This is a genomic window from Polaromonas sp. P1_E11 (genome assembly GCF_056405995.1).
On record NZ_JBFUBA010000001.1, the window covers coordinates 112,375 to 166,647 of the forward strand.

General features: G+C 62.0%; 60 protein-coding genes (2 of these 60 cut by a window edge). 28 read left to right on the forward strand and 32 right to left on the reverse strand.

The window, feature by feature from the left end:
• The 4 genes in view from AC1D11_RS00535 to AC1D11_RS00550 are tightly spaced (at most 26 nt apart) and all read left to right on the forward strand, a layout consistent with a single transcriptional unit that may run on beyond the window.
• Positions 1 to 679, forward strand: partial view of an ABC transporter permease gene (locus AC1D11_RS00535; protein ID WP_477648586.1) — the 3' portion only. 161 nt of this gene lie to the left of the window's left edge; 679 of the gene's 840 nt are visible here — the last part of the coding sequence; its start codon lies beyond the left edge, outside the window; it ends in the stop codon at positions 677 to 679.
• 26 nt (positions 680 to 705) lie between these two features.
• Complete coding sequence (locus AC1D11_RS00540; protein ID WP_457278543.1) at positions 706 to 2,058, forward strand: LLM class flavin-dependent oxidoreductase; 1,353 nt, start codon at positions 706 to 708, stop codon at positions 2,056 to 2,058.
• Positions 2,058 to 3,659, forward strand: coding sequence for an FAD-binding protein (locus AC1D11_RS00545; RefSeq protein WP_477648585.1), 1,602 nt, complete (start codon positions 2,058 to 2,060; stop codon positions 3,657 to 3,659). The genes AC1D11_RS00540 and AC1D11_RS00545 overlap by 1 nt, the downstream gene beginning before the upstream one ends.
• Positions 3,656 to 3,982, forward strand: coding sequence for a 4Fe-4S dicluster domain-containing protein (locus tag AC1D11_RS00550; protein ID WP_477648584.1), 327 nt, complete (start codon positions 3,656 to 3,658; stop codon positions 3,980 to 3,982). Before AC1D11_RS00545 ends, AC1D11_RS00550 begins: the two co-directional genes overlap by 4 nt.
• A 196-nt stretch (positions 3,983 to 4,178) precedes the next feature.
• Here AC1D11_RS00550 and AC1D11_RS00555 read toward each other — a convergent pair whose 3' ends face one another.
• From AC1D11_RS00555 to AC1D11_RS00580, 6 genes are all read right to left on the reverse strand, one after another.
• Positions 4,179 to 5,117, reverse strand: a complete 939-nt coding sequence (locus AC1D11_RS00555; protein WP_477648583.1) for a TauD/TfdA dioxygenase family protein — start codon at positions 5,115 to 5,117, stop codon at positions 4,179 to 4,181.
• 198 nt (positions 5,118 to 5,315) lie between these two features.
• Positions 5,316 to 6,452, reverse strand: a complete 1,137-nt coding sequence (locus tag AC1D11_RS00560) for a sigma-54 interaction domain-containing protein (RefSeq protein WP_477648582.1) — start codon at positions 6,450 to 6,452, stop codon at positions 5,316 to 5,318.
• A gap of 24 nt (positions 6,453 to 6,476) precedes the next feature.
• Entirely contained in the window at positions 6,477 to 7,271 is a 795-nt protein-coding gene (locus AC1D11_RS00565) for a MetQ/NlpA family ABC transporter substrate-binding protein (protein WP_477648581.1), read from the reverse strand.
• Entirely contained in the window at positions 7,268 to 7,429 is a 162-nt protein-coding gene (locus tag AC1D11_RS00570) for a hypothetical protein (protein ID WP_477648580.1), read from the reverse strand. Before AC1D11_RS00570 ends, AC1D11_RS00565 begins: the two co-directional genes overlap by 4 nt.
• Before the next feature lie 12 nt (positions 7,430 to 7,441).
• A complete protein-coding gene (locus AC1D11_RS00575; RefSeq protein ID WP_457278549.1) occupies positions 7,442 to 8,107 on the reverse strand; it encodes a methionine ABC transporter permease in 666 nt (221 codons plus the stop codon).
• A 3-nt stretch (positions 8,108 to 8,110) separates the two neighbouring features.
• The gene (locus tag AC1D11_RS00580; RefSeq protein ID WP_477650908.1) at positions 8,111 to 9,172 is read right to left on the reverse strand and encodes a methionine ABC transporter ATP-binding protein; all 1,062 of its coding nucleotides are present in this window, start codon (positions 9,170 to 9,172) and stop codon (positions 8,111 to 8,113) included.
• A 252-nt stretch (positions 9,173 to 9,424) separates the two neighbouring features.
• Between AC1D11_RS00580 and AC1D11_RS00585 the strand changes: the two genes are divergently transcribed.
• From AC1D11_RS00585 to AC1D11_RS00640, 12 genes are all read left to right on the forward strand, one after another.
• A complete protein-coding gene (locus AC1D11_RS00585) occupies positions 9,425 to 10,024 on the forward strand; it encodes a DUF2239 family protein (protein ID WP_477648578.1) in 600 nt (199 codons plus the stop codon).
• A 188-nt stretch (positions 10,025 to 10,212) separates the two neighbouring features.
• Positions 10,213 to 11,544, forward strand: a complete 1,332-nt coding sequence (locus AC1D11_RS00590; protein ID WP_477648631.1) for an MATE family efflux transporter — start codon at positions 10,213 to 10,215, stop codon at positions 11,542 to 11,544.
• 28 nt (positions 11,545 to 11,572) lie between these two features.
• The gene (locus tag AC1D11_RS00595; protein ID WP_477648577.1) at positions 11,573 to 12,673 is read left to right on the forward strand and encodes an acyltransferase family protein; all 1,101 of its coding nucleotides are present in this window, start codon (positions 11,573 to 11,575) and stop codon (positions 12,671 to 12,673) included.
• Entirely contained in the window at positions 12,670 to 13,128 is a 459-nt protein-coding gene (locus tag AC1D11_RS00600; protein ID WP_477648576.1) for a putative immunity protein, read from the forward strand. Before AC1D11_RS00595 ends, AC1D11_RS00600 begins: the two co-directional genes overlap by 4 nt.
• A 103-nt stretch (positions 13,129 to 13,231) precedes the next feature.
• Positions 13,232 to 13,900 carry a LysE family transporter gene (locus AC1D11_RS00605; protein ID WP_477648575.1) on the forward strand — a complete coding sequence of 223 codons (669 nt, stop codon included), beginning with the start codon at positions 13,232 to 13,234 and terminating at the stop codon, positions 13,898 to 13,900.
• A gap of 12 nt (positions 13,901 to 13,912) precedes the next feature.
• Entirely contained in the window at positions 13,913 to 14,557 is a 645-nt protein-coding gene (locus AC1D11_RS00610) for a glutathione S-transferase (RefSeq protein WP_477648574.1), read from the forward strand.
• A gap of 75 nt (positions 14,558 to 14,632) precedes the next feature.
• Complete coding sequence (locus tag AC1D11_RS00615) at positions 14,633 to 15,055, forward strand: VOC family protein (RefSeq protein ID WP_477648573.1); 423 nt, start codon at positions 14,633 to 14,635, stop codon at positions 15,053 to 15,055.
• A 36-nt stretch (positions 15,056 to 15,091) separates the two neighbouring features.
• Positions 15,092 to 15,712 (forward strand): HAD-IA family hydrolase, encoded by a 621-nt coding sequence (locus AC1D11_RS00620; protein ID WP_477648572.1) that lies wholly within the window; start codon positions 15,092 to 15,094, stop codon positions 15,710 to 15,712.
• A gap of 127 nt (positions 15,713 to 15,839) precedes the next feature.
• Entirely contained in the window at positions 15,840 to 16,385 is a 546-nt protein-coding gene (locus AC1D11_RS00625; protein WP_477648571.1) for a hypothetical protein, read from the forward strand.
• A gap of 32 nt (positions 16,386 to 16,417) precedes the next feature.
• Entirely contained in the window at positions 16,418 to 16,915 is a 498-nt protein-coding gene (locus AC1D11_RS00630) for a hypothetical protein (protein WP_477650907.1), read from the forward strand.
• Positions 16,912 to 17,763, forward strand: a complete 852-nt coding sequence (locus AC1D11_RS00635) for a hypothetical protein (RefSeq protein WP_477649966.1) — start codon at positions 16,912 to 16,914, stop codon at positions 17,761 to 17,763. The genes AC1D11_RS00630 and AC1D11_RS00635 overlap by 4 nt, the downstream gene beginning before the upstream one ends.
• A 99-nt stretch (positions 17,764 to 17,862) precedes the next feature.
• Positions 17,863 to 18,129, forward strand: a complete 267-nt coding sequence (locus AC1D11_RS00640) for a hypothetical protein (protein ID WP_477649965.1) — start codon at positions 17,863 to 17,865, stop codon at positions 18,127 to 18,129.
• A 152-nt stretch (positions 18,130 to 18,281) separates the two neighbouring features.
• Here the strand turns inward: AC1D11_RS00640 and AC1D11_RS00645 are convergent, their stop codons facing one another.
• The 4 genes from AC1D11_RS00645 to AC1D11_RS00660 form a co-directional block, all read right to left on the reverse strand.
• Positions 18,282 to 18,707, reverse strand: a complete 426-nt coding sequence (locus AC1D11_RS00645; protein WP_477649964.1) for a hypothetical protein — start codon at positions 18,705 to 18,707, stop codon at positions 18,282 to 18,284.
• 728 nt (positions 18,708 to 19,435) lie between these two features.
• On the reverse strand, positions 19,436 to 19,888 hold the full coding sequence (locus AC1D11_RS00650; RefSeq protein ID WP_477649963.1) for a hypothetical protein: 453 nt from the start codon (positions 19,886 to 19,888) through the stop codon (positions 19,436 to 19,438).
• A gap of 298 nt (positions 19,889 to 20,186) precedes the next feature.
• Positions 20,187 to 20,447, reverse strand: a complete 261-nt coding sequence (locus AC1D11_RS00655) for a UBP-type zinc finger domain-containing protein (RefSeq protein ID WP_477649962.1) — start codon at positions 20,445 to 20,447, stop codon at positions 20,187 to 20,189.
• A gap of 19 nt (positions 20,448 to 20,466) precedes the next feature.
• Positions 20,467 to 22,203, reverse strand: a complete 1,737-nt coding sequence (locus AC1D11_RS00660) for an FAD-dependent oxidoreductase (RefSeq protein WP_477650905.1) — start codon at positions 22,201 to 22,203, stop codon at positions 20,467 to 20,469.
• A 200-nt stretch (positions 22,204 to 22,403) separates the two neighbouring features.
• Between AC1D11_RS00660 and AC1D11_RS00665 the strand changes: the two genes are divergently transcribed.
• Positions 22,404 to 23,198 carry an extensin-like domain-containing protein gene (locus AC1D11_RS00665; RefSeq protein WP_477649960.1) on the forward strand — a complete coding sequence of 265 codons (795 nt, stop codon included), beginning with the start codon at positions 22,404 to 22,406 and terminating at the stop codon, positions 23,196 to 23,198.
• Between the two features lie 102 nt (positions 23,199 to 23,300).
• Here the strand turns inward: AC1D11_RS00665 and AC1D11_RS00670 are convergent, their stop codons facing one another.
• Together AC1D11_RS00670 and AC1D11_RS00675 are read right to left on the reverse strand one after the other, a co-directional pair.
• Positions 23,301 to 24,449, reverse strand: a complete 1,149-nt coding sequence (locus AC1D11_RS00670; RefSeq protein ID WP_477649959.1) for a DSD1 family PLP-dependent enzyme — start codon at positions 24,447 to 24,449, stop codon at positions 23,301 to 23,303.
• A 34-nt stretch (positions 24,450 to 24,483) separates the two neighbouring features.
• Positions 24,484 to 25,494 carry an ornithine cyclodeaminase family protein gene (locus tag AC1D11_RS00675; protein ID WP_477649968.1) on the reverse strand — a complete coding sequence of 337 codons (1,011 nt, stop codon included), beginning with the start codon at positions 25,492 to 25,494 and terminating at the stop codon, positions 24,484 to 24,486.
• 103 nt (positions 25,495 to 25,597) lie between these two features.
• On the opposite strand from AC1D11_RS00675, the gene AC1D11_RS00680 reads away from it, so the two are divergent.
• From AC1D11_RS00680 to AC1D11_RS00690, 3 genes are all read left to right on the forward strand, one after another.
• Positions 25,598 to 27,073, forward strand: coding sequence for an MFS transporter (locus AC1D11_RS00680; RefSeq protein WP_477649958.1), 1,476 nt, complete (start codon positions 25,598 to 25,600; stop codon positions 27,071 to 27,073).
• 229 nt (positions 27,074 to 27,302) lie between these two features.
• The gene (locus AC1D11_RS00685; RefSeq protein WP_477650904.1) at positions 27,303 to 28,562 is read left to right on the forward strand and encodes a DEAD/DEAH box helicase; all 1,260 of its coding nucleotides are present in this window, start codon (positions 27,303 to 27,305) and stop codon (positions 28,560 to 28,562) included.
• A gap of 380 nt (positions 28,563 to 28,942) precedes the next feature.
• Entirely contained in the window at positions 28,943 to 30,667 is a 1,725-nt protein-coding gene (locus AC1D11_RS00690; RefSeq protein ID WP_477650903.1) for a P-loop ATPase, Sll1717 family, read from the forward strand.
• 324 nt (positions 30,668 to 30,991) lie between these two features.
• On the opposite strand, the gene AC1D11_RS00695 is transcribed toward AC1D11_RS00690, so the two are convergent.
• The 6 genes from AC1D11_RS00695 to AC1D11_RS00720 all read right to left on the reverse strand — a co-directional run bounded on the left by AC1D11_RS00695 (position 30,992) and on the right by AC1D11_RS00720 (position 33,857).
• Positions 30,992 to 31,537, reverse strand: a complete 546-nt coding sequence (locus tag AC1D11_RS00695) for a CcdC protein domain-containing protein (RefSeq protein ID WP_477650902.1) — start codon at positions 31,535 to 31,537, stop codon at positions 30,992 to 30,994.
• 146 nt (positions 31,538 to 31,683) lie between these two features.
• On the reverse strand, positions 31,684 to 32,124 hold the full coding sequence (locus tag AC1D11_RS00700; RefSeq protein WP_477647807.1) for an OmpA family protein: 441 nt from the start codon (positions 32,122 to 32,124) through the stop codon (positions 31,684 to 31,686).
• A 25-nt stretch (positions 32,125 to 32,149) separates the two neighbouring features.
• A complete protein-coding gene (locus AC1D11_RS00705) occupies positions 32,150 to 32,545 on the reverse strand; it encodes a type II toxin-antitoxin system PemK/MazF family toxin (RefSeq protein WP_477647806.1) in 396 nt (131 codons plus the stop codon).
• A 56-nt stretch (positions 32,546 to 32,601) separates the two neighbouring features.
• Entirely contained in the window at positions 32,602 to 32,952 is a 351-nt protein-coding gene (locus AC1D11_RS00710) for a hypothetical protein (protein ID WP_477647805.1), read from the reverse strand.
• Between the two features lie 75 nt (positions 32,953 to 33,027).
• Positions 33,028 to 33,531 carry a hypothetical protein gene (locus AC1D11_RS00715; protein ID WP_477651415.1) on the reverse strand — a complete coding sequence of 168 codons (504 nt, stop codon included), beginning with the start codon at positions 33,529 to 33,531 and terminating at the stop codon, positions 33,028 to 33,030.
• A gap of 2 nt (positions 33,532 to 33,533) precedes the next feature.
• The gene (locus AC1D11_RS00720; RefSeq protein ID WP_477647803.1) at positions 33,534 to 33,857 is read right to left on the reverse strand and encodes a DUF6172 family protein; all 324 of its coding nucleotides are present in this window, start codon (positions 33,855 to 33,857) and stop codon (positions 33,534 to 33,536) included.
• Positions 33,858 to 33,991: 134 nt separating this feature from the next.
• On the opposite strand from AC1D11_RS00720, the gene AC1D11_RS00725 reads away from it, so the two are divergent.
• Both AC1D11_RS00725 and AC1D11_RS00730 read left to right on the forward strand, forming a co-directional pair.
• Positions 33,992 to 34,585, forward strand: coding sequence for a hypothetical protein (locus tag AC1D11_RS00725; RefSeq protein WP_477647802.1), 594 nt, complete (start codon positions 33,992 to 33,994; stop codon positions 34,583 to 34,585).
• 90 nt (positions 34,586 to 34,675) lie between these two features.
• Positions 34,676 to 35,197 carry an N-acetyltransferase family protein gene (locus AC1D11_RS00730; protein ID WP_477647801.1) on the forward strand — a complete coding sequence of 174 codons (522 nt, stop codon included), beginning with the start codon at positions 34,676 to 34,678 and terminating at the stop codon, positions 35,195 to 35,197.
• Here the strand turns inward: AC1D11_RS00730 and AC1D11_RS00735 are convergent.
• The 4 genes from AC1D11_RS00735 to AC1D11_RS00750 all read right to left on the reverse strand — a co-directional run bounded on the left by AC1D11_RS00735 (position 35,194) and on the right by AC1D11_RS00750 (position 37,789).
• Complete coding sequence (locus tag AC1D11_RS00735) at positions 35,194 to 35,748, reverse strand: DsbA family protein (RefSeq protein WP_477647800.1); 555 nt, start codon at positions 35,746 to 35,748, stop codon at positions 35,194 to 35,196. The two genes, AC1D11_RS00730 and AC1D11_RS00735, sit on opposite strands and share 4 nt — an antisense overlap.
• Before the next feature lie 173 nt (positions 35,749 to 35,921).
• The gene (locus AC1D11_RS00740) at positions 35,922 to 36,170 is read right to left on the reverse strand and encodes a hypothetical protein (RefSeq protein ID WP_436154840.1); all 249 of its coding nucleotides are present in this window, start codon (positions 36,168 to 36,170) and stop codon (positions 35,922 to 35,924) included.
• Positions 36,157 to 36,522: a hypothetical protein gene (locus AC1D11_RS00745; RefSeq protein ID WP_457278577.1), complete on the reverse strand. Its 366-nt coding sequence runs from the start codon at positions 36,520 to 36,522 to the stop codon at positions 36,157 to 36,159. The genes AC1D11_RS00740 and AC1D11_RS00745 overlap by 14 nt, the downstream gene beginning before the upstream one ends.
• A 355-nt stretch (positions 36,523 to 36,877) precedes the next feature.
• On the reverse strand, positions 36,878 to 37,789 hold the full coding sequence (locus tag AC1D11_RS00750) for a LysR family transcriptional regulator (protein ID WP_477647799.1): 912 nt from the start codon (positions 37,787 to 37,789) through the stop codon (positions 36,878 to 36,880).
• A gap of 160 nt (positions 37,790 to 37,949) precedes the next feature.
• Here AC1D11_RS00750 and AC1D11_RS00755 point away from each other — a divergent pair, with 160 nt between their 5' ends.
• The 3 genes from AC1D11_RS00755 (at position 37,950) to AC1D11_RS00765 (ending at position 41,249) form a co-directional block, all read left to right on the forward strand.
• Complete coding sequence (locus AC1D11_RS00755; protein ID WP_477650900.1) at positions 37,950 to 38,915, forward strand: hydroxymethylglutaryl-CoA lyase; 966 nt, start codon at positions 37,950 to 37,952, stop codon at positions 38,913 to 38,915.
• 23 nt (positions 38,916 to 38,938) lie between these two features.
• On the forward strand, positions 38,939 to 40,147 hold the full coding sequence (locus tag AC1D11_RS00760; RefSeq protein WP_477647797.1) for a CaiB/BaiF CoA transferase family protein: 1,209 nt from the start codon (positions 38,939 to 38,941) through the stop codon (positions 40,145 to 40,147).
• A gap of 76 nt (positions 40,148 to 40,223) precedes the next feature.
• Positions 40,224 to 41,249 carry a Bug family tripartite tricarboxylate transporter substrate binding protein gene (locus tag AC1D11_RS00765; RefSeq protein ID WP_477647811.1) on the forward strand — a complete coding sequence of 342 codons (1,026 nt, stop codon included), beginning with the start codon at positions 40,224 to 40,226 and terminating at the stop codon, positions 41,247 to 41,249.
• 146 nt (positions 41,250 to 41,395) lie between these two features.
• Here AC1D11_RS00765 and AC1D11_RS00770 read toward each other — a convergent pair whose 3' ends face one another.
• The 8 genes from AC1D11_RS00770 to AC1D11_RS00805 all read right to left on the reverse strand — a co-directional run bounded on the left by AC1D11_RS00770 (position 41,396) and on the right by AC1D11_RS00805 (position 48,738).
• Complete coding sequence (locus AC1D11_RS00770; protein WP_457278582.1) at positions 41,396 to 41,611, reverse strand: TOBE domain-containing protein; 216 nt, start codon at positions 41,609 to 41,611, stop codon at positions 41,396 to 41,398.
• Positions 41,612 to 41,674: 63 nt separating this feature from the next.
• Entirely contained in the window at positions 41,675 to 42,583 is a 909-nt protein-coding gene (locus tag AC1D11_RS00775) for an ATP-binding cassette domain-containing protein (protein ID WP_477647796.1), read from the reverse strand.
• A gap of 27 nt (positions 42,584 to 42,610) precedes the next feature.
• A complete protein-coding gene (gene ssuC / locus AC1D11_RS00780) occupies positions 42,611 to 43,507 on the reverse strand; it encodes an aliphatic sulfonate ABC transporter permease SsuC (RefSeq protein ID WP_477647795.1) in 897 nt (298 codons plus the stop codon).
• 15 nt (positions 43,508 to 43,522) lie between these two features.
• Positions 43,523 to 44,686, reverse strand: a complete 1,164-nt coding sequence (ssuD, locus tag AC1D11_RS00785; RefSeq protein WP_477647794.1) for an FMNH2-dependent alkanesulfonate monooxygenase — start codon at positions 44,684 to 44,686, stop codon at positions 43,523 to 43,525.
• Between the two features lie 72 nt (positions 44,687 to 44,758).
• Positions 44,759 to 45,739 (reverse strand): sulfonate ABC transporter substrate-binding protein, encoded by a 981-nt coding sequence (locus AC1D11_RS00790; protein WP_477647793.1) that lies wholly within the window; start codon positions 45,737 to 45,739, stop codon positions 44,759 to 44,761.
• A 17-nt stretch (positions 45,740 to 45,756) separates the two neighbouring features.
• The gene (locus AC1D11_RS00795; protein WP_477647792.1) at positions 45,757 to 46,803 is read right to left on the reverse strand and encodes a sulfonate ABC transporter substrate-binding protein; all 1,047 of its coding nucleotides are present in this window, start codon (positions 46,801 to 46,803) and stop codon (positions 45,757 to 45,759) included.
• Positions 46,804 to 46,953: 150 nt separating this feature from the next.
• The gene (ssuE, locus tag AC1D11_RS00800) at positions 46,954 to 47,553 is read right to left on the reverse strand and encodes an NADPH-dependent FMN reductase (protein WP_477647791.1); all 600 of its coding nucleotides are present in this window, start codon (positions 47,551 to 47,553) and stop codon (positions 46,954 to 46,956) included.
• A 144-nt stretch (positions 47,554 to 47,697) separates the two neighbouring features.
• The gene (locus AC1D11_RS00805; protein ID WP_477647790.1) at positions 47,698 to 48,738 is read right to left on the reverse strand and encodes a sulfate ABC transporter substrate-binding protein; all 1,041 of its coding nucleotides are present in this window, start codon (positions 48,736 to 48,738) and stop codon (positions 47,698 to 47,700) included.
• A 144-nt stretch (positions 48,739 to 48,882) separates the two neighbouring features.
• Between AC1D11_RS00805 and AC1D11_RS00810 the strand changes: the two genes are divergently transcribed.
• Complete coding sequence (locus tag AC1D11_RS00810; protein ID WP_477647789.1) at positions 48,883 to 49,164, forward strand: oxidative damage protection protein; 282 nt, start codon at positions 48,883 to 48,885, stop codon at positions 49,162 to 49,164.
• 9 nt (positions 49,165 to 49,173) lie between these two features.
• Positions 49,174 to 51,087, forward strand: coding sequence for a bifunctional tRNA (5-methylaminomethyl-2-thiouridine)(34)-methyltransferase MnmC2/FAD-dependent 5-carboxymethylaminomethyl-2-thiouridine(34) oxidoreductase MnmC1 (mnmC, locus tag AC1D11_RS00815; protein ID WP_477647788.1), 1,914 nt, complete (start codon positions 49,174 to 49,176; stop codon positions 51,085 to 51,087).
• An 88-nt stretch (positions 51,088 to 51,175) separates the two neighbouring features.
• On the opposite strand, the gene AC1D11_RS00820 is transcribed toward mnmC, so the two are convergent.
• Both AC1D11_RS00820 and AC1D11_RS00825 read right to left on the reverse strand, forming a co-directional pair.
• The gene (locus AC1D11_RS00820; RefSeq protein ID WP_477647787.1) at positions 51,176 to 52,036 is read right to left on the reverse strand and encodes a response regulator; all 861 of its coding nucleotides are present in this window, start codon (positions 52,034 to 52,036) and stop codon (positions 51,176 to 51,178) included.
• Between the two features lie 66 nt (positions 52,037 to 52,102).
• Positions 52,103 to 53,314: an ABC transporter substrate-binding protein gene (locus AC1D11_RS00825; protein ID WP_477647810.1), complete on the reverse strand. Its 1,212-nt coding sequence runs from the start codon at positions 53,312 to 53,314 to the stop codon at positions 52,103 to 52,105.
• A gap of 267 nt (positions 53,315 to 53,581) precedes the next feature.
• Between AC1D11_RS00825 and AC1D11_RS00830 the strand changes: the two genes are divergently transcribed.
• A protein-coding gene (locus AC1D11_RS00830) for a sulfite exporter TauE/SafE family protein (RefSeq protein ID WP_477647785.1) crosses the window boundary here: on the forward strand, positions 53,582 to 54,273 show its 5' portion. 100 nt of this gene lie beyond the right edge of the window; only the first 692 of its 792 coding nucleotides appear in the window; the start codon lies at positions 53,582 to 53,584; its stop codon lies beyond the right edge, outside the window.

Consider the following 54,273-nt stretch of genomic DNA (forward strand, 5'->3'; position numbering starts at 1 on the left):
CGACCCAACCTTCCTGCCGCCGCTCAGCGAGGTACTTGCCGCCGGCTGGGCATTGGCTTTGAACGGCCAGCTGTGGGAGCACACCTCTATCAGCCTGGCCCGTTCGCTCGGGGGCTTGCTGCTGGCCATCGTGTTCGCGATCCCGCTGGGGCTGGCCATCGGCTGGTACCGGCGCCTGGGCAACACGCTCAACCCGCTGATTGAGCTGCTGCGCAACACGGCACCGCTGGCATTGCTCCCGGTGTTCCTGCTGCTGCTGGGCATTGGCGAGGTGTCCAAGGTCTCCATCGTGGTGTATTCGTGCGCCTGGCCCCTGTTGCTCAACACCATCTCGGCCGTGCGGCAGGTGGATCCGCTGCTCGTGAAGTCGGCCCGCACCATGGGCGTGACACCGCGCCAGCTGTTCCTGAAGGTCATCCTGCCGGCTTCCGTGCCGACCATTTTTGTGGGCATACGCCTGGCTGCGGCTTCGGCCATGCTGGTGCTGATTGCCGCCGAGATGGTGGGCGCCAAGGCCGGGCTGGGCTACCTGATCATCTACGCCCAGTTCAGTTTCCTGATTGCCGACATGTACTTCGGGATCATCGCCATCACAGCCATCGGGGTCACGCTGAACTTCGCGCTGCAGGCGCTGGAGCGCCACTTCACGGCGTGGAAGCCGGCTTCCACCCACAGCTGAACCATTACCAAAGAAAGACATCCCACATGACTCAACGCAAACTTCGCCTGGGCGCATTCATCATGGCCACAGGCCACCATATCGCGGCCTGGCGACATCCCGGCTCCCAGGTCGATTCAGGCGTCAACATCGACCACTACATCGAGGTGGCCAAAACCGCCGAGCGCGGCCTGTTCGACCAGGTGTTTGTGGCCGACAGCCCGGGCGTCGCATTCCACGGCACCGACGAAGCCTTCAGCCGGCAGGGCCGCGTGTCCTACTTCGAACCGGTCACGTTATGGGCGGCCTTGTCGGCTGTGACGAAACACATCGGCTTCGTGGCGACGGCCTCCACCACTTATGAGGACCCCTTCCTGCTGGCGCGCAAGTTCGCCTCGCTGGACCACATCAGCAAGGGCCGCGCGGCCTGGAATGTCGTGACCACCGGCGCCGACAATGTGTACGGAAATTTCGGGCTCGACAAGCACCCCGACCCGGAAGTGCGCTACGAGCAGGCCCACGAGTTCATCGACGTGGTTAAAGGCTTGTGGGACAGCTTCGAGGACGACGCCTTCATCCGCAATCCGGAGACCGGCAGCTACTTTGACCCGGCCAAGCTGCATGAGATCAACCACCACGGCAAATACTTCAAGGTGCAGGGCCCGCTGAACCTCGAGCGGCCGCCGCAAGGCTACCCGGTCATCGTGCAGGCCGGCTCTTCCGAACCTGGGCGCGAACTCGCGGCCGCCACCGCCGAAGCAATCTTCACGGCCTGGACCAGTCTGGCAGAAGCGCAGGCCTTCTACCGCGACGTGAAAGGCCGCCTGGCCAAATACGGCCGCCGGCCTGAGCAGCTCTTGATCCTGCCCGGCATTTCGCCAGTGATAGGCCGCACACAGGCCGAAGCTGAAGCCAAGTGGGCCGAGCTGCAAAAGCTCATTCACCCGTCGGTAGGCCTCAACACCATTGCCCAATTCTGGCCGGGAGAAGATCTCACGAAGTGGGACCTGGACGCCCCGCCACCCTACATTCCCGAACCGCCCAAGGGCCAGAACAGCCGCGCCCACGTGGTGCTGGAGCTGGCGCGGCGCGACAAGCTCACCGTGCGCCAACTCTATGAATACCTGGCGGGTGCGCGAGGCCACTGGGTGGTAGTGGGCACACCAGAGACCATCGCGGACAAGATCCAGGAGTGGTTTGAAAACGGCGCCGCTGACGGCTTTAACGTCATGCCGCCCGTGCTGCCTGAATCGCTCAACGATTTTGTGGACCTGGTGATCCCTGAGCTGCAGCGGCGCGGTATTTTCCGCACCGAATACGAAGGCAGCACACTGCGCGAAAACCTCGGCCTGGACCGGCCCGTCAACCAGTTCGCCGTCAAGGCCCAAAAGGTGGCGTGATGGGAAGCCGCGACTTCAACTTCACCGCCCTCTCGAACGCGGCCGGCGCCCGGCAGCACGATGCCGACGTGCTGGTCATAGGCGGCGGCCCCGCCGGGACCTGGGCCGCCATCAGCGCCGCAGCACAGGGCGCAAAGGTGGTGCTGGCCGACAAGGGCTACTGCGGCACCTCGGGCGCCACGGCGCCTTCAGGCACAGGCGTCTGGTACGTGGAGCCGCAAGGCACGCAGCGCGAGGACGCCAAAGCCAGCCGCTACGACAAGGGCGGGCAACTGGCCGAACACGCGTGGATGGACCGCGTGCTCGAGCAGACCTACGCCAACATGCAGCAACTGGCCGAATGGGGCTACCCTTTCCCGATTGGCGAAGACGGCGAGCAGCGCCGCACCTCACTGCAAGGCCCCGAATACATGCGCCTGATGCGCAAACGCGCCAAGGAGGCAGGCGTGCGCATGCTCGACCACAGCCCGGCGCTGGAGTTGCTGGTGGACGAACAAGGCACCGTGTGCGGCGCCACCGGCCAGCAGCGCCAGACGCTGGAGCCCTGGGTGGTGCGCGCCGGCGCTGTCGTCATCGCCACTGGCGGCTGCGCTTTCTTAAGCCGCGCACTGGGCTGCAATGTGCTGACCGGCGACGGCCACCTGATGGCCGCCGAGGTGGGTGCCGATTTTTCAGGCATGGAGTTTTCCAATGCCTACGGACTGGGTGCGGCATTTGCCTCCGTCACCAAGTCGCTGTTCTACCAATGGGCCACCTTCTACTACGAGGACGGCAGCGTGATTGAAGGCGCCGGTTCAGCTTTCGGCCGCAGCCTGATTGCCAAAACATTGCAGACCCAGCGTGTGTTCGGCCGTTTGGATAAAGCCGACGAGCAGGTGAAAGCCTGGATGCGCACCGCCCAGCCCAACTTCTTCCTGCCCTTCGACCGCGCAGGCATAGACCCTTTCACCCAGCGCTTTCCCGTGACCTTGCGGCTGGAAGGCACGGTGCGCGGCACCGGCGGCCTGCGCATCACGGGCCGCGACTGCGCGACTTCCGTGCCCGGCCTTTACGCCGCCGGTGATGCCGCCACGCGCGAGCTGATCTGCGGCGCCTTTACCGGCGGCGGCAGCCACAACGCGGCCTGGGCCTTGTCGTCCGGATTCTGGGCCGGTGCAGGTGCGGCCGGCTTCGCGCGCTCGAACGGGCACAGCGCCGCACGCGCGGTGCTGCGCGCCGGCGGCGTGGGTCTGCAGGGCGTGGGCAGTGAGCACACCGACAGCGAAGCCCTGATCCGGGCCGTGCAGGCCGAAGTGTTTCCGTATGAGCGCAACTGGTTCCGCAGCGGCGGTGTGCTGGAAGATTCGCTGTCGCGGCTTGATGCGCTCTGGATTCGCCTGCGCCAGGCCGCACCGGCCGACAGGCAGCAGGCGGTTCGCACACGCGAAGCTGCCGCGCTGCTGGCCCATTCGCGCTGGATGTACCGCAGCGCCCTCGCCCGCAACGAAACGCGCGGCATGCACCGGCGCCAGGAACATGCCGCGCCTGACCCCACGCAGCGGCACCGCCTCATCAGCAACGGGCTCGACGAAATCCGGGTCAGCCAGGAAGCGGTCGCATGATCGAGCTCATCAGCGCTTCGCAGTGCACCGGCTGCAACATCTGCGTGACAGCCTGCCCCACCAACGTATTCGATGCCGTGCCAGGCGGCCCGCCGGTCATCGCGCGCCAGGCAGACTGCCAGACCTGCTTCATGTGCGAGCTGTACTGCCCGGAAGACGCGCTGTTCGTCGCGCCCAGCGCTGATGAATCCGTGCAGGTGAACGAAGAAACTTTGCGCCATGGCGCGCTGCTCGGCAGCTACCGCAAAGCCGTGGGCTGGGGTGGTGGCCGCAAGTCAACCGCCTCGGACGACCACAGCTACCACCTGCTGCAGAGGGCCTGAGCCTTAACCCGCCGCCAATAATGCTATCTATTTGATAGCTGGTGGCGCACATTTTCATTGGGCTAGCGGCCGTTTTGATTGCTAAAAAAGGCATCAAAACGGCCATTTTTTTGCCTGCAAGCAAAAAAAGCCGGCGCGAAGCCGGCAAAAATGGCCGGCCGCACTGGCAGCACGGCCCTGCCACACAAGAGCTCAATCAGGCAGCCACGGCCTCGGCAGGCACCGCCGGTTGGTCGACCTTCGGTGGTTGCGCCTGGCCGCCGTGGACGCGTGAGCGGCGGCCGTCCACGCTGATCGGCACGTCACCGGCCAGCGTGACGCGGCGCACGATGCGCTTCTGGTCACCGTAGTCATTGATGGCGTAGTGCTGGGTGGCGCGGTTGTCCCAGATCACCACGTCACCCTGGATCCAGCGCCAGCGCACGGTGTTCTCAAGACGCGTCACATGGCTTTGCAGCACCGACAGCAGGTGCTGCGAATCGGTGCTGGAATAACCGACCAGCTTTTTGGCGAAGTGGCCGAGCACCAGCGTGCGCTCGCGCGTTTCGGGATGCACGCGCACCACCGGGTGCTCGGCTTCATGCAAGGTGCGGGTGAAAACCTCGCGGTAATGCCGCAGGCCTTCGCTCGACACTTCGTCTTCGCTGCGTGAGGCGGCGTAGTCGTAATCGTTGCCATGAATCACCCAGAGTTTTTCGGCCAGCTCGCGCAGCGCGGGCGGCAGGCCCTGGTAAGCCAGCGCCGTGTTGGCCCACACCGTGTCGCCGCCGGCGGGCGGGATCACCACGCCGCGCAGCACCGAGATCTTGGGCGGGGCCACGGCGAAGGTCACGTCGGTGTGCCAGGAGTTGGCGCGCCCGCCGTGTTCCGAGTCCAGCTCAAGGATAAAGCCCGTGCCCTGGCGCACCGGCACCGTGGGGTGCGGCACCGGCTCGCCCAGGCGCTTGGCAAACGCCTCCTGCGATGCATCGTCCAGATGCTGCTGGCCGCGAAAGAACAGCACCTTGTGCTTGAGCAGCGCCTGGTTCAGCGCGGTGATGGTGGCGCCTGGCAGGTCGGCAGACAGGCGCAGGCCGCGCACCTCGGCGCCAATGCGGCCGGCGACCGGGTGAATATCCACGGGCAATGTTGTCATGAAGAAGCTCCTTGTGTCATGAAAGAAGCAGACGTCAACAACGACGCTGCCAGCAGACTTCTACGCATGACCTGTGCCAGTGAAGACCGGTCGTTGGGAGGTATTTTTTCGCGGTATTGCTGCGATACCAGCAGCCTGCCAAAAGCGACTGCAAGAAACTGTTGAACGGCTGCTGCGAACGCAGCACGGCCTTTTCGGCTACAGCGGCGCGAAGGCGGAACTGCTCTCTTCAGCATGTGCGGCTTGTGCAGACTTGTCGAGCAAGCCATGGCGCTTGAGCAGGGTACGCAGCACGTTGCGCGAAAGGCCCAGCAGATGCGCTGTCTGCACCTGGTTGCCGTGGCAGAACTCGAACGCCGTCTTCACCAGCGTGGCCTCGACGGTGTCAAACAATCCAGGTTCGGCCTGGTTCATGCGTTGCAGCAGCACCTCGCGCAAACTGTCGGGTGCAGCGCCCTGCACCATGGGAGTTGAAACCTGCTCTACAGAAGCAGGTGCCGGCAATGCAGCAGGTGCCGCGCGGGACGCCAGGCGCGCAGAGCGGTGGATGCCCTGCAGGTCCGCGACGTGCAGCGTTGCCGCGGGCGCCACGATGAGCGCGTAGTGGATGACGTTTTCCAGCTCGCGGATATTGCCGGGCCAGTCGTGGGCCAGCAGGGCCTGCTCTGCCTCGGGCGAAATGCTGGCATCCCTGATGCCCAGGCGCGCGGCGTAGCTCGCCAGGAAATGTCGCGCCAGCGGCAGGATGTCGCCGGGCCGTTCAAACAGCGGGCGCAGCTCCAGCGTGGCAACGCTGAGGCGGTAGTAAAGGTCGGCGCGAAAGTGGCTGGCGTTCACCGCGTCGCGCAGGTCGACGTTGGTTGCGGCAATCAGGCGCACGTCCAGCGCAATCGGCTTGCGCGAACCGATGCGCACCACCTGGCGCTCCTGCAGCACACGCAGCAGCTTGACTTGCAGGCTCAGCGACAGGTCACCAATTTCGTCAAGGAACAGCGTGCCGCCATCGGCCGCCTCAAACCAGCCGGCGCGGGCGTGCGCAGCGCCGGTGAAAGCGCCGGTTTCATGGCCAAACAGTTCGGCATCGATCAGCGACTCGCTGAAAGCGCCGCAATTCACGGCCACAAATGGCCCGCTGCGCCCGCTGCCCTGGTGGATCCGGCGCGCCAGCAATTCCTTGCCGGTGCCGGTTTCACCAATGATGAGGACCGTGGCTTCGGTCGGCGCGACCTGGTCGACGCGCTCCAGCAAGGCCAGCGAGCCGGGGTCTTCGAACACCAGCGCCTTGGCGCGAATCGACAAGGCGCCGGCATTGGGAAGGGTCAGCAACCGGCTCATGCTTTACGCTCCGCCTGGCTACGCTCAGAACCCAGGCAGCACAGCGCCCTTGAACTCGGCCTGCACGTACTTGCGGATTTCTTCCGAGTGGTAGGCCTTCACCAGCTTGGCCACCCACGGCTTGTCTTTGTCTTGCTCACGCACTGCCAGCAGGTTGACATACGGCGACTTGGCGGCTTCCTGGGCAATCGCGTCCTTGGGGTTCAGCCCGGCGGAGAGCGCGTAGTTGGTGTTGACGGCCGAGGCGTCCAGGTCGTCCAGCGAGCGTGGCAGCTGGGCGGCATCGAGCTCCACAAACTTCAGTTTCTTCGGGTTCTCGATCACGTCGAGCGGCGTGGCTTTCAGGCCTGCGTCGGGCTTGAGCTTGATCAGGCCCTTGTCCTGCAGCACCAGCAGCACACGGCCGCCGTTGGTCGGGTCATTGGGAATGCCGAAGCGCGCGCCCTCCTTCAGCTCGGCCAGGCTCTTGACCTTTTTGGAATAGAGGCCGATCGGGAAGTTGACGGTGTAGCCGACGTTGACGATCTTGTAGCCGCGGTCCTTGACCTGCTGGTCGAGGAAAGGCTTGTGCTGGTAGCTGTTGCCGTCCAGGTCGCCGGCGGCCAGCGCGGCGTTGGGCTGGATGTAGTCGCTGAACTCGACGATCTGGATCTTCAGGCCGTCTTTTTCGGCGATCTTTTTGACCTGTTCAAAAATCTGCGCGTGCGGGCCGGCGGTGACACCGATCTTCAGCGGCTTGTCTTGCGCCAGCACAACGCCGGTGAACGAGGCGGCCAGCGCGAGTGCGACGGCGGACTGGATGAGGGTGCGTTTTTTCATGGTGTTTCCTTTTTTGAAGATGAATGAATCTGTTTTTTTGCCCTGAAGGTCAATTTCAGGGCCATTTTTAAGAAGTAAATCGGGCCCCAGCCCAATGGGAACGTGCGCGAGCAGCTATCAAAAGCGTAGCAATCAACATCGCCGCGCATGGCTGTCATGGATGGATGGGGTCATCTGTGGCTCAACCTGCGCACAGCCCAGTCGCCCAGGCTTTGCACCGCCTGCACAAACAGGATGAGCACCAGCACCACAGCCAGCATGACTTCAGGCAAGAAGCGCTGGTAGCCGTAGCGGATACCCAGGTCGCCCAGCCCGCCGCCGCCAATGGCGCCGGCCATGGCCGAGTAACCCGTGAGGCTCACGAAGGTGATGGTCAGGCCCGCAACGATGCCGGGTAGCGCCTCGGGCAGCAGCACCTTGAAGACGATCTGCCGTGTGGTGGCACCCATGGCCAGCGCGGCTTCGATAAGCCCGTGGTCGACTTCGCGCAGCGAGGTTTCCACCAGCCGCGCAATGAACGGCGCCGCCGCGATGGTGAGCGGCACCACAGCAGCCGCCGTGCCGATGGAAGACCCGGTGATGAAGCGCGTCAGCGGAATGATGGCCACCAGCAAAATGATGAAGGGCGTGGAACGCACCGCATTGACGAGGCCGCCGACGACGCGGTTCACGCCGGCGTTCTGCAGCACGCCGCCCTCGTCCGTCAGGCGCAAAAACACCCCCAGCGGAATACCGATGAGCGCACCGACCGCGCCCGAAATTCCCACCATGACGATGGTTTCCCATAGCGAGCTGACAAAGAGCTCGAGCAGGGCTTGTGAGAAATTACTGAACACGGCTTAAACCCTCCCGCCCACGGCCAGCTCACCGCCGACCTGGTCTACATGCACCCCAGCACCGCGCAAATGCGCCACCGCGGCGTTGAGCTGCTCAGCCGCACCGCGCGCAAACACTGCCAGCGAGCCAAAGGGCTTGCCCTGGATCTCGTCCACCTGCCCGTGCACGATGGAGAGATCTATGCCAAAACGGCGGATCACGTCTGACAGCAAGGGGCGATCCGACTCGTCTCCCGCAAACGCCAGCCGCAAAAGCTGCCCTTCTTCGGGGTGCTCGGCGCTCATCAGGGTGCGTATGCGCGCCAGCACGCCGTCGGGCAAATCCTGCGGCACGATCTCGGCGATCAGGCTGCGTGTGGTTTCGTGTTGCGGGCGCGTGAAGACATCAATCACCGGGCCGCTTTCGACAATGCGGCCGGCGTCGATTACCGCCACGCGGTCGGCCACCTGTTTGATGACCTGCATCTGGTGCGTGATCAACACGATGGTGAGGCCGAATTCCTTGTTGATCTGGCGCAGCAGGCCGAGGATGGAGCGCGTGGTTTCGGGGTCCAGCGCCGAAGTAGCTTCATCCGACAGCAACACCTTGGGCCGATTGGCCAGCGCGCGCGCAATGCCCACACGCTGCTTTTGCCCGCCGCTGATCTGTGCCGGGTAGCGGTCTGCCAGAGCGCTCAGGCCGACCAGGTCCAGCAAGGGCTCAACACGCGCCTTGATATCCGCTGCGGACAAGCCCGCAATCTCCAGCGGCAAGGCCACGTTGCCGTACACGGTGCGCGACGACAGCAAGTTGAAGTGCTGAAAGATGATGCCGATGTCGCGCCGGGCTACGCGCAGTGCCTCGCCGTTCAGCGAAGTCAGTTCCCGGCCGCCCACCAAGACCTGGCCGGCCGTCGGCCGGTTCAGCAGGTTGACCACGCGCACCAGCGAGCTTTTGCCCGCACCGCTGCGGCCGATGATGCCGTAGACCTCGCCCGGGTTGATGTGAAGGTCGACGCCCCGCAGCGCTTCGACCGGGCCCGTGGGGCCCTTGTAGGTTTGAAAAATGCCTTTGAGCTCGATCATGAAAATTCGCTAAACCTTGTCGCCCCTCACGGTTCTTGTGAAAACGTGTGAGGCTCTTTTTTGAACAGGACGCGAATTTAGCTGAGCTTTTCCCAAACTCAAAAGAATATTAAATAGACTAGTTAGATGATTAATTAGCTATAGAACCCGATTTACAGCCTTTTACGCATTTTTCAGTGAAAACTTGATCATTTATACCCGGATAATATAAACTCCTCATTTGACCCGGACAAAATTAACCGTAATGACTTTATGACCTCTACTCTGATCGCCACGCCCCGCACCCTGACCGCCTTCGCCGGGTTCCAGCGCATTGCCTCCGCGCCGCGCCGCGAGCTGCTCGCGCAGTTGCGCGCTACACCCCAGCCGGCCGACATCCTGCTTCGCATATTCAACGATGCCAACGGGGAACGCCTGGACCTTGACCTGCGGCCCGATGCCGTGGACGCGCCCGACGACACGCCGCTCGACCTTCCGCCCGCTGAACCCGAAGCACCAGCGACGCGCTCCGTCGGGCGCCCCCGGCTGGGGGTGGTTGCGCGTGAAGTCACCTTGCTGCCGCGGCACTGGGAGTGGCTCAGCCGCCAATCCGGCGGTGCTTCGGTTGCGCTGCGCAAGCTGGTGGAAGAAGCAAGCAGGGCCAACGAGGCACGCGACGCGGTACGGGCCTCCCGCGAAGCCGCTTACCGTTTCATGGCGGAAATCGCGGGCGACCTGTCCGGCTTCGAAGAAGCCACCCGCTCACTGTTTGCCGGCGACCGACTGCGCTTTGACACCCTGGTCGAGCCCTGGCCTGAAGACGTGCGAACCTACCTGGCGGCACTGGCCGCAGCCAGCTGGAGCGCCGCATGAAGCCGCCGGACCTTTCCGCCCTCGACCACCGGCTTGAAACCGAAGTGCATGAGGGCGACGTGCGCGCAGCGGGTGAAATCGCGGCACCGCCGATTTCCGTGGCCGACGCGGCTCCGCCGCTGGCAACACAGCCTGCGGCGGCGAAACCCGCTTCGCACGGCCGGCCCGCATTGAGCGACGGGGTGCCGATGTGGAAGACCTTTGCCGCCTTCCTCGGCCCCATGCTGCTCAGCAACATCCTGCAGTCGCTGTCGGGCACGTTGAACAACGTGTATGTCGGCCAGATGATCGGCGTCGGCGCATTGGCGGCGGTGTCCAGTTTTTTCCCCATCCTGTTCTTCTTCATTGCCTTCACCATCGGCCTGGGCGCAGGCGCCTCGGTGCTGATCGGCCAGGCCTGGGGAGCGCGCAACACCGGCAAGGTCAAGGCAATTGCGGGCACCACCCTCAGCGTTGGCCTGGTATTTGGCCTTCTCGTCGCAGTGTCGGGCGGCACCTTTACTGGCCCGCTGCTCAGGGCGCTGGGCACACCGGCCGACATACTGCCCGACGCCACGCTCTATGCCCGCATCATCATGCTTGCTGCGCCTGGCCTGTTCGTCTACCTGCTGGCCACCGCCATGCTGCGCGGTGTGGGCGATACCGTCAACCCGCTCTACACGCTGGGCATTTCAACCGTGGTCGGCCTCGCCGTCACACCGGCGCTGATCCGCGGCTGGTTCGGCCTGCCGCAGCTGGGTGTGGCCAGCGGTGCGGTGGCTTCAGTGCTGTCAATGGTGACAGCCACGGCCTGGCTGGCCTTCAGGCTGCGCCGCATCCACAGCCCGCTTGCGCCGGACGCGGAATTTGTACGCCACATGCGCATCAACGGCAGCATCCTCAAGACCGTGCTCAAGATAGGCGTGCCCACCGGCGTGCAGATGATCGTCATTGCGCTGGCTGAAGTCGCCCTGCTCTCGCTGGTCAACAGTTATGGCTCCAACGCCACAGCGGCCTACGGCGCCGTCAACCAGGTGGTGGCGTATGTGCAGTTCCCGGCGATTTCGATTGCCATCACCGCCTCCATCCTGGGTGCGCAGGCGATCGGCGCGGGCCGCACCGACAAACTGGGCACCATCGTGCGCACCGGTTTGCTGATGAACCTGGTGCTGACCGGCTCACTCGTGCTGCTGGGCTATTTGTTCTCGCGCCACCTGATGGGCTTTTTCATCACCAGCGAACCTGTGATTGAGATGGCACAGACGATGCTGCACATCATGCTGTGGAGCAGCGTCATCTTTGGCATGGCCTCGGTGCTCTCGGGCATCATGCGCGCCAGCGGCTCGGTGCTGGTGCCCACCGGTATCGCCATCTTCTGCATCGCGCTGGTAGAGGTACCCGTCGCCTGGTTCATGAGCCACCGCATCGGCATCAACGGCATCTGGGTGGCCTACCCGGTCACCTTCATCGCCATGCTGGGTCTGCAAACGGCTTATTACCGGCTGGTCTGGAAGAAGAAGTCGATCAGGCGCCTGGTCTGAGTCCGTCATTTCCTGATTGATCCACACCATGACACACACACACCGCAACGCCACCGTCGACATCGCCAGGGGCATCGGAATCATCCTGGTGGTGCTCGGGCACAACAGCCTGGTACTGGAAAACAAGGGCGAGCTTTTCCGGGTGATTTACGCGTTTCACCTGCCGCTGTTCTTTTTCCTCTCCGGGCTGTTCCTGAAAGATTCCGATTCCTTGCGCAAGTTTGCGCTGTCGCGGGCCGATGCGCTTCTCAAGCCCTACTTTGTCGTGCTGACGCTGGTGGGCATCCTGATGGCGCTTGACCCTGGCATGGTTCCTACCGCCGACACAAGCGCCTCTGATTATTTTTTCGGCGTCTTGTATGCCACTGCGCCCACCATTGCGTGGGCACCGCTCTGGTTTTTGCCGCACCTCTTTGTCGCGTCGGTGGGGGCCATGGCCATCCTGCGCGCCACCAGGGCCGCCAAACGCCGCGCACGCTGGATTTTTCTGGCCGCCTCGATCCTGCTGGCCGCGGGCATCCGCTGGATTGGGAGCTTCTGGCAAATCGACACGGCCAGCCTGCATTTCATGGGTCTCGCCCGCTGGCCGGGGTTGCCCTGGAGCCTTGATCTGACCTTCATCAGCTCAGCCTGCCTGCTGTTCGGGTTTCTGCTGCGCGAACAGGTCATGGCCGTGAATTTCAGCGCCATCAGGCTGCTTGCCGCGGCCATTGCCTTTGCGGCGCTGCACTACCACTTCAACGAGACCATGGACCTGAATCTGCGCTTTTACGGCGAGCCGCTCATTGCGACACTGCAGGCCGCGCTGGGCATTTACATGGTGCTTTGCATCTCTGCATTGCTGGCGCGGTATCCGCGGCTGCAGCGCCCGTTGACCTACATAGGCTCCGGCAGCCTGCTCATCCTGGTGTTTCACCCCGTCGCGCAGGGGCGGGCCTTTCTGCTGCTTTCCCGCTTCAGCCACAACGACTACCTCGCTGGAGCGGCAAGCCTGGCTGCGGGCATCGCGTTGCCGCTGCTCGTGCTGGAAATTGCGAAACGCCAGCAGTACCTGGCGGCCCTGCTTTTGCCCCGAAAATTCAGTCCGGCAGTCCCGCAAAATACGCGTATCTCGAAACAATTGCCATGAACCACGAGCTCTCGCGCCTGGCGGCCAGCATCCATCTTGATGAACCGGGTCAGGAAGCGCTCCGGCTGGCCTTTGGCCTGGCGTGTGCCGGCCGCGTGCAGCATTTGCTGGAAGACCCCAGGGCGGTTGATGGCCTGGCACAGCTTCAGGCTTTCGTTGACGGCAAACTGAAAAGGCCCGCCCTGGCGCGGGCGGCGCAGGAGGTCGCCGCAGTGGCCAACAGCCACAGGGGCTCCAATTCCATTGACGGTGCGGCCCACGCAGCCGTCTCTGCCACCTACGCCGTGGCCAATGCACTGGCTGGCCGGGCTCTGGATGCGGCCGGCTACGCGGCTTATGCCGCCGTCTATGGCTACGGCGGCTACGCGGTCAACGACCCGTCGGCTTTCGAGGGGGAGTTCGCGTGGCAGGTCGAAAAACTCCGGGAACTGGCCCCGACCTTCCCGGTGCGCTGAGGCGGCTGGCTTGGGGGCGCCACATCCGGTGCCCGCACAAGGACTGCGCGTATGCCGCTTGCGCGGTATAAACGTCAGGTCTTCCTTTATTCCCTTCGCATCCATGACCACTCTTTTCGTCTCCGCTTTCCTGCTCGGGCTTTTGTTCAATGCCGCGCCGGGTGCTGTTTTTGCCGAAACCGTGCGCCAGGGCGTGCGCGGCGGTTTCCGGCCGGCCCTGGCGGTGCAAATCGGGTCGCTGGCCGGCGACGCGCTGTGGGCCCTGCTCGGGTTGGTGGGCATCGGGCTGCTGCTACAGCTGGAGTGGATTCGCTGGCCCGTCGGTATTGCCGGGGCGCTGTATCTCTTCTGGCTTGCCCGCGACTCATGGCTTTGCGCCAGCCAGGAATTCGCTTTAACGGACCCGGCAACGGCCGAACCCCAAAAGGCCATGCGCGCCGGCGCCCTCCTGTCCATCACCAACCCGCAGAACATTGCCTACTGGGCCGCGCTCGGCAGCGCCTTGGGCGCCGTCGGAATCCATGAGCCAACGGCTGCCGACTACGGCATCTTTTTTGTGGGCTTCATGGTGTCGTCGGTGGTATGGGCATTCTTCTGCGCGGCAGTGGTCGACAGGATCTTTCGCCGGGCAGGCATGCGGTGGGCCAAGGTGACCTACAAGCTTTGCGCCGCCGCGTTTCTGGCGCTGGCCATTGGATCGGTGCGTGACCTCATGGTCCAGTCGCCGCCTCTTCCCCATCAAGACAAATCCGTCGTGACCGGTAAACCCTGAACAGGAACTGCCATGCAACTCATAGGAATGCTCGACTCGCCCTACGTTCGCCGCGTAGCCATTTCCCTGCAGCTTCTCGGCCTGCGCTTTGAACATCAATCGGTCTCGGTCTTCAGCACCTTTGAGAAATTCCGGCAGATCAACCCGGTTGTCAAAGCGCCCTCTCTTGTGTGTGACGACGGCACGGTGCTGATGGACTCCACCTTGATCATCGACTACGCCGAGGCGCTGGCCGCGCAGCAGGCGCCACCCAAAAGCCTGATGCCGGCGGCCATCGCCGAGCGCCAGCAGGCACTGCGCGTGATCGGCCTGGCCATGGCCGCCTGTGAAAAAAGCGTGCAAATCATCTATGAACGCAACCTGCGCCCCGCTGAAAAGCTGCACCAGCCCTGGGTGTCACGCGTGACGGGCCAGTTGCTGGCGGCGTACGGCGCGCTGGAAGCCGAACTGCAGCGCAAGCCATTGGCGGCGACCAGCGGCACCATGGGCCAGGACGGCGTGACCACAGGCATAACCTGGCACTTCACGCAAGCCATGATTCCAGAGGTAGTGAACGCGGCCGACTACCCGGCCCTGTGTGAATTCTCTGCCCGGGCTGAGCAACTGCCTGAGTTCAGGGCGGCACCGCACGGGGACAGCGTTTATCGCCAGGAATAGACTTCATACGCCTGGCGAGCCTTGGTATCAGGGGCGCGTGTTTGAGACACATCAACCCAATGTAAGGAGTTCTCCATGAAGCCACGCATTACGGTTATCACTGTCGGTGTTGATGATCTGGAAAGATCGCTTCGCTTCTACCGCGATGGCCTTGGCCTTCAAACCGAAGGCATTGTGGGTACCGAATTTGAGCATGGCGCCGTGGCCTTCTTCGAGCTGCACGCCGGGCTGAAACTTGCCATCTGGCCGCGCAAAAGCATTTCCCATGATTCGGGTGTTCCGCTGGAAAATACCAGCGCAACCGAATTCACACTGGGCCATAACGTCTCTTCGAAAGCAGAAGTTGATGCTGTCATGGCGCAGGCAAAAAAAGCGGGTGCCGTGATCACCAAGGAAGCACACGACACATTCTGGGGCGGCTATGCCGGCTACTTCCAGGATCCTGACCGGCATCTGTGGGAGGTGGTGTGGAACCCCCAGTGGTCAGCCGGCGATTGAAGCGTAGCGCGTGCAAGAATCTAAAAAATCCATCCCATGACCACACACAAAATCCAGGCTCTTCTGTTCGATCTCGGCGGCGTGTTGATCGATGTCGATTTCAACCGCGTGCTTGAGTACTGGCAGCCGATTTCCCGGTTATCCCTTGAAGAACTGAAAGCCCCCTTCAGCGCCGATCTGCCTTACCAGCAGCATGAACGCGGTGAAATCACGGCGGCGCACTACTTTGCGCACCTGGCCGCGAACCTGCAGTTGCAGGATGATCCGGTGCGCATCGCCGAAGGATGGAACGCCATTTTCGGCGGCGAAATCACCGAGACTTTCAGCCTGGTTCAGGAAGCCCGTGCCCATCTTCCGTGCTACGTTTTTTCCAACACGAACGCCGCGCACCAGGCGGCGTGGACAGCGCTCTACCCCCGTCTGGCGAAGTCTTTCGAGCGTATTTTTGTGTCGTCTGAAATGGGTTATCGCAAACCCGAACGCCGGGCCTTTGAATACGTCGCTGAGGCGATGGGCGTCCCCCTGAACACCATCCTGTTCTTTGACGACCATCCTGACAACGTCGAAGGCGCAAGGGCCGCCGGGCTGCAGGCAGTCCATGTGCGGGGGCCGGCGGATGTCAGGGCTGCGCTTCAGGCAATAGGTTGCGTGAAATAAGGCGTTTCCCCTGGCAAACAACGAGCGTGCTTTTTAATCCGTCGCGTTTGCACCGTAACGCGAATCGCGGCATCTAGAATCAGGCGTAAGCTGCGCACCATCAGAATTCATACAACAGGGGAGCGAAATGTCGATGGAAAAATCCGAAGTCAAGCAGATGGCGCAGGAATTACTCGCCGCCGGACAGGGGAAAACCGCGACGTTTGCACAGTTGTCCGGCCAGGGCATGAAAGACAAGCAACTCGCGACCGTGATTGCGAGTTACCCGGATCCCGAACTCACCGAAGCCCACAGGGGCAAAGTCCGGGTGTTGATCGTGATCATGCTCATCCAGGCGATTCTTGCCTTTTTTGTGGGCTACGGAATCGGCTACAAACTTGGCCCGAACGCTCCCTGGATTGCAAGCGCATTGATGACGCTGGTACCACTGGCCTTTGCCTGGGCTTTTTATGCCAACAAGGCGGTCGCTTACGAAGCCTATGTGATGCTCTCCATATTGGGCGTCGCAAGAACGCTGGACGGCTTCGTCACTGCGCCGGCCAGCACCCTGGGCGGGCTGGTCATCAGCGCGGCCTTGTGTGGTTTTGTCCTTTACGTCCAATCCAAAGTTTTCCCGGACCTCGGCTTCCTGTCGCCGAAAAAGGCGGCTGGCAAATTTGTCTTCTCAAGCTGAATCTCACCCACATTTAACCTCCTGACCGTGTCATGAAACTTGAACTCATCGCGCCCGCCCTTCTCCTTGTCGTACTTTCCGGATGCGCTAATTACAAGCCTGTCCCGGAGGGCTACACCGGCCCCGTCGCAACCGTCGCTGACAGCGGCTTTGCAGAAGATGGCAGCAAGGCACAGCTTTTCGTACTTGATGGCGTGGACGGCAACCGCATTGCAAACAGCTTCGGGGCAAGCGCCAGTGCCAGCCACGGACGGGGCTTCGCATTGACCACGTCAATCGTCGAGAGGCAGGTTCCGGCCAAGCCCATGAAAGTCTCCCTGCGCGCCAGCCACACCACAGCAGCGCCCATACAAGCCATCGCGAGCCAGATGGCGGGAACCTTCTTTTCTGTTGATGGCGTGGTGGATTTCACGCCACAGCCCAACGGAAAGTACGTGGTGAAAGGTGATCTCAAGAAAGAGTCCTCTTCGGTGTGGATTGAAGACGCCAACACACAACAGCCTGTCACCGAAAAGGTTGTTAAAAAGTGAGCGCCCCTTCTGTTCGTATCACCAGGAGCCAATTCCTGCGCGCCCGCTTTCTGTTGCTGGGTGGCCTGTTTCTCGTCTTGTCGCTTGAGGCGCGCAGTGCAGACATGGAACTTGTTCTGAGTCCTGAAGTTCGGGCCAAAATACTGGAACAGATCCCTGCAGGAAAGGCAGCTCGAACCATTGAACGCTACGCTGCCACGCATGAGATTAACCACAAGGCAAATTTCTCAAAAGTCTACGCCGACGAATACAGCGCGATCTCGATACAGGATGATGGGCTGACCGGGGTTACAGCCACTACAGCGTTCCGGTCTTCAAGCAAGGGGCGCGGGCGAGCGCTGAATCTATGCGGCCTTGTGACACTTCTGGTTGAATCGGGCTCGAATGTCGATACGTCAACAGCCGTCCCGCTGCCAATTGGCAAGCTCTTTGTGCCTTTTAATATCAAGTCCGATATTGATGTCAGCAACCGGGCAAAGCTGGTTGCGTTCGAGGCCAATGTTCCTTCCATCTGCAACCCTTCGCCAGGCGGCGAGTTCTCGTACAAGACTGAAGTTGAATCACAGGTCAAAACGTCCGGCATGTTTGGCCGCACCAACGAGTTCCGACGAACCGAATCAGTCGGTTGCAAAGTAGCTGCAGTTAGCCAGCCTGCAGTGCAGTTGAATTCCTCGTTAAGCGGAGACTATCTGCCGGTTTCTTGCGTGATCACCCCCCAATCCGGGGCACCGCGTATTGCGGAGTACGCATTTTTGCTTGACACCCGGTTTTACCTGCCGGTGGAACTAAAGGACGAATGGCAGCTCGCGAAAATGCGTTATACCGAGTTCGTTTACGCCAGTCCCTGAAGACTTCGTGGCTCAATTGAGTCTGCTCGCCCAGACTCTCCCGGTTCTCTACTCGTTACAGCAGTGGACTCGCCGGCCCTGGACCGCTAGGATGGCTGCATGGTCACAGAATCCGAGCCAGCTCCAGGCCCCACCCCGGAGCTTTCCGAAGAAAAGGTCAATGAGGCACACGACGCCTGGTGCCGGACCTACGTGCACGTCTGGGCCGACCTTTCAAAAGGCGTTTACGACAAGGACGCGGTGGAAAAAGCGGCCGACGAACACTGGCAGCGCAGCCCCAAATCCAGCCCGGTGATGGTAGCCTCGACGGAATTCACCAAGACCAACAAGGCGGCGCCCCCGCCCGCTGCTATTCCGAGCAATTAAAGTCGTAAACATACCGATCTGCGCGCGGCTTGGTGGACGCGAAGCAAAGACACCGCCGGTTAGGACTGGTCACGCTGCGGCTGACGGAAATTGGCAGACAGATTTTTTACAGCCTCAACGTTGGAGGCCAAGCTCGGCTGTAGGCCGACGTGTTAGAGCGCATTAGCCACCTTCCTGGTCTGAAACCAGGCGCGCGACGCACGCGTGAACATGAGCACAAGTGCTGCAGTTTGCAAGAAGAACTGCACCACACCCGAGGCCTTTTCCATCGCCGACAAAGCGAGAAATGCCTCCGGCAGAAAGACAACTGACACAGCAAACGCGAGCGATCCGAACACATAGAGAACCGTGAACACCCATCGCGCCCAGTTTCGCCCCGAGCCTAGCTTTGTCGCGATCCAAGCCAAAAGTGCGAAGGTGACAAGATTCGTTGTGACGGCTAAAGCCTCGCCGGGGACATCCCCAACCCCTGCCAAGGAGGCGGCACAAAGCAGGAGAACCAAGCATGCTGAAATCCATAAGCACCCAATGGCCCGCTGCATGGAAGTGGGTTTCGGATTTTCAAGGTCGATCGACATATCGTTCCAGTGCGCTTTAACGTAGAGATGACCGGACCACCAACATGAGCGGCGAAGCCGCAGCCTGCTGTTGTGGGGCCGCGTCGATTGACATGTTAAGTCTCATGTGTCGCACGCCTCCATGGCAGTCCTGCAGCCCCGCAGAAACTTAGTGCCAGTACGAGATGCTGCGCGACCAGGTATGACCAAGTATGCTGAAAGTGCATGAACGGAATGTAGTCTCCCGCGGACAAAACAAGCGCCACGAGCGTGGATACGGGGACAGATAAAAGCAGGACGGCAGGAGTGGTCGCCCATCCTCTGCGCCCGAGAGCAAACACGATTGGCACTCCAACGCATGCAACGCCAACAAGGGACAGACAAAGCATGAGGACAAAGTGCACGATGTACGAGTGAATCAAAGCAGACCAGTAGTTTTTCTCAGGAACGTGCCACATCGACACCGCCTCCTCGATGGGAACGTAAGCCGATGCGCCCGCAATGACGGCGACAGCGACAGCGACTCCGACGTAGCCCAGGACAAGTTTCTTCGGGCTCAGGACGGGTGCTGCCTTAGTTGGTCCGTAGTGCACCGCGGATACGGCAAGAACGATCATTAACGCCAGGAGCATCGTGAACGGGGACGCGAGGGCTTCGGCTCCCATGAGATTTAACGTTGGCGCTGACCGGCAGGCAGCATGCGCCGCGAAGCGGCAACCTGATGCTGACTGTCCGTGACGAGCAACCTGTTATGTCTTTGCATGCAGGGTCGCGGGCTTTTCGCCGATTTTCGCCTGGGCCAGCGCGGCCAGCTCGTTTGCGAAATTGTCGATTGAGGCTGGTTCTACGCCCAAATCAAATTCAACAATGTTGTCGGTCCCGGGCGCATTTGAAAAGCGAACAATGTCGGCCACTTTCACGCGTACAACGACGCTCCCTCGCCCATCAACGCATCGGAAGTCCAGGCCAAAGTAGGAAAAGTTGTCTCCAGAATGTGTAGAGAAGCGAAACGCGTCCGAGGTTGACTTGGGAAACCGATCAACGCAGCGCGCCATTTCGGCGATTTGCTCTCGTGTCGTATAGCAACACGCCCTGCCTGCAAATCGTCCGTTGCTCGCGCGGATCTCCAATTCGAACAAGTCCTCATCCTCCCAGACCGAGGAGAGGCAAACGCCCGGTGTATCGATTGGGTTAAGAGACATAACGCAATTTATACCGCACATGGGTGCAATATAACGTGGCAACTCCACCCACAAAACCAGCTTCCATTGCCCGCTCCATATGACTTTCCTGCTCCATTAAATATAGCGACAAACCCGGCGCCATCATGACTGACCGATGCCAGGTTCCACCCGTTCACGTCAACGCAATTAGGTCGATCGGCTAAAAAATCATCTTCTCTGGAAGACGGTAGCAGCCATTTTCCGCTGCTGCGACCACCAGTCGCAGCGCTCATTAGAACTCTTGTTTACGACTTTAGTTACACGAAATAGCTGCGCCCTAGCCCACCTGCAGTTGGTGCTCATAACACCACATCCAGCTTTCTCCGGGTTCGAAGGACTGGATCACCGCGTGCCCGGTCGCTGCATGGTGTTTACTGGCGTGTTTGTTTTTTGAGTCGTCGCAGCAGCCAACATGGCCACAGTGCACGCAGAGTCTCAGATGCATCCAGGTGTCCCCCATCTTCAGGCATTCTTCACAGCCTCTTGCATTGGGTGGGTGAACCTCGGCAGGAACGTGGGTGCAGGGTTTGATGCGCATGTGAACCTCCAGAATTTCGTCAGGCAGCAACAGCCGTGCGCTCCATCGCCGCCAGGTGTTGATGGATCATGGCCACCACCGCGGCGCCCTCGCCTATGGCGCCGCCTACACGTTTCACAGAGCCGCTGCGCACATCGCCAATGGCAAAAAGGCCCGGAATGTTCGTTTCCAGCGGAGCGGGTTTGTAGTCTGAATGCTTGCAGGTGACAGCCTCCCCGGTGCGGACAAAACCGTGCGCGTCAATGGCTGCGCCGCAGCTGGTCAGCCAGCTGGTTTCGGGATCGGCGCCGACAAACAGGAACACGTTGCGCACATCCGCCGCGTGTTCGGTGCCGCTCTTGCGGTTGCGCCATGTCACGCCGGCCAAGCCTGTGCCGCCGTTGCCGTCGCCTTCATCATCGCCGTGCAGCTTCACCACCTCGGTGTGCGGCAGCAGCTCGATGTTGGGTGCGGCCTCAATGCGGTCTATGAGGTAGCGCGACATGCTGGCCGCCAGGCTGGGGCCGCGCACCAGCATGTTGACCTTGGCCGCATGCTGCGACAAAAACACGGCCGCCTGGCCGGCTGAATTGCCACCGCCCACCAGTACCACCTCGGTCTGGCTGCACATTTTGGCTTCGAGTGCGGAGGCCCAGTACCAAACCCCGCGGCCTTCAAATTCTGCAAGGCGCGGCACCTCAGGCCGGCGGTAGCGGGCGCCGCTGGCCACCACCACGGTCTTGGCGCGGAGCTTGCGGCCATCCGTGAGCTGGACCTGCAGCTCGCCCTTGATGGCCTTGTGGGCGCAGTCCAGCGACTGGGCCTGCGCGGGGATCAGCATTTCCACACCAAACTTTTGCGCCTGCACATAGGCACGGCCGGCCAGCGCCTGGCCCGAAATGCCGGTAGGAAAACCCAGGTAGTTTTCAATGCGCGCACTGGCACCGGCCTGCCCGCCGTAAGCACGGCAGTCCAGCACCAGCACATGCAGGCCTTCCGATGCGGCGTATACCGCCGTGGCCAGCCCGGCGGGCCCGGCACCGACCACGATCACATCAAACAGCTCGTCGTGTTCTTCCGTGTCGACCATGCCGATACAGCGCGCCAGCTGGTTCTCGTCGGGGTTCACCAGCACCGAGCCGTCCGGGCACACCGCCAGCACATCACCGGCGGCCACGCCGTATTGCTCCATCAGTGCGGCGGCACCCGCGTCCTGGGCGATGTCCACCACATGGTTGGGCTCGCCGTTGCGGTTCAAAAAGCTTTGCAGGCGCACCACACCGGCCGAGTTGGGCTGGCCGATCAGCACCGGGCCGCTGGCGCCGGCTTCTATCAAGGCCACACGCCGCAGAATGAGCGCGCGTACCAGCCGCTCGCCCAGGTCGGCTTCGGCAATGATGAGCGCGCGCAGCTGGCCGGGTGGCACCAGCAGGGCTTCGACATCTTCTTCGGCATGGCCGTCGACCAGCGCGTTCTGGCCCGACAGCTGGCCAACTTCCGCCAGAAACTGGCCCGGCCCTTGGTTGACGATGGGCACCACATGGCCCAGGCCGTCGCGCTGGGTGATGGTGACCGACCCCTTGAGCATCACAAACATGCCGGGGCCGGGCTCACCGGCGGCAAACAGCCTCTCGCCTTTCTTGAATTGCAACACCTTGCCGAAGCGCTGGATGCGTGCAATTTCGGCGGCGCTGAGCACCGGAAACATCTGGTGGTGCCGGCTGGTGTCGGCAGCCAGCGGGGATTGGGCTGGGGTGTGGGTTGCGTTGTCGGCCATCAAAATACTCCGTTAAGCCTGTTGCCAGCGGCTTGTGCGCGCGGGTTTTGGCATCAGTCAGACGATGCCATTAAACGACGAATTGCATGTCGAATCCTCCTGCAGCAGTCGGGATTTCGGCGCAAGAGAACAAATCCGGCCATCTTGGGCTAGCAGGCCTGTACGCTCATGGTTGCACCCCCCGCTTATCAACGAACACCATGCCCCTTCCCCCAGACTCCGGCCTTCCGCCCGACGCAGCGCCTGCCAGGCGGCTGCGCTGGGGCCGCTGGGTATGGCTGGCCGCATGGAGCGGCCTGGTCACGGCGGCGTACGGGGTTTACAGCGGCGCCCTGCAGATTCCCACGCACATCAATCCGTGGGCGCCACTGGAAGTGACGGCACCGCCCAACATGCTGACCTTTTACAAACTGTCACGCGCCCGCAACGACCCGGCGCGCTGCCTGGCCGCGCTGGCAGGCACCGGCATGCAGTACGACGAATTGCCCGACCGCAGCACGGGCGACGGCTGCGGTTTCAGCAATGCGGTGCGGCTGCGCTCGGCGCCCGTGCGCATAGGCGCGGCCCTGCCGCTCAGCTGCCCGATGGCGCTGTCGTTCTTCATGTGGGAAAGAAATGCGCTGCAGCCAGCCGCGCAGCTGCATTTTGGCCAGCGCGTGGCGGGCATTGACCACCTGGGCAGCTATGCCTGCCGCAACATCAACAGCGGCGAAGGCGCGCCGCCCAATGCACCGGCCCGTTCCCGCAGCCGCCATGCCACTGCCAATGCGCTGGACATTTCCGCCTTCACGCTGGCGGGCGGCAAGCGCGTCACGGTGCTGAAACACTGGCCTGACGAAGACGACACCACACCGCCCGGGCCCGAGGCACTGCTGCTGCGCGACGCCCACAAAGGGGCCTGCAAATACTTCAAGGGTGTGCTGGGCCCTGGCTACAACGCCGCGCACAAGGACCATTTCCACCTGGAGACCGGCGGCTACACCATGTGCAAGTGAGTCACCTCAAAGAATTTTCAAGAAAAAAAGGCCTGCAAACCAATAAGGTCGGGCGCAAGCAGCTACGTTTTTAATAGCACTTGGCCGCACGCAAACCGTGACTCACCAGCCGTGCAAGCGGCTCCAGGTTGCCAGTTCACCGTTTTCAGCCAGTGCGTGATATTCCGGATATTGCGCCCCGGTAGCGCAGGCGTGGTTGGGCAAGATGCGCAGCTGTGTGCCAATGGGAAAGCGCGCGGCAATGTCCGTGTCGGGCGCGCCTTCGTGCGACAGGATGCCGTGCTCCTGGTTGGCACCGCTGAGGACATAACCCGGCAGCACCGTGCCATCCGTGCGGCACACCTGGCCGTAGCCAAAATCATGTTGCTGCTTTTGCGTGCCGCGGTCTCGGCTCATGGCCATCCAGCCTGCGTCCACAATGGCCCAGCCTTTTTCGGGCTGGTGGCCGATCACGGTGGTCAGCACGCTGAGGGCGATGTCGTCTGCTCCGCACACGCCGATGTTGTGCATCACCAGGTCAAAAAACACATACACACCGGCGCGCACTTCCGTGACGCCCTTGAGCTGCGCGGCTGACAGCGCCGTCGGTGTGGAACCCACGCTGACAACCGCGCACGGAAAGCCCGCGGCGCGCACGCGTTCGGCAGCTTCCACACAGGCAGCGCGCTCCTGCTCGGCCATCGCCACCAGCGCTTCGGGGGTGTTGAGGTCGTAGCTCGAACCCGCGTGTGTCATCACGCCACCCAGCTGCATGCCGCCTTCGTGCAGCGTGCAGGCAACGTCCAGCAAGGCAGCCTCGCCGGGCTTGATGCCGGAGCGGTGGCCGTCGCTGTCGATTTCTATCCAGACTTCAAACTTCTCACCGTGTTCGCGGCCAAAGGCGGCAATGGCGGCGGCTGACGCCACACTATCGGTGATGATTTTCAGATCGCAACCCTGGCGCCGCAGGGCCAGCGCCTGCGGCAGCTTGGTAGCGACCATGCCGACGGCATAGAGGATGTCGGTGAAACCGTCGGCGTAAAACTGCGCGGCTTCCTTGAGTGTGGAGACGGTAATGCCCTGCGCACCCGCGGCCACCTGCGCACGCGCGACGGGTGTGCATTTGCTGGTTTTGACGTGCGGCCGGAAGCGCACGCCGAGCGCATTCATGCGCTGCTGCATGCGCGCGATGTTGCGCTGCATGCGCGGCAGGTCAATCAACGCGGCGGGCGTGTCGAGTATGGCCAGGGGGTTGGGCTGGTTGGTGGTCAAGGGAATCTCCAGAACGGTAAGGGCGTCAAACAATTCACCAGGGCCAGGCAATGCTTTGGCCCTTGCCGGCAAGGCGCGCGCGCTGCTCCAGCAGGCGGGCGACCGTGAGGTCTTGCAAGGCGATGCCGGTCATGTCGAACAAAGTGATATCGCCGGGGCCGCGCACAAATGAAGCCTTGCCCGACAGCACATCGCCGATTTCAGTGCAGGCGGTGTCAGGCGCCCATTGCAGTTCGCCTATGCTGCGCGACTGGGTGGCATCGTCCACAAACACGCGCACCCTGGCAAGCAGGCCTTCGGGCAGCTCGCGTTTGCCTTTGGTGTCGCTGCCCACGGCATTGATGTGGGTGCCGGGCTGAAGAGCAGCCAGCTCGAACAGCGGGCCCTTGCCGGTGGTGGCCGTGATCACCACATCGCTTTGGGCCACGGCGGCATTCACGTCTGCCGCATGCGAGATGGCGCATGGGCCACCCGCAAACATCGCTTCAAACGCGGCCTTCGGGCCACCACTGGCCGTGGCGTAAAACACCTGGCGCAGCCCGGGCAGCTGGCGAAGGGCAAAGCGCAGTTGCGCCTGCGCCTGCACGCCGGTGCCGAAGACGCACACCGTGCGGCTGTCTGGCCGCGCCAGTTCCAGGCCCAGGCCGCCGGCAGCGCCGGTACGCTCGGTGGTAACGGCGTTGCCATCGATCAGGCAGGTCGGCCGGCCTGTGGCGGGGTCAATCAGCATGATGGTGGCCTGGTGGGCGTCGGCGCCCCGCGCGAGGTTGCCGGGCCAGAAACCGGCCGCCTTGAAGCCCAGCAGCGACTGCGCACCCACGTCGCCCGACTTGATGCCGAACACGCCACCGGTGGCCAGCCTTTCACGCACCAGGGAGAACACGCGGCCCTCCCCCTGGCTGTGGAGCACAAAGGCTTCGCGCGTAGCCTCCAGTACATCGGCAGGCAACAGCAGGGACTCGACCGCGTGTTTGTCCAGCAGCAGGAGTTGGGCATCAGCCGGCCTGCTTGCCTTTGATGGCAGGGAACTGGCAGGATGGGGCATGGGTGGCTGCGCGAGGTGTGTCGTCATCTGGAAATATTATCTATTGTCAGACAATTTGTCAAATCAGCGAATCACCTCCCAATCAGTTATTGCAGGAGACCCCATGCCCGCCAACCCGCACGCCCCTTGTGACGAAGGCATCATCCGCGCCCAGGGTGGCGACTGCGGCAAAACGGCCCACCCCAAGCTGGCGCTGGCGGCCACGGTGCTGGGCTCTTCGATGGCGTTCATCGACGGCTCGGTCGTCAACATCGCCCTGCCCGCCATCCAGTGCGACCTGGCCGGTGACTCGGCCAGCGGGCTGGCCGCGATGCAGTGGGTCATCAACGCCTACTTGCTGGCGCTGGGCTCGCTGGTGCTGGTGGGCGGCTCGCTGGGCGACAGGTTTGGCCGCCGCAAGATATTCATCCTCGGCATCGCCATTTTTACGGCCGCCTCGGTGGCCTGCGGCCTGGCGCCCGGCCCGCTGGCATTGATTGCCGCGCGCGCCATCCAGGGCGTGGGCGCGGCGCTGTTGGTGCCGGCCAGCCTGGCCATCATCGGCAATGTGTTTGAGGGCGAAGCGCGCGGCAAGGCGATTGGCACCTGGGCCGCCTGGGCCGCGATTACCGGCGCGGCCGGGCCGGTGCTGGGCGGCTGGCTGGTCGACGCCGTGTCGTGGCGGTCCATCTTCTTTTTGAATGTGCCCATGGCCGTGGCCACCGTGTGGCTGGCGCTGTACGCCGTGCCCGACAGCCGCGACCCCGAGGCGCCGCAGCAGCTCGACTGGCTCGGCGTGCTGCTGGTGGCCGGCGGCCTGGGGGCGCTGACTTATGGCCTCACGCTGGCGCCCGAGCGCGGCTGGCAGGCCATCAGTGTGCTGGGGCCGTTTGCAGCGGGCGTGGTTCTGCTGGTGGCGTTTGTCTTCGCGCAGGCACGCACGCGTACGCCCATGATGCCGCTGGGCCTTTTCAAGTCACGTGACTTTGTGGGCACCAATTTGCTGACGCTGCTCTTGTACTTTGCGCTCAGCGGTGCGCTATTCTTTTTGCCTTTTGTGCTGATTGGTGCTTTTAAATATTCCACTACCGCTGCGGGCGCCACGCTGCTGCCGCTGTCGCTGCTGCTGGGTTTCCTGTCGCCCGCTACCGCCAAATTCACGGAACGCTTCGGCGCGCGGCGCATGCTGATGGCCGGCCCGGCCGTGGCGGCTGTGGGCTTTGCACTGCTGGCCCTGCCCGGCGTAGGCTGGTCTTACTGGGCCGGTTTCTTTCCGGCCATGGTGGTGATGGGCCTGGGCATGACAATTGCCGTGGCGCCGCTCACCACCACAGTAATGAACGCCGTACCTTCCACCCACGCCGGCATTGCCTCCGGAATCAACAACGCCGTGGCGCGCATAGCCGGCCTGCTGGCGGTGGCGGTGCTGGGCGTGGTGTTTGCCGCCAGCCTGGGCGGGCCGCTTCAGGCCGCCTCACCCGAAGTGCTGGTGGCCGCGTTTCGCTGGGTGGTGCTGGGCTGCGTGCTGTGCGCGCTGGGCGCATCGGCCTGCGCGTTGCTGTTTCTGGCGCCTACGCAGCTACCACGGCCAAATTCTTGAGCGAATAGTGGCTGCAGCCCAATAGGAACGTGCGCGAGCAGCTATATTTTTCATAGCAGCCTCTTGGGCCAGGCAGGTGCGGAAGGCAATGCGGCAAACACCCACCACCCAAATACAGCCTTGAAGAAGGCCCGAGGCTTAAACTTGAGGCTTCAGACGGCAGCGCACCGCCCCACCGCACGCGCCCTGCGCGCGGCCCTCTCCTTCTTCTCTCCTTCACACTTTCCCCATGCCCTTTAGCTCACTCGGTTTTACGCCCTCGCTTTTGCCGCTGCTGCTGCGCGCCCTGGAGGAAAAAGGCTATACCGCGCCCACCCCCATCCAGTCCGCCGCCATACCGGCCATTCTTGAAGGGCGCGACGTGCTCGGCTCGGCCCAGACGGGTTCCGGCAAGACGGCGGCTTTTTCGCTGCCGCTGCTGCAGCAGCTGGCCAATTCACAAAGCGACACCTCAGGCCAGCACCGGCCCGTGCGCGCCCTCATCCTTGTGCCCACACGCGAGCTGGCCGCACAAGTCGGCGAAGCCATCGTCAGCTTTGCCAAATACCTGCCGAAGCGGATAAAAGTGGCCATCGTGTTTGGTGGCGTGTCGATCAACCCGCAGATGATGAACCTGCGCGGCGGTGCCGACATCGTCGTCGCCACGCCCGGCCGCCTGCTCGACCTGATCGACCACAACGCCTTGACGCTGGGCAACACCGGCACCCTGGTGCTCGACGAAGCCGACCGCCTGCTGGATCTGGGTTTTGGCGAAGAGTTGAACCGCATCCTCGCCCTGCTGCCAGCCAAACGCCAGACATTGTTTTTCTCAGCCACCTTCCCGCCCGCCATTGAAGCGCTGGCCACCAGCCTGCTGCACAACCCGCAGCGCATTGAAGTAGAGGCCGTGGTGCAGGCCGTGCCCGACATCACCCAACGCGCGATCGAAGTCGACGCCCCCCGTCGCACCCAGCTGCTGCGCCACCTGGTGCAAACAGAAAAATGGGAACGCGTGCTCGTCTTCGTTGCCACCAAACACGCCGCCGAAATCGTGGCCGACAAGCTGCGCAAAGTCGACATCGAAGCCGAACCCTTCCACGGCGAACTCAGCCAGGGCAAACGCACCCAGGTGCTGCAGGACTTCAAGATCAAGGCCGTGCAGGTGGTGGTGGCCACAGATGTCGCCGCACGCGGCATCGACATTGCGCAGATGCCCGCGGTGGTGAACTACGACCTGCCGCGTTCAGTGACCGACTACACGCACCGCATAGGCCGCACCGGCCGTGCCGGTGAATCAGGTGTTGCCGTGAGTTTTGTGAGTGCGGCGACTGAGGCGCATTTCAAGCTGATCGAAAAGCGCCTGGGTATCAAGGTGGCGCGTGAGCAGGTCGTGGGGTTTGAGCCGGTAGAAGTCGCGGTGGTGAATCCGGCGGATCCTGAGGGGACCGGTGGGGTCAAGGGGAAACGGCCTAGCAAGAAGGATAAATTGCGGGCGGCAGCCGGAAATTGAGGGCTAGCGTTAGAGCGCCGGACGGTTAATCCGCAGGTCCTTGGTTCGAGCCCAAGTCGAGGAGCCAATTAGGTTCGGAACTGGACATTCTTGCGGTGCCCATTTCTTCTTGTGCTGCCGCAATGAGCAAATCGACTTCCTTGCCGCTCATCACCTCCGCATTCCATTGCATCGAAGCAAATCTTGCTCACAAAATCTCCCCGATAGTGTTTTGAGAAGCCCCCGTGCGGTCCAGGGGCACGTAAGGCCATGCTGAACGCATGAATCTGCCGTGCCCTCCAATTAGAGGAGACGGGTTTGTAACAAACCATTTACTATCTGTTCTCTTCGCTATCTATAGCCCCCTTGTACATAACGGGGGAACACCGACGGGAGAGAAAATGACCGATTGGAAAAAGCTTGCTGAGCTTCAAGAGCCATTCAATGACGCAGTGAACTATCGTACGCGCCAAGAGAAAGAGTTCTTCAACAAAATCTTCCTTAGAACGGATGATTTGGCCGAGTGCCTCAAGTCCAATATTTACTACCTAATTGGTGAAAAAGGGTCCGGCAAAACTGCTTATGCCGCATATCTCGAAAACAACGATATTGAGAAAGCTCGATGCAAGCTTTCTACTATGACCGAGACGCAATACAAGCGATTCATCTTGCTAAAGCGTGCCGGTAAACTTGACTATAGCGATTACCCAAGTATCTGGAGACCCATGCTCTTAAACATGGTGAGTCAAGCGCTAATCTTGAAATCGAAAGGATTTTTGGAAAGTTTCACAGGCAAGTTTGATGTGATCGAGCAGGAAATAGCCGAATTCAATGCTGCGTCCCTGAACCCAGAAGTTGAAGTCGCATTTGAAATGGTGACAGAAGCGTCGGCAGGTGCAAAGGTTGGATCGGAAAAAATCGCTCAGATTGAAGGAAAAGTTGGTGCAAGAGAAACGAATAAGACCGAGCAGATTAAGCACCACCTTCTCGCAGTAGAAGTTCGACTCAAACAGGCAATCGGAGATCTCAGACTCGGTAAAAATCATGTGCTTTTTATTGACGGCATTGACTATCGACCAGAAGGAATCCGCTACTCCGATTATCTGGCTTGCGTCAAGGGATTAGGAGAGGCGGTTTGGCAACTCAACACTGAGTTTTTTGCCAATATTCGAGATTCCAAAGGACGCATAAAGATCGTCTTGCTTGTACGCCCCGACGTCTTCCATTCGCTAAATTTGTACAACTCCAACTCTCGATTGCATGACAACTCGGTTTTTCTAAGTTGGTCAACTACAGAACAGGGATTGCGGGATAGCAGTCTTTATGCGGCGACCGGCAAATACTTCTCCAGTCAACAGACAGAAGCAACCTCTCCGATTGATGCAGCTGACCACTATCTAACGGGAAACAACGTAGACGACACCTTCAAAAGAATCTTGCGCAGCTCATTCCATAAGCCAAGAGACATTCTGACATTCATCAAGATCTCGCGACGTGTCTCAATTAGCAAGCTTGGTCTCGGTAACGAAACTCGATTTCCGGCCGAAATTACTCGCAACGCAGATGTGACAAAAGAATATGCAGACTACCTTTTGGGGGAAATTCGAAACTACTCTGCGTTCTATATGGAGGCAAGCGATTTCAACCTCTATTTGAAGTTCTTTCAGTATCTCGATGGGGCAGGCGAATTCAACTATGACGCGTTTTCCACCGCATTCAGAAAGTTTAAGAATTGGATTCGTGGCGAACGCGTAAAGGCGGTCGAATATCTGCGAGATCCAGAAGCACTGCTGCAGTTCTTCTATGACGTTAACTTGATTGGATATCGAGAAAATGTAGGAGACAAACTCAACAAGTTCTATCACTTTTCCTTTCGGGAGCGGTCATTGAATAACCTTGCACCAAAGGTAAAGACGACTGGGATACTTATGGTCGGGTACGGTGTTGGAAAAGCGTTAGACATCGGGCTTCAGTCGAGGCAAAACAATTCTGCAATGCCAAGCGCGAGAAAGCGCCTTATGCAATCAGCAAACACGACCCAGCAATTCGCAGACACCGAGGCAACGCCAGCAAAAAAGCCTCGACGAAGAAACCCAAATCGAAACAAAAATAGTCCGCGCTATTGACGCAAGGAATATGACACCACCGCCCCTGCTGGACCAGGGACCCCACATTTCCCATATTGATTGAGCAAAACTCTGGGTGTCGCCTAGCCAAACGCCAGCGTAGATCTGCACGCCAATATAGTCATCGATATTAAAGCCAGTACCGTGACGGCCAACATGAAGGTTCTTTGCACTGAGTGATCAGGCGCGGTCAAATCAGAATCCGTAAAACACCGCAGGCTGACGAAGGTGCTTTTTACTATCCGATTGAAAGCATGCTTGCAAAACTCGTCAGTCGCGCGAAGGTGTTCGAAGCCTGGGGGACCTAATCCGACCAGCAAGAGCTTAAAACCCCTCCCCCAAGGCTTCACGCTCCCTCTTGGCCCGCAGAACACGAAATCGCCAGCGCACAAGACCAATGGCATAGCTGATGTAGTAACCCGCAAGCAGCCCAAAGACAGCAAGCGTGAGCGGACTGCGTGCGAAGTCGCCCATTCCGTGCTGCACCGTCGGCTCTGCGGTGTAGATCTCGAACAGACGATAGGCGATTCGCCCAACGAACAGCAGTGAAAGCGCGATGCCCAGGTGAGCGTTGGGCGTGTAGAACAAGCCTTGGGGTGTGGGCTCGAAGCGCGTCTTGCTCAATCCGAAGACACCGAGCAACGCCCCGAGGCCCAGGCCACCGGCCAGCCACCAAAGCCGTTCGGGATGTTCATGTGCGGCGAAGCCAAGCAACACAAGCAAACCGGGAAAGATGGCCAGAGTGACCCAGGGGCGGATCCTCGACAGGCGCTGGCGCCCGACCATGCGGCGAAAGCGTGCGTAAACGCGCCACGCGATCAATGGAAGGAGCACAAGCAGTGTGATGGTGGAGGGACTTGGCGCTTGCATGGTGTGGGCCTTCAGGTCACGTCTTTGAGTTTCCGAGAACACTTAAGAATAGTTTCATGTGCTGCTGATGGTTTGGTATGGAGAGATCTAAAAGCCGATCAGGTCCAGGACACATCAACTTCACTCAAAATCCTGCTGCAACTTCCTTAGGGAAACTTCCGCAGTGGCCCGCCGCACGCGCCAGGCGGGAAATAAAGAACCTCCAGCTCCACGCGCCGGTTCTTTGCGGCATCTGGCGATCCATAGTGGGGGCCTATCAACTGCCGGCTCTCTACGAAGACTCGTGAGGCAGGAAATCCGGCCTTGACCATCAAGGATTTGACGTAGTCAGCACGAGCGGTTGCAATGCGCTTGATCGACTTCGGGTCGCCTTCCGAGCTATCGGCGAAGCCCATTACGATCGCGTTTTCAACGGGATGGGGAATAGCCTTTTCCACAAGGGCGATCACTATTGCCCGTGATTTTTCGTCCAGAGCCACGGCGCCATTGGCAAAAAAGGCATCGGCTACCAGCGTGGGCTTGCATGCCAATACAGGCATTGATGCGAAGGCAAACAGCAACGCGGCAATCAGTGTTTTTTTCTGCATACGGAGACTGTTGATGGTTGAAAGACTATCGGCTGTGAAAGGAAGCCTGCAAGAAGCGCATCCCGGCAAGAATCTGCTGAACCCGCTCACCCGACAGCGTCCCGATGTGTGCACCCAGACGTGTTTTGTACACGGAAGACACCTGCGACACAACCACCACGCTTTGCTTTTCCAGATTGCCCTCGCCCGGCTCCAGCAGAACATTGCCCGGCTCCGTGGCCCGGTTCAGGTTGGAGGTCAGCGCGCAAACAATGACGGTGCTGATGCGGGAGCGGTTGAACACGTTTTCCTGCACAACGACATGGGGATGCGGGGAGCCTGGGACGGAGCCGCGTGAGGGGTCCGCTTCTATCCAGAACACGTCGCCCTGCTTGATGGTGTCGGGGAATGGGCCTTGCGGGGCTTCTGGGTCTCTGTCCATAAGCCGTAGTTTCTCATCCCGCGCAGTCGAGGCCCGCGCCTATGCTGCCACGCAGCTTAAAGCGCACGCTTGATTTGCTGCACGGTGCTCACAGCTGCCGGCGTAGTCACAAGCATGCAAAGTAGAAGCGGCCCCGCAAGCCCTGCGAACAGGCAAGCGCGCGTCCTCGGGCCGATGAGCAAGCCGATCACACTGGTGAAAGCTGCCAGCACGAGGGTAGAGAACGAAAGCAGCCATACACGGAGAAGGAAATCGCTTCGGGGTGAATGGGTGAAGTTTTTATTGTCCATCCTGATCGGCGTGTCAGGAACGAAGCTCCTTGCGTACCACTCACCCGCGCCCCACCCTGCAAACGCGAGCACCAGCAATGCGAACCCCGCGATCACCCACCATGAACAACGTCTCATACAGGTTCCTGTGGTTTCATGAGAAAACGCATACCCACGAAAAATTCCTCTCGTGGGGCGAGACGCCCCTAGGGACTAGGGACGGGCGTCTTTGGGCGCCTCGGGCTTGGGCACATCCCTCACCCGCACAYAGTATTCACGCAGATGAAGACTCTGCGAGTTGTCTTCGCCGCCTGCATAAATCCACAACATGTCTGGACTTATGAAGTTATAGACAATGATGGTGTCCCTGCCGGTCACTACCGCAACGGTTTTGATTGCAACCGAATCCGAAGCAACGGCCAGGACACGGTACGGATGGGTTTCGCGAAAACCTGTCAGTGGCCTCTTTCGACCTTCCTGCGTTTTCGTCTCCAGATCCGGCAGCTCGGAAGTCATGGCCTCTGCCGTAAAGGTCAGGGTCATATGACCCATCAGCTGCGAAAGGAACAGGGCCGTCTTGCTGTCCAGCTTTGCGCGCTCGTTATTGAAGCGCATGCTGATTTCAGAGTCAGACTTCCACTGGCCGACAAGATTCGGGTCCGCATACGCTGACGCGGCGCATGCGGCCATCAGCAAGAGTGCAAAGAGTCTGCGCATGCTTATTCGACGTCCGCGAAATCGTCGTCACCCTCATTGCGCGCACGGGGCGCCTTGACGCCACCCTTGGCCACCACTTCCACATAGAACTGCGGCGCGCCGTCTTTCACGATCTCGTCAATGGACTTGATGAGGTCTGCCACCGGCACCTCTGAGGCCGTGGCATCACTCGCGCCCGACTTGCAATCAAAGTCCCAAAAATCCACACCTTTGGGCAAGGCTTTGGCGCGTTCGCGTTTGAGGTATTTGCGGATGTCGTGTTTGGCGGCATCGAGCAGGCGGTCGCGGTTTTTGCCTTCGATGTTGAGTTGGTAGGTTTTTTTCATGAGTACTTCTGGTCTAAGGAGCGGCGCATTGCGGCCACGGTGTACTACCGATTATCGGGCCGTGGCCGGGCAGGCCGAAAAACCATAGGCAAAAGCAGCGTCACCGGCAACAATCTGCGCGGCATGGCGTTTGCATGGGTACCCATGCCAGCTTGTTCAACCCCACGTCCCTCACCTGGCAGGGGCACAAGGAGATTCCGATGATCTATGGTTTGACGTACCTGGGTGTGATCCACACCGCCATCAGCCTGGTGGCCGTTGCGGCTGCCGTGATGGCCTTCTTTCGCGACAAGGAAATCATCGCCGCGTCCACACTGGGCAAGGTCTATATCTGGACCACCGTACTCACCTGCCTGACCAGTTTTGGCATCTTTCAGCATGGCGGCTTCGGCAAGCCGCATGCGCTGGGCATCATCACCTTGCTGGTGCTGGGCATTGCCTGGGTAGCAGGCAACACCAAGGTGCTGGGCCGCGCCTCGCCGTATGTTGAGACATTGAGTTATTCGATCACCTTTTTGTTCCACATGATTCCGGCCATCACAGAGACATCGACGCGCCTGCCATTGGGTGCGCCACTGTTGCCCAACGCCGATGCGCCCGAACTCAAGGCCGCCACGGGCGTGCTCTTACTGATCTACGTAATTGGTGCGGCGTTCCAGGTGCGGCGCATACGGGCGCGCCATGCCGCGCAGGCGGGCACCCTGCCCGGCTCCGCAACCGCCGGCTGAAGCCCGGCAAAATACCTGCATGCGCTACGCCCGCTGGGGCTTGAAGACCAGCGAGCGGAGCAACGCCCAACATCCATCCACAAAGTTCACATGCATCCCGTCCTCTGCACCGAAGAGCGTCACGCTTCCCAGATCCTGGCCATCTTCAACGAGGCGATCGTCAACTCGACGGCGCTGTATGACTACAAACCACGCGCACCCGAAAGCATGGTGACCTGGTTTGCCACCAAACGTGCCAACGGCTTTCCGGTGATCGGGATGGAAGACGACAGCGGCAAGCTGCTGGGTTTTGCGAGCTACGGCACCTTCCGCGCGTTTCCGGCGTACAAATACACGGTGGAGCATTCGGTCTATGTGGAGAAAGACAGCCGCGGGCTGGGCCTGGGGCGCAAGCTGTTGGAGGCGATTGTGGCCAAGGCCGAGGAGCAAGGCGTGCACGTTCTGGTCGGCGCGATTGACCTGGACAACGCTGTGAGCATTGCGCTGCACAAGCGCCTGGGCTTTGAGCACAGCGGCACGATCAAACAGGCGGCTTTCAAGTTTGGCCGCTGGCTGGACCTGGCGTTTTTGCAGAAGACCTTAAAGACGCCGCTGCAGCCTGTTGACGGTTAAGTCTGCTGGCTGGTCAACGCCTTGTCGATGGCCTCATGCAAATGCTGCAGCCCAAACGACACATCACAAAACACGCCGTTGACATAAAACGCCGGCGTTGAGCGCACGCCCAGGTGGCGGCCGCTTTGCATGTGCTCCTGCACGCGCTGCAGATAGACGTGGTCGTTCATTTCGTTCTGGTAGCGGGCCATGTCCAGCCCGGCCTGGGCGGCATAGTCGAGCAGGTGCTTGTCCTTGAGGTGATGCTGGTTGGTGAACAGCAGCTCGTACATGGGCCAGAACTTGTGTTGTGCGCCGGCGGCTTCCGCTGCTTCGGCGGCCAGTTCGGCATGGGGGTGCACTTCGCGCAGCGGAAAGTGCCGGAAGACAAAACGCAGCTGGCGCCCGAAGTGCGGCAGCATCACCTTCAGGGCGCCGTAGGCCTGAAAGCAGGACGGGCATTCGAAGTCGCCGTATTCCACGACAGTGACCGGGGCCGACGCCGGACCATGGATATGGTCGATGGCGTCGTCGGGTTCGAGAAACGGGTCGGGTTGGGACGAGGCGGCCATGAGAATCACCTTTTAGCTGTGTGTTCAGACGTTGAAAACGTCTTCAGCACAGTATGCGCCCGGGTGTGCGCAGTGATCAAGGAGCCGTACGGCCCCATCGGCGTCGATGGGTAGCCGTGGATGGCCGTGAATAGCCGGGTAGAGGCCGGCGGTGCCGGCCCCGCGGTTCAGCTTCAGGCCTGGTTGGCGGCGTTTTCGAGGGCTTCGTCGAGTGCCTTGCACGAGGGCGAGCACACGGCCTGGGACTTGCCCAGCACTTTACGGGTGCCCATCAGGGAGCGGGCGCGGTGCTTGCCGCACATGAAACACGACATCGTGGCAGCGCCAAATGACGTGGTGGCAGCAAACGGTGAGCCCGACACCTTGGACTTGTAGCGCAGGCCGTCAGCGAGTACGGCGGTTTTGGCGTCAGCTCTTGCCATGGTTGGGGTCTTCCTTCAGTTGGGGGTTGATGGGTTTCATGGCCTTTTCAATGGCCTCTTTGGCCTTCAGCTCGGCAGCGAGCGAGGCGTCCAGCGCAGACCGGCACAGGCCCGCGTACTGGTAATTGACGTTTTCGTAGAGCTCGGCTGCAGCGGGGTGCGTGTCCAGCAGTGCGCCCAGCGCCATCCCGGGTTCCACATCGCCCAGTTCGTTGACCAGGTGCAGCACCACGGAGCGGTACTGCTCGGCACCCACCGGCACCGCGCTGTGCTCAAGCCGTTCCAGCAGCTCGGCCAGTACGTGGGTGACCGTGAGGTCGGTTTTGTGGGGATGGGGTTGGGTGGCGTTCATGCAGTGAATTTGGGGCTTCCTTCCCCTAAATCAAGCACTTTGCGGACCAGGTAACCGCCCTTCGGCGGTTGCTGGCCCTCTTTCGGGCTAGCCTGGATCAGCCCTGCGCGCTATATTTTTTATAGCTGCTCGCGCTTGTCTGCTGTGGGTTGGAGGCCTATTTTACCTCTAAACGGCAGGCCCGGAAGCTTTCCCCCGGCGTCCAGAGGCCATTTGGCGTGCCTGCAGGTGTTACAAAACGTCTTTTGAACGCCGTTTAAAACATGAAAAATGGCTGTAGGTCAATACTGCCGGGCGCGAGCAGCTCCTGATTTGATAGCGCTAGAAATGCCGCGCTGAGCGTCTGCGGTACTTTTCACCCTCCATCGGGCAACCCTTTTGCCGCCAGATGGGCCACCAGCAGCCTGGCCGCCGCCGACAAACCAGCCTCATCCCGAAAGCAGATGGCAAAGCGCCGCCGGGCCCAGGGGTCAGCGAGCGGCATCACGCGCAGCCCATAGGTGGCGGCATAAGGCTCGGCCACCTCGCGTGGCACCACGCTGATGGCCAGGTTGGCGCGCACCACGCGCAAGGCGGCCTCGAAGTTGGACACGATGACGCGGTGAACTACGACCTTGCCCTTGAGCGCTGCAGCCCGCAAAAGCAGCACCTGCACCGCGCTGTGCGCGGGAAGGCTGACATGCTCGAAGTCGAGCGTCTGCTCAAAGTGCAGGGTTTTCTCGCCTGCCAGCGGGTGCGAGGGGTGAGTCACGATGGCCAGGTGGTCGGTGCGGTAGCTGCGCGACTGCAGGCCGCTCAGGTCGGCGGCGTCCCAGCAAATGCCGACCGAGGCCACACCCTCCTTGATGCCGCGGATCACATCGGGGCTGACGCGTTCTTCCATGTCGACCTGGATGTCGTGATGCGCCGGCTCCTGCAAAAAAGCCGCCACGTCGTCGGCCAGCGACTCGGCCATGACAGAAGCCGTGGCCAGGATGCGCACCTGGCCGCGCACGCCCTGGGCGTAGGCGGCCATGTCGCGCTCGATACGCTCGGCGCTGGCCAGCATGGTGCGTGCGTGCTCCAGCAGGCTTTCGCCGGCGGGCGTGGGTTCGACGCCGCGGCGGCGGCGCACCAGCAGCGGCGTGCCGACGGTGTCTTCGAGCTGGGCCAGCCGCTTGCTGATGGCCGAGCCGACGATGTTGGCCTGCTCAGCCGCGCGGGCAATGCTGCGCGCATCACATACCGCCGCGAACAGCCGCAGCGTGGTCATGTCGAGGTCTCTCATGGGCGGCTCCTGGCAAGAGAGTGGCGGTGAACTGACTGGTTTTGATATTCCCATCCGGAACGCCAGCGCTTCCAGAATTGACCAACCAAACCTTTTGGGAAATTCTAAACTGCAGCTGCGCCCTGAGAATGAATCTGACGAGACGACAACGGAGACCCCAGTGAACCTGCCTTCAAGGCCTGCCCTCCCCCGGCAGGCAACGATTCGTGAAGTCGGCCTGCGTGACGGCCTGCAAAGCATTGCCGCCGTGATGCCGACCGCACACAAGCTGCAATGGATCCAGTCGGCTTACGACGCCGGCCAGCGCGAGATCGAGGTTGGCTCGTTTGTGCCGGCGCGCCTCTTGCCGCAGTTGGCCGACACTGCCGAGCTGGTGGCCTTTGCCAAAACATTGCCTGGCCTGGTCACGTCGGTGCTGGTGCCCAACCTCAAGGGTGCCGAACGCGCCATCGAATCCGGCGCCGACCTGGTGCTGCTGCCGATTTCAGCCAGCCACGCCCACAGCCTGGCCAACCTGCGCAAGACGCCCGACGAGGTGGTCGAAGAAATCGCCCGCATCCGCGAACTGCGTGATGCGTCGGGCTCGCCCATCGTGATCGAAGTCGGCATGAGCACGGCCTTTGGTTGCACGCTGCAGGGCCGGGTCGAGCCGTCCGAGGTGCTGCGGCTGCTGCGCGCCGTGATTGACGCCGGCGCCGACCGCGTAGGCCTGGCAGACACCGTGGGCTATGCCGACCCGGAAATGGTTCGCCTGCTGTTTGAGCAGGCTTTTGAAGTGGCCGGTGAGCGGCTGAACTGCGGCCACTTTCATGACACCCGCGGCTTGGGGCTGGCCAATGTGTATGCCGCGCTGCAAACCGGCGTGACGCGCTTTGACGCCTGCCTGGCGGGCATAGGCGGCTGTCCGCATGCGCCCGGCGCCAGCGGCAACGTGGCCACTGAAGACCTGGCCTATATGCTGGCCAGCATGGGCATCGAAACCGGCATTGACTTTGACAAGCTGATGGCGCTGCGCACCCGGGTGGCGGGCTGGCTTGAAGGCGAAACCCTGCACGGCACGCTGTGGCGTGCGGGCCTGCCCAAAACCATGCGCCTGTCTGCTGCCTCCACCGCTACTGCGGTTTGAATATTTTTCTTCCGGAACACTGCATGCAACCCATCCCCGAATCCACCACCCCACAGCCGCTGGCCGGCCTGCGCGTGGTGGAGTTCACCCACATGGTCATGGGCCCCACCTGCGGCATGGTGCTGGCCGACATGGGCGCCGAAGTCATCAAGGTCGAACCCATCGACGGCGACCGGACCCGCCGCCTGCTGGGTGCCGGCTCGGGCTTCTTTCCGCTGTTCAACCGCAACAAGAAAAGCATCGGCATCGACCTGCACGACCCGGTGGGCGCCGAAGTGGCGCGCAAACTCTGCGCCAGCGCCGACGTGGTGGCCGAAAACTTCAAGCCCGGCACCATGGCCAAGTACGGCCTGGACTACACCGCGCTCAGCGCCGTCAACCCGCGCATTATTTACGTCAGCCACAAGGGTTTTTTGCCCGGACCCTATGACCACCGCACCGCGCTCGACGAGGTGGTGCAGATGATGGGGGGCCTGGCCTACATGACGGGCCGGCCCGGCGACCCGCTGCGCGCCGGCACCAGCGTGAATGACATCATGGGCGGGCTCTTCGGCGCCATCGGCGCGCTGGGCGCGCTGATCCAGCGCGGCATCAGCGGCAAGGGCATGGAAGTGCAGTCAGCGCTGTATGAAAACAATGTCTTCCTGATGGGCCAGCACATGCTGCAGTACGCCATGACAGGCAAACACCCGGCCCCCATGCCCGCGCGCGACAACCCCTGGGCGGTGTACGACGTGTTCACGGTCAGGGACGGTGAACAGATATTCCTGGCGGCCGTGAGCGACGCGCAGTGGCAGATCTTTTGCACCGTGCTGGGCTTTCCCGACCTCAAGGCCGACCCGGCGCTGGCCACCAACAACCAGCGCGTGGCGGTGCGCCCCGCGTTGCTCAAGGATCTGGCGACGCGGCTGGCCCCGCGCAGCGCTACCGAGCTTTCAGCCGTGATGGAAAAAGCCGGCCTGCCGTTTGCCCCTATCCGCAGGCCCGAGGATTTGTTCGACGACGAGCACCTGCTGGCCACCGGCGGCCTGGCCGATGTGCGCCTGCCTGATGGCCCCAAGGCCGGCCAGATGGTAAAAACCACCCTATTTCCCATCACCATGCAGGGCGAGCGCCTGGGGGTTCGCCTGCACCCGCCCACGCTGGGCGAACACACCCGCGAGTTGCTGGCAGGCCTGGGTTACAGCGCGGGTGAAATGGATGACCTGCACCGGCAAGCTGCAGTCAGTTGAGGCAGTGAGTTGACCCTGCCAGCCGATTTGCGCGACTCACGACAATGAAGGAGACAAAATGACCCCCAAGATGAAGATGATCCGCAGTACCGATACCTCAACCTTGAGCAACAAACCCGCAACCCGGCGCCAGGCCCTCTGGGGACTGGGCGCCCTTTTTGCCGGTGGCGCCTTCCTGGCTTCGCCGCGCAGATTGATGGCCCAGCCGACCGACAAGGTGGTGCGCTTCATCCTGCCGGTGGGTGCCGGCTCAGGTGTGGACACCATCGTGCGCGCGGCCAGTGTTGCGCTGGGCAAGGCGCTGGGCAACCCGGTGGTGATTGAAAACCAGCCCGGCGCGGGCGGCATCGTCGGCACATCGGCGCTTGTGAAGGCTGCACCCGACGGCATGACGCTGAGCGTGGTGTCCAACAACCACGTGATCTACCCCAGCGTTTACAAGTCGCTGCCGTTCGACCCGGTGGCCGACATCACGCCCATCACCGTCATTGGCACCACGCCGATGGTGCTGGTGGTGAACCCCGCCAAACTGCCGGCCACCAATGTGAAAGAACTGGTCGCCCTGCTCATGGCCAAACCCGATGCCTACAACTATGCGTCGTCGGGCAACGGCACCATCCTGCACCTGGCCGCGCAGATGTTTCTGGACGAAGCACAGGTCAAGGCCAAACACATTCCCTACAAGGGCGTGGGGCCCATGGTCGCCGACATGATCGGCGGGCAGGTGGACATGGGCGTGCTGGCGCTCCCCGCTGTGCAGGCGCACCTGAAGAGCGGCGCCCTGCGCGCCATCGGTGTGGGCGGCAGCACCCGTTCACCCGCGGCGCCCGACATCCCGACCATTGCGGAACAGGGCCTGCCCAACTACAACATGGAAGGCTGGTTCGCGGTGATTGGCCCTGCGAAGCTGCCGGCGGCCGATGTCAAACGCATCCACGCCGCGGTGGTTGCCGCCTATGCCACGCCCGAGGTGAAGGAAGCCATGCTCAAGCAGGGCAACACCATCAACCCCGGCAGCCCGGAAGCCGCGGCGCAGTACTTTCGCAGCGAGCTGGTGAAGTACGCGCAGCTGGTGAAAAAAGCGGGCGTCGAACTGCAGTAAGGCACACGCAGAGGCGGCTGCCCTGCTGTTCATCACAACGGGACGGCCCTGAATTTGCTATGGTTTTGATAGCTGCTTGCGCCCGTCAATAAAGCCCCAGACAGCAATTCAGGCAGCAATTTGGCAATCAACCCGCGCTGGCAGGCCTACAGCTTGGCGATGGACACTTCGGTCGACTTGACCAGTGCCACCACTTCGCTGCCGACGGCCAGTTCAAGCTGGTCGACCGAGCGCGTGGTGATGACCGAGGTGACGATGCCCCAGGGCGTTTCGACGTCGAGTTCAGACACCACGTCGCCGCGGATGATTTCCTTGATTTTTCCGCGGAACTGGTTGCGGACGTTGATGGCTTGGATGGACATAAAGGTTCTCCTGGAACTCGGGTTAAAAAAACTGGGTTAATAAACAAAAAAATAAAAACAGATTCAGACCGCCCAGCGCACGCCGTGCGCCGGTGCGCCCGGCCATACGGGTTCACTGGGCGAAATCGCCTCGCCGGGCTGCTGCAGCACGCGGTCAAGAATCCTTTTTTCGATCAGGCCGAAGCGTGGGTCGCTGCGCTCGCGCGGCCGGGCAAGGGGCACACGCTCATCCAGCGCAATGCGGCCGTCCTCGATCAGGATCACGCGGTCGGCCAGCGCCACGGCCTCTTGCACGTCGTGCGTGACCAGCAATGCGGTGAAGCCGTTGCGTTGCCACAGCCCTTCAATGAGCTGGTGCATCTCAATGCGCGTGAGTGCGTCCAGCGCGCCCAGCGGCTCATCGAGCAGCAAGAGGCGCGGGTTGTGCACCAGGGCGCGTGCCAGCGACACGCGCTGGCGCTGCCCGCCCGAGAGTTTGGCCGGCCAGTCGGGCTGGCGCTCTGCCAGGCCCACCTGTGCCAGCACATCGGCAGCCGCCGAATGCTTGCCGGGCGCCAGGCCCAGTGCCACGTTGTCGATCACGCGGCGCCACGGCAGCAGGCGCGAGTCCTGGAACATGATCCGGGTGTCTTCGCGCAGGCCGGTCACGTCCTGCCCGTCCAGGCGGATGCTGCCCTGCGTGGCGGCTTCCAGCCCGGCCACAAGCCGCAGCAAGGTGGACTTGCCGCAGCCGCTGCGGCCCACGATGGCGACAAACTCACCGGGCTCGATCACGAGTTCGGTGTGCTGCAACACCTGGCGTTGGCCATAACGTTTGGACAGGCCGCGGATTTCAAGGCGCACGCCACGGTCTTGTGTTGAGGGCGTGGATGACCGTGCTTGCGGCGCCAGCGTGTCAGGCCCGGTGTCGCGCCCGGACTCCACGGCAAGATAGGTTTGAGAAGACTCGAAAGAGACTTGGGGATGAAGCATGGTATTTCCTCTGGCAGTTCAGGCCATTCAAGCCACTGCCGACTGGTAACCCGGGTGCCAACGCAGCCAGTAGCGCTCCAGCCCACGGGCAAAAATATCAGCCAGCTTGCCCAGCAGCGCATACAGCAGGATGCCGACCAGCACCACGTCGGTCTGCAAAAACTCGCGTGCGTTCATCGTCAGGTAGCCGATGCCGGCCTGGGCCGAAATGGTTTCGGCCACGATCAAAATGACCCACATCAAGCCCAACGAAAAGCGTAGACCCACCAGGATGGACGAGAGCGCGCCGGGCAAGATGACCTCGCGGTAAAGCTGCCAGCGCGTGAGGCCATAGGTGCGGCCCATCTCGATCAGGCCCGGGTCTACGTTGCGGATGCCGTGGAAGGTGTTGATGTAGATCGGGAAGAACACCGACACGGCGATCAGGAACAGCTTGGCAGTTTCGTCAATGCCGAACCACAAAATCACCAGCGGTATCAGCGCCAGCGCGGGAATGTTGCGCACCATCTGGATGGTGGAGTCGAGCAGGGTTTCAAAGAACTTCACCGAGCCCGTCAGCAGGCCGAACACCAGCCCCAGCCCGCCGCCAATGGCCAGCCCGGCCAGCGCCCGCCAGGCACTGACTTTCACATGGGTCCACAGCTCGCCCGACACTGACAGCGCCCAGCCGGCCTTGATGACTTCAGACGGCGCCGGCAATACCCGGGTAGAGAGCCAGCCCAGCGATGAAGCGATTTGCCAGAGTGCGATCAGGCCCACCGGCACCACCCAGGGCAACAGCCGCTGGCCAAAATCGCGCAGGATGGCAGCGAACTGAAGGCGTGGCAGCGGTGTGCCAGCGCCCAGCGGTAAAAAGCCAAGGCCGGGGGCATCCACCGTGTCGGGCACCGGTGTCACCTGGACTTCACGAACTTGATTTGTCATGCGAGTGCTCCGGATTCAGCTTTGCGACACGCGCGGCAAATAGTCGTTGGCCACGACCTCGCCAAACGGCCCGTTGAGCACCTGGCCAGGAAGCTTGGCGCGCAGCTTGCGCGGCAGCAGCGGGAACACCAGCTCGGCAAATCGGTAAGCTTCCTCGAGGTGCGGGTAGCCTGACAGCACAAAGGTGTCGAGACCCAGCGCAGCGTATTCCTCGATGCGGGCCGCAACGGTTTTCGGATCGCCCACCAAGGCAGTGCCAGCACCGCCACGCACCAGGCCGACGCCAGCCCAGAGGTTGGGACTGATCTCGAGCTCGGCCCGCGTGCGCTTGCCTCCACCGGCATGCAACGCGGCCATGCGGCGCTGGCCTTCCGAATCCATGCGCGAAAACGCGGCCTGTGCGCGGCCCACGGTGTCGTCGTCGAGTTTGCTGATCAGGCTTTCTGCGGCGCGCCAGGCCTCGTCGTCGGTCTCGCGCACGATGACGTGCAGGCGGATGCCGAACTTGACGGTGCGGCCGTGTTTGGCCGCCCTCGCCTTCACGTCGGCGACTTTTTTGGAGACCTCGGCGGGTGGCTCGCCCCAAGTCAGATAGGTGTCAACCTGTTCCGCGGCCAGGTCATGCGCCGCGGCAGACGAGCCGCCGAAGTACACCGGTGGATACGGCTTTTGTACCGAGGGGTAGAGCAGTTTTGCGCCCTTCACGCTGAGGTGCTGGCCCTGGTAGTCATAGCTTTCACCCGCATGGCTGCGCGTGATGATCTCGCGCCAGATGCGGATGAACTCGGCCGACTGTTCGTAGCGCTGGGCATGGTCGAGGTAAACGCCGTCCCCTTCGAGCTCGGCCTGGTCGCCGCCGGTGACGAGGTTGATCAGGAGGCGGCCGCCCGAGAGCCGGTCAAACGTGGCGGCCATGCGCGCAGCCAGGCTGGGCTGGTGCAGGCCCGGCCGCACGGCCACCAGGAACTTGAGGTTTTTGGTGACGGGCAGCAGGCTGGACGCCACCACCCAGGGGTCTTCGCAGGAGCGGCCGGTGGGAATCAGCACACCGTCATAGCCCTGCGTATCGGCCGCCACGGCGACCTGTTTGAGGTAGTCGTGGCTGACCTCGCGGGCACCCTCGCTGGTGCCCAGGTAACGGCTGTCGCCGTGGGTGGGAATGAACCAGAAAACCTGCATGAAAAACTCCTTGAATACGGTGGGGTGACGGCTCTGCGCTTATTTGCGCGCTACCTGGGTTGCTTCAGGCCGTCATACGATGTCGGCGACTTTCACCGGCCGCGGGATCAGCCCCAGGCGCAAGAACGCATCAGCCACACGCTGCTGGTCCGCCACCGCAGTCGCGTTGAGCGGGCCCACGGGCGAGACCGGCCGGCGCTGGATAAACAGGCTCACCACACCCGCGTCCAGCCCACTGAAGTCGGACACCAGCTTGATGGCCTGTTTGCGGTCGCTTTGCACCAGCGCGTCGGCGCGGCTCAGTTCTTCAAAGAGCGCGGCCAGTGTTTGCCCGTGCTGCGTGACAAAGGGGCGTGAAGCCAGGTAGAAAGAGTTGTTGCTCGACAGGTCGCGGCCGGTGGCCAGCACACGCGGCTTGATGGCCAGCTCAATCGCGGCGTAAAACGGGTCCCAGATGGCCCAGGCGTCAACGCTCTTGCGCTCGAACGCGGCGCGCGCATCGGCGGGCGCCAGGTAGATCGGCTGGATGTCGTCCCATTTCAGGCCGGCCTTGTCGACCGCCCGCACCAGCAGGTAGTGGGCGCTGGAGCCTTTTTGCAGCGCGATTTTTTTGCCCTTGAGTTCGGCCAGGCTGCGTATGGGCGAATCACCCAGCACCAGGATGGCCGAGCTGTCGGGCTTGGGCGGCTCAACGCCAACGTAGACCAGGTCTTTGCCGGCGGCCTGCGCAAACACGGGCGGTGAATCGCCGGTCAGGCCGAACTCCAGGCTGCCGACTGAAAGCGCTTCGAGCAATTGCGGCCCGGCCGGGAATTCGGCCCAGGTGATTTTGGTGCTGGGAAAGCGCTTTTCGAGCACGCTTTTCTGTTTCAGGATGACGAGGTTGACGGCGGACTTCTGGTAGCCGATGCGCAGCTGCTCGGGGGCCTTCTCGTTTTTGGCGGCAGCGGACTGGGCGCTGGCGCCCTTCAGGCCCAGGCCCCACAGGGAAGCCGTGGTGGCGGCGATCTGCAGGAAGCGGCGTCGCAGTTGAAGCGGTGTGAAGGTGTTCATGATGTTTCCTTCAAAGCTCAGGGAGCCGGCTTGTAGGCGGCGTCGCTAACCACGATGGCCTTTGGAATCAGCTTCAACTCAAAGAAGGTGTCGGCCAGTTTTTGCTGCTCGGCGATCACGCTGGCCGGCACAGGCTTGACGTTGAACTCATACCGCTTGAGGCTGAGCTCAACCACGTCGACCGGCAGGCTTTGCAGCGGCGCGATCAGCTCGGCGGCCTTCTTGAGGTTGGCCTTGAGCCAGACGCCCCGCTCCACCGAGTCGTCAAACAGGGCCTGGATGACCTTGGGGTTCTTGGCGACGAAGTTGCGCTCGGCCAGGTAGTACTGGTAGTTGTTGACGACGCCCTTGCCATCGGCCAGAACCCGTGCGCCTATGGCCTTTTCGGCAGCGGCCGTGAACGGGTCCCAGATCACCCAGGCGTCGACGCTTTTGCTTTCAAAGGCGGCGCGCGCATCGGCGGGCGCCAGGTAAACGGGCTGGATGTCGCTGAGTTTGAGGTGGTTTTTCTCGAGCAACTTGACCAGCAGGTAATGGACGTTGCTGCCCTTGTTGAGCGCGACTTTTTTACCTTTGAGTTCGGCCACGGACTTGATGGCGGAGTCTTTGGGCACGACGATGGCTTCGGCCTCAGGCGCGGCCGGGTCGTAGCCGATGTAGGCAAACTTTGCGCCGGCAGCCTGCGCAAAAATCGGCGGCGCTTCGCCCACGTAGCCCACGTCGACGGAGCCGAGGTTCAGGCCTTCCAGCAGTTGCGGGCCGGCCGGAAACTCCACCCATTTGACGGTGGCGTTGAGCGGCTGCAGGCGCTTTTCCAGGGTGCCCTGGGCTTTTTGCAGCACAAAGAGGCTGGCGGCTTTCTGGTAGCCGATGCGCAGCTCGACCTTGTCCTGTGCATGTGCCACGGGCAGCGTCAGCAAGGTGACTACCCCTGCGATCGCGGCGACCAGCGCCAGGCTCAGGAGAAAGTCCAGCCAGGTGCGGAACCGCGAATTGGGGGCTTTGGCAGCGCCGGATGGGATCCCGGGAGAAATGCTGGGTTCATAGTCAGAGGCGATAGTCATGGTCAATGTTCTTTCAAGGGTTGTCGGGGTGCCGGGCCCTCACGGGCAAAGCCTCTCCCCGGCCGCCGCAAGGCGGTTTCAAATCTGCGTTTGTGAGTGAGTTGGCGGAGCAGCTACAGCCAGCAAGGCCTGCCGCCCCGGCGCGCGGTGTTAAACGCTACATCGCACCCGCGAAAAGTGCACCGGCTCAAAGCCCGTAGTGGCCGGCATCCGGAAGCTTTCCGCCAGCAGTGTCAGCACTGCATCATCCAGGCGCACGGTGATCTCGGGGCCAACTTCATAGCGCTTGTCGGCCGACTGCGGCACCTGCGAATCGGTGGCATATACGCCGGGCAGGATGTGGCGGGCCGCCAGCGCCTGCAGTACCGGGCGCAAGGCATAGTCCAGCGCCAGCATGTGGTGGGGGCTACCGCCGGTGGCCAACGGCAGCACGGTTTTTTCCTTCAGCGCCGTTTGTGGCAGCAAATCCAGCAGCACCTTGAGCAGGCCGCTGTAAGCAGCCTTGTACACGGGCGTGGCCACCACAATGGCACGCGCACGGGCAATCTGGTCAATGGCTTTCACGATCGCCGGATGACCCCACTCAGCCAGCAGCAAAGCCTGGGCCGGCAGCTCGCGAATGTTGAGCCGGTCGACCACCAGGCCGCCCCGAAGGGCCAGCCTGTCACTGACGGAATCGAGCAGCGCCGCCGAGCGGGATTGCTCAGAAGGACTGCCGGCAATGAGCAGCACGGATTGTTGTACGGACATTATTTAAAGTTCTTCCTGATTTGCCTTAAGTGCCAAGCGGCGTGTGCCAGTTATCTCATTCCAGTGCCGGCGCGGAACCGGCTCAGCCGGGCCGCAGCGGGCGCCCCCTGGGGGAGGTGGCCGCAGGCCACTTCGGGGGAGAACCTACTTCCTCGTGTAAATCTGATCGAACGACCCGCCGTCAGCGAAATGCTCTTTGTCCGCCTTGGCCCAGCCACCGAAGGCCTGGTCGATGGTGAACAGGTTCAGCTTGGGAAACTGCTTGGCGTACTTGGCAATGGCTTTCTGCGAAACAGCCGGGCGGTAGAAGTTCTTGCCGGCAATGTCCTGGCCTTCTTCAGAGTAGAGGTACTTCAGGTATTCCTCGGCCACAGCACGGGTGCCCTTCTTGTCGACGTTCTTGTCGACCACGGCGACGGCGGGCTCAGCCAGGATGCTCAGCGAAGGCGCGACCACGTCGAACTTGGCGCCGAATTCTTTTTCGAGCAAATACGCTTCGTTTTCCCAGGCGATCAGCACGTCACCCTGGGCACGCTGGGCAAAGGTGATGGTGGAGCCGCGGGCGCCGGTGTCCAGCACCGAGACATTGCCGTACAGCTTGGCAACGAACTCCTTGGCCTTGGCGTCGCTGCCGTATTTGCGCTTGGCGAATTCCCAGGCGGCCAGGTAGTTCCAGCGGGCGCCGCCCGAGGTTTTGGGGTTGGGCGTGATCACGGTGATACCGGGCTTGATCAGGTCATCCCAGTCCTTGATGCCTTTGGGGTTGCCCTGGCGCACGGCCAGCACGATGGTGGAGGTGTAGGGCGACGAGTTGTGCGGCAGCTTCTTTTGCCAGTCGGCCGAGAGCCAGCCGCCGTTTTTGACCAGCGCGTCGGTGTCGCCGGCCAGTGCCAGCGTGGCCACGTCGGCGTCCAAGCCGTCAATGATGGAGCGGGCCTGCTTGCCGGAGCCGCCGTGCGACTGCTTGATGGTGACGTCCTGGCCGGTCTTGGCTTTCCAGTATTTGCTGAAGGCCGCGTTGTATTCGACATAAAGCTCGCGGGTTGGGTCATACGAGACGTTGAGCAGCGTGACGGGCGCTTGCTGTGCCTGGGCGGTCAGCAGTGACCCTGCCAGCGTCAAACCCAAACCGGCCGCCACGGCAGTGCGGGCGGAAACATTGATAAAGTTGCGGCGTGAAGTCATGGTTGCTCTCTTTTCCAAAAAATTGCGTGTAAATGCGAACAAAATGGATTCTGGAAGCAGACCTTAGAAACTGGAACGAATAAAAAATCAGTTCTTTATTCCACAAACATCCTTAGACACTTAGCCCTACGAAAGAACTACCCCATGGCACGCCTCGTCAAATGCATCAAACTCGGTAAAGAAGCCGAAGGCCTGGACTTTCCGCCCTACCCCGGCCCGCTGGGCAAGCGCCTCTGGGAAGAAGTCAGCAAGGAGGCCTGGGCGGAGTGGATGAAGCAGCAAACCATGCTGGTCAATGAGAACCGCCTGAACCTGGCCGATGCCCGCGCCCGCCAGTACCTGGCGCGCCAGATGGAAAAGCACTTTTTCGGCGACGGCGCCGATGCCGTCCAGGGCTACGTCCCCCCGACCACGCCTAGCCCCTGATCCGCCGGCATGCCCGAGCGCATCGAGTGGCTGGACGACGGCACCGCCGGCGGCAGCCCCTACAGCCCGCGCTTTGGCGACCGCTACCGCAGCGAGCTGGGCGGGCTGGACCAGGCTAAAGAAGTCTTCCTCAAGGGCTGCAGCCTGCCCGGAGCCTGGGCCGACCAGCCGCAATGGACTGTTCTTGAAACCGGCTTTGGCCTGGGCTTGAATTTCCTCGTGACCTGGGCCGCCTGGAAGGCCGACCCACAGCGCCCTGGCCTGCTGCATTTCGTCTCGACGGAAGCCTTTCCGGCGAGCGCCGAAGACGTGCTGCGCAGCGCCAAAACCCATCCTGAGCTGCTGCCTTTCGCCGAACAGCTGCAGGCACAGCTATGGGGGCTGCTGCCGGGCTTTCACCGCCTGGTGTTTGAGGGCGGCCGGGTCTTGCTGACGCTGTGCATTGGCGACGCCAAGGCCATGCTGCGCGAGCAGTCGTTTGAGGCCGATTCGGTCTACCTGGACGGCTTCAGCCCGCAGCGCAACCCGGACATCTGGGACTTGCACACGTTCAAGGCGGTAGCCCGCTGCTGCCGGCGCGGCACGCGCGTGGCCACCTGGACGATTGCGCGCAGCGTGCGTGACGCTCTGGCGCAATGCGGATTTGTGGTCAACAAGGTACCGGGCATACCGCCCAAGCGCGACAACCTGCAGGGTGAATTCAACCCGGCGTGGGAGCCGAAAAAAACACATCCCTCACCCGCACGCCGGCTACCCGGGCGCTGCGTGGTGATTGGCGCCGGACTGGCCGGTGCGGCCGTGGCGGCCAGCCTGGCACGCCGTGGCTGGGAGGTCGTGGTGCTGGATGCGGCCGAAGAACCCGCCGCCGGGGCCTCCGGCCTGCCCGCCGGCTTGCTGGCGCCGCATGTCTCGCCCGATGACAACCCGCTCTCGCGCCTGTCGCGCCATGGCATTCGCGCCACGCTGCAGCAAGCTGAGGCCTTGCTGCAGGCCGGCGACTGGGGCCGCACCGGCGTGCTGGAGCACGCGGTGGAGCACCCGCGCAAACGGCCCGAGGCGTGGCAAACAGACTGGGTCGACGCCGCTAGCGACTGGACAGGGCCAGCCGACGCCGACCAGCTCAGGCAATGCGGCCTGCCGCCGGATACGCCCGCACTGTGGCATGCGCGGGCGGGCTGGATCCGGCCGGCCGCCCTGGTCGACGCCTGGCTGACGGGGCCGGGTGTGCTGTCGCACGGCCGATCAATTGTGAGCAGCCTGAACCAGGCCTCGGGCCAGTGGCAGGTTGTGGATGCACAGGGCCGGGAGTTGGCCCGCGCCGAACTCGTGGTGCTGGCGGCCGGTTATGCCAGTCTGGAACTGGCAGCTGGCGCTGCAACGAACACGGCTGGTGACCTGGCACTGCAGGCCATCCGGGGCCAGGTAAGCTGGGGCCTGCACGGGCCCGGCACCGCCGATGCGCTGCCGCCTTTTCCCGTGAACGGCCATGGCAGCCTGGTCCCTGCCGTGCCACTGTCCGGCAAGGCTGGCGCCCTGGCCTGGGTCATGGGCTCCAGCTTTGAACGCGACAACACCCAGGCCGAAACACGGCGCGAGGACGACCAGCACAATTTCAGCCAGCTGCAAACCCTGCTGCCGCAAACCGCCCGGGCACTGGCTGCACAGTTTGAACCGGGAAGGGTTCAGTCCTGGGCCGGCGTGCGCTGCGCCACGCCCAACCGCTTGCCAGCGCTGGGCCCACTGGAAGGAAGCCAGGGCCTGTGGGTGTGCAGCGGCATGGGCTCGCGCGGGCTGACGTTTGCCACGCTTTGCGGGGAATTGCTGGCGGCGAAGCTGCACGCCGAACCCTTGCCGATTGAGCAGCGATTAGCGGAGGCGCTGTTGCCGCAACATGCAGCGCCCGCGCCGATCGTCAACACCTGAGATTCTTAAGCCAAACAAGGCTGAAACCAAGAGGGAACGGGCGCAAGCAGCTATCAAATAAATAGCAGCCAAGGCGTAACGAGCGCCTTCACTCCACGCTGCGCAGCAGGCGTTTGAGCTTTCCGGGGTGCAGCGGTTTGCGCAGGCTGCCGCGCGCGCCGCCAAACCAGCCGCGCACGGTGTCCAGCGGAGAGAGACGGTTACCCGTCAGGATCAGGTAGGCGATGGCAGGGCGAGATGCTTCCACCCGCTTGACCATTTCCCAGGGCTCGATGTCGGGGAGCTCCATGTCGAGAATCACCAGCTTGTAAAGATGCGTGTCAATCAGCTTGAGCGCTTCGGTGCCGGTGGTCGCCTCGTCTATCTTCACGAAACCGGCCATGGCCAGCCTGGCACGCAGGTAAAGACGCGCGTCGCGATCAGCATCCACCACCAGTACCTGAGGGCGCTCTGGCAATGGCTCCGGGGCTTCCAGCGGCGCGGGCGCGGTAGGCGCCTGCGAGTCAAAGTCGAGATCGAGGTCCAGCGAGGAGGATTCGGGCTGAAGGTCGAGGTCCAAAGCCTTCCCCGGCACCGTGCCCGGGCGCAGAGCCTGCGCCGCCTGCCGCTGCTCGGCGGCCAGCAGTTCATCCATGCCGTCAATCACGGCGGTCCACTGCAGCGGGCGCGGAACCACCAGGCGCGCCCTGGCCGGCGGATTGTCACCGATCCAGATCAGCGTGAAGTCGTCATTTGCGGGATTGGCCAGCTCCAGCGCAGCTTCCCAGCTGTCGCCGTCAATCAGCGCCATCAAGGCCTCTTCGGGCGCGTCGGGCGTCCAGGGTGTGTAGGCGATAGGTCGTGTTTCGGAAATGCGAAACACCGTGTTCAGGGCATGACGCTCAACGTCATCAAACCCGAACACTCTTACAAAAACCCGCTTGACAGCCTCACCACCCGTATTCGTCATTGCGCCCGATTATGGGGGGATCGCCGGGGAGGCTTCAAGGAATTCAGCGCCTGCGTTGTCAAAACGTCACTTCATGGCTGCGGCAGGCCGGCGGGCCTTGACATACGCATCGCCTGGCAAATAGGCCTTGCCGTCGGCATAGCGCCATTGCACCATGGTGCCCTTGTGGCCGCGCAGGTCCAGCCTGCCCACGTAGGCGCCCATGGTGGACTGGTGGTCAATGGCTCGGAATTCGGCGGGGCCGAAAGGTGTGGAGAACTTCAGTCCGCGCAGCGCCACCACCAGCTTTTCGTTGTCGGTGGAATTGGCCCTGCGGATGGCGGCAAAAATCGCCTGCATGGTGGCGTAGCCCACCGCCGAACCGACCTTGGGGTATTCATTGAAGCGGCGGTAATAGTTGGCGGCGAAGCTGGCGTGTTCGCGCGAGTCGATCTGGTCCCACGGGTAGCCGGTGACGATCCAGCCTTTCGGCGTGTCGTCTTTCAGCGCCTCCAGGTATTCGGGTTCCCCCGAAAGCATCGACACGACCGGTATGCGGGGGAAAATGCCGCGCTGGTTGCCTTCACGAACCAGCCTGGTCAGGTCGGCCCCGAAAGTCGCATTGAAGATCGCCTCGGGTTTTGCCTGCATGGCCGCCTGCAACGTCGGCCCGGCTTCCATCTTCCCCAGCGCCGGCCACTGGTAACTCACAAACTCGACGTCCGGACGCCTGGCTTTCAGCAGTTCCTTGAACACAGTGACTGCGCTCTGACCGTATTCGTAATTGGGGGCAATCGTGGCCCAGCGTTTGGCCGGCAGCTTTGCCGCCTCTTCGACCAGCATGGCTGCCTGCATATACGTACTGGGGCGCAGGCGGAAGGTGTAGCGGTTGCCCTGTTCCCAAACGATGGCGTCGGCCAGCGATTCGCTGGCGATGAACACCCGCCGGTTCGCCTGGGCATGGCCGGCCAGCGCCAGCCCGACGCTGGAGTAGAACCCTCCCGCCAGCACATCCACCCTTTCTTTTGAGGTCAGCTCGACGGCCTGGCGCAGGGCTTCTTCGGGTTTGCCGGCGTCATCGCGCGAAATGACTTCGATCTTGCGGCCCAGCAAGCCGCCGGCCACGTTGATTTCCTCGACCGCAAGCTGCCAGCCTTGACGGTAAGGCTGGGCGAACTGGGGAATGGTGGAATAACTGTTGATTTCGCCGATCTTGATGGGAGGTTTCGGGCTGCCTTGGGCGAGCGTCACCGCCGTGGCGCAAGCCAAAAACACGCCGCCCATCAGGGCAGACTTCATCAATTTCACGGGTTTTCTCCAAAAAATGGGCAGTTCGGTTCATGCGGCAAGCCCAAAACCGGGCGGCTCATCCGAAAGAGCAGGGACTGTACCAGCGCTTTGTGACGGGTCGGCTGGTGAACGGTCAGCCTCAACGCAAGCCTTATGCCGATGGCACGAAAAAAACGCCCGAAACCCGCATATTTATTGGCGAATAAGCTTATCTGCATAACGGCAGAACAAATGTGTAGTTTGTTTTTATAAGTGGCGCACTTACATTTTCCCGCTATGCATGAATTTGCCTTTGTATTTGCCGGTTTTGTCGTCGGCCTGGTTGTGGGCCTGACAGGGGTGGGCGGCGGCTCGCTGATGACGCCGCTGCTGATCTTCTTTTTCGGCGTCAAACCGCACCTGGCCATCGGTACCGACTTGCTGTTTGCCGCCTTTACCAAGATGGGGGGCACCGTCAGCCTGGCCCGCGCCCGTGTGGTCGACTGGAAAATCGTCGGGCAAACTGCAGCCGGCAGCATTCCGGCTGCCTTGGCGACCTTGTATATGTTGCAGCGCATGGGCCCCGCCAACCCGGCTACGCAAGCCATCATGACCACCACCCTCGGCCTGGCGCTGCTGCTGACGGCCGGCGCCACGGCCTACAAGGTGCTGCGCGGCAAGGCCGCCCCGACCACCATCGCGCCCGAACTCATTGGCCAGGCCACGCGTGCGCGCCACTGGTCGCTGCCGCTGCTGTTTGGTGCGGTCATCGGCACACTGGTCACTTTGACGTCAGTCGGCGCGGGCGCCATCGGCGTGATCGTGCTGATGCTGCTCTACCCCACCCTGCCGCTGCCGCGCATCGTGGCGGCCGACATTGCCCACGCCGTGCCGCTGACGCTGGTGGCCGGCCTGGGCCATGCCTCCATCGGTTCGGTAGACTGGCCTTTGCTCATCAAGCTGCTGGCAGGCTCCCTGCCCGGCATCTG

Bases quoted from the DNA above. Each gene is read 5' to 3' on its own strand.
- AC1D11_RS00610 (WP_477648574.1), top strand. From the start codon at position 13,913: ATGCAACTCATAGGAATGCTCGACTCGCCCTACGTTCGCCGCGTAGCC.
- AC1D11_RS00570 (WP_477648580.1), bottom strand. From the start codon at position 7,429: ATGACAGCCATGCGCGGCGATGTTGATTGCTACGCTTTTGATAGCTGC.
- AC1D11_RS00730 (WP_477647801.1), top strand. From the start codon at position 34,676: ATGCATCCCGTCCTCTGCACCGAAGAGCGTCACGCTTCCCAGATCCTG.
- AC1D11_RS00630 (WP_477650907.1), top strand. From the start codon at position 16,418: ATGAAACTTGAACTCATCGCGCCCGCCCTTCTCCTTGTCGTACTTTCC.
- AC1D11_RS00665 (WP_477649960.1), top strand. From the start codon at position 22,404: ATGCCCCTTCCCCCAGACTCCGGCCTTCCGCCCGACGCAGCGCCTGCC.
- AC1D11_RS00820 (WP_477647787.1), bottom strand. From the start codon at position 52,036: ATGACGAATACGGGTGGTGAGGCTGTCAAGCGGGTTTTTGTAAGAGTG.
- AC1D11_RS00555 (WP_477648583.1), bottom strand. From the start codon at position 5,117: ATGACAACATTGCCCGTGGATATTCACCCGGTCGCCGGCCGCATTGGC.
- AC1D11_RS00725 (WP_477647802.1), top strand. From the start codon at position 33,992: ATGGGTACCCATGCCAGCTTGTTCAACCCCACGTCCCTCACCTGGCAG.
- AC1D11_RS00660 (WP_477650905.1), bottom strand. From the start codon at position 22,203: ATGGCCGACAACGCAACCCACACCCCAGCCCAATCCCCGCTGGCTGCC.
- AC1D11_RS00700 (WP_477647807.1), bottom strand. From the start codon at position 32,124: ATGCAGAAAAAAACACTGATTGCCGCGTTGCTGTTTGCCTTCGCATCA.
- AC1D11_RS00810 (WP_477647789.1), top strand. From the start codon at position 48,883: ATGGCACGCCTCGTCAAATGCATCAAACTCGGTAAAGAAGCCGAAGGC.
- AC1D11_RS00590 (WP_477648631.1), top strand. From the start codon at position 10,213: ATGTGGAAGACCTTTGCCGCCTTCCTCGGCCCCATGCTGCTCAGCAAC.
- ssuE (WP_477647791.1), bottom strand. From the start codon at position 47,553: ATGTCCGTACAACAATCCGTGCTGCTCATTGCCGGCAGTCCTTCTGAG.
- AC1D11_RS00585 (WP_477648578.1), top strand. From the start codon at position 9,425: ATGACCTCTACTCTGATCGCCACGCCCCGCACCCTGACCGCCTTCGCC.
- AC1D11_RS00825 (WP_477647810.1), bottom strand. From the start codon at position 53,314: ATGAAGTCTGCCCTGATGGGCGGCGTGTTTTTGGCTTGCGCCACGGCG.
- AC1D11_RS00560 (WP_477648582.1), bottom strand. From the start codon at position 6,452: ATGAGCCGGTTGCTGACCCTTCCCAATGCCGGCGCCTTGTCGATTCGC.
- AC1D11_RS00720 (WP_477647803.1), bottom strand. From the start codon at position 33,857: ATGAAAAAAACCTACCAACTCAACATCGAAGGCAAAAACCGCGACCGC.
- AC1D11_RS00595 (WP_477648577.1), top strand. From the start codon at position 11,573: ATGACACACACACACCGCAACGCCACCGTCGACATCGCCAGGGGCATC.
- AC1D11_RS00745 (WP_457278577.1), bottom strand. From the start codon at position 36,522: ATGAACGCCACCCAACCCCATCCCCACAAAACCGACCTCACGGTCACC.
- AC1D11_RS00690 (WP_477650903.1), top strand. From the start codon at position 28,943: ATGACCGATTGGAAAAAGCTTGCTGAGCTTCAAGAGCCATTCAATGAC.
- AC1D11_RS00790 (WP_477647793.1), bottom strand. From the start codon at position 45,739: ATGAACACCTTCACACCGCTTCAACTGCGACGCCGCTTCCTGCAGATC.
- AC1D11_RS00680 (WP_477649958.1), top strand. From the start codon at position 25,598: ATGCCCGCCAACCCGCACGCCCCTTGTGACGAAGGCATCATCCGCGCC.
- AC1D11_RS00770 (WP_457278582.1), bottom strand. From the start codon at position 41,611: ATGTCCATCCAAGCCATCAACGTCCGCAACCAGTTCCGCGGAAAAATC.
- AC1D11_RS00580 (WP_477650908.1), bottom strand. From the start codon at position 9,172: ATGATCGAGCTCAAAGGCATTTTTCAAACCTACAAGGGCCCCACGGGC.
- AC1D11_RS00645 (WP_477649964.1), bottom strand. From the start codon at position 18,707: ATGTCGATCGACCTTGAAAATCCGAAACCCACTTCCATGCAGCGGGCC.
- AC1D11_RS00795 (WP_477647792.1), bottom strand. From the start codon at position 46,803: ATGACTATCGCCTCTGACTATGAACCCAGCATTTCTCCCGGGATCCCA.
- AC1D11_RS00615 (WP_477648573.1), top strand. From the start codon at position 14,633: ATGAAGCCACGCATTACGGTTATCACTGTCGGTGTTGATGATCTGGAA.
- AC1D11_RS00710 (WP_477647805.1), bottom strand. From the start codon at position 32,952: ATGAGACGTTGTTCATGGTGGGTGATCGCGGGGTTCGCATTGCTGGTG.
- AC1D11_RS00705 (WP_477647806.1), bottom strand. From the start codon at position 32,545: ATGGACAGAGACCCAGAAGCCCCGCAAGGCCCATTCCCCGACACCATC.
- AC1D11_RS00740 (WP_436154840.1), bottom strand. From the start codon at position 36,170: ATGGCAAGAGCTGACGCCAAAACCGCCGTACTCGCTGACGGCCTGCGC.
- AC1D11_RS00760 (WP_477647797.1), top strand. From the start codon at position 38,939: ATGCAACCCATCCCCGAATCCACCACCCCACAGCCGCTGGCCGGCCTG.
- AC1D11_RS00765 (WP_477647811.1), top strand. From the start codon at position 40,224: ATGATCCGCAGTACCGATACCTCAACCTTGAGCAACAAACCCGCAACC.
- ssuD (WP_477647794.1), bottom strand. From the start codon at position 44,686: ATGCAGGTTTTCTGGTTCATTCCCACCCACGGCGACAGCCGTTACCTG.
- AC1D11_RS00650 (WP_477649963.1), bottom strand. From the start codon at position 19,888: ATGTCTCTTAACCCAATCGATACACCGGGCGTTTGCCTCTCCTCGGTC.
- AC1D11_RS00540 (WP_457278543.1), top strand. From the start codon at position 706: ATGACTCAACGCAAACTTCGCCTGGGCGCATTCATCATGGCCACAGGC.
- AC1D11_RS00685 (WP_477650904.1), top strand. From the start codon at position 27,303: ATGCCCTTTAGCTCACTCGGTTTTACGCCCTCGCTTTTGCCGCTGCTG.
- AC1D11_RS00675 (WP_477649968.1), bottom strand. From the start codon at position 25,494: ATGCCCCATCCTGCCAGTTCCCTGCCATCAAAGGCAAGCAGGCCGGCT.
- AC1D11_RS00775 (WP_477647796.1), bottom strand. From the start codon at position 42,583: ATGCTTCATCCCCAAGTCTCTTTCGAGTCTTCTCAAACCTATCTTGCC.
- AC1D11_RS00545 (WP_477648585.1), top strand. From the start codon at position 2,058: ATGGGAAGCCGCGACTTCAACTTCACCGCCCTCTCGAACGCGGCCGGC.
- AC1D11_RS00640 (WP_477649965.1), top strand. From the start codon at position 17,863: ATGGTCACAGAATCCGAGCCAGCTCCAGGCCCCACCCCGGAGCTTTCC.
- AC1D11_RS00620 (WP_477648572.1), top strand. From the start codon at position 15,092: ATGACCACACACAAAATCCAGGCTCTTCTGTTCGATCTCGGCGGCGTG.
- AC1D11_RS00550 (WP_477648584.1), top strand. From the start codon at position 3,656: ATGATCGAGCTCATCAGCGCTTCGCAGTGCACCGGCTGCAACATCTGC.
- AC1D11_RS00625 (WP_477648571.1), top strand. From the start codon at position 15,840: ATGTCGATGGAAAAATCCGAAGTCAAGCAGATGGCGCAGGAATTACTC.
- ssuC (WP_477647795.1), bottom strand. From the start codon at position 43,507: ATGACAAATCAAGTTCGTGAAGTCCAGGTGACACCGGTGCCCGACACG.
- AC1D11_RS00600 (WP_477648576.1), top strand. From the start codon at position 12,670: ATGAACCACGAGCTCTCGCGCCTGGCGGCCAGCATCCATCTTGATGAA.
- AC1D11_RS00655 (WP_477649962.1), bottom strand. From the start codon at position 20,447: ATGCGCATCAAACCCTGCACCCACGTTCCTGCCGAGGTTCACCCACCC.
- AC1D11_RS00735 (WP_477647800.1), bottom strand. From the start codon at position 35,748: ATGGCCGCCTCGTCCCAACCCGACCCGTTTCTCGAACCCGACGACGCC.
- AC1D11_RS00805 (WP_477647790.1), bottom strand. From the start codon at position 48,738: ATGACTTCACGCCGCAACTTTATCAATGTTTCCGCCCGCACTGCCGTG.
- AC1D11_RS00750 (WP_477647799.1), bottom strand. From the start codon at position 37,789: ATGAGAGACCTCGACATGACCACGCTGCGGCTGTTCGCGGCGGTATGT.
- AC1D11_RS00605 (WP_477648575.1), top strand. From the start codon at position 13,232: ATGACCACTCTTTTCGTCTCCGCTTTCCTGCTCGGGCTTTTGTTCAAT.
- AC1D11_RS00695 (WP_477650902.1), bottom strand. From the start codon at position 31,537: ATGCAAGCGCCAAGTCCCTCCACCATCACACTGCTTGTGCTCCTTCCA.
- AC1D11_RS00565 (WP_477648581.1), bottom strand. From the start codon at position 7,271: ATGAAAAAACGCACCCTCATCCAGTCCGCCGTCGCACTCGCGCTGGCC.
- mnmC (WP_477647788.1), top strand. From the start codon at position 49,174: ATGCCCGAGCGCATCGAGTGGCTGGACGACGGCACCGCCGGCGGCAGC.